Below are 56559 nucleotides of genomic sequence, written 5' to 3' on the forward strand. Positions count from 1 at the left end.
GTCAGCCTTCTTCACCAGCCAGGTCCAGCCGGAGCCGAAGTTGTTGGCGGCCTTGTCGTTGAACTCTTTCTTGAAGTCTTCGAAAGACCCGAAGGCCTTCTCGATGGCGTCCTTGGCTGCGCCAGTCGGCTCACCGCCACCGTTCGGGCTCAGGCAGTGCCAGTAGAAGGTGTGGTTCCACACCTGGGCAGCGTTGTTGAACAGCGGGCCGCTGGAGCTCTTGATGATGTCTTCCAGGGACTTGTTGGCATTGTCAGTGCCTTCAACCAGGCCGTTCAGCTTGGTGACGTAGGTGTTGTGGTGCTTACCGTAATGGTACTCGAGGGTTTCCTGAGAGATGTGCGGTTCCAGTGCGTTTTTTTCGTAAGGCAGTGCGGAAAGTTCAAATGCCATGAGGTCGTTCTCCCTGTCTCTCTGTTTATGTGAGTGTACGTTGCTGCAATATAAGGGCGATTTGAGCTATATCAACCCTTTGGTGTCAAAGAACTTTTAAACTCTGGGCAGCCCGGAAGAAACTGCGCGCAGTTCCGGACTCGCCAGACCAGCTCCTCGTAGCTGTCAGCCAGGATGTTCACGTGACCCAGCTTGCGGCCCGGCCGTTCCCCTTTATTGTAGAGGTGAACGTGCGCGTAGGGCAGTTCCAGAATCCGCTCGATGTCGCCGTGCTCGCCAATGATATTGATCATACAGCTTAGACCACGGGGTGCGACATTTCCCAGCGGGTGGCCGCTGACGGCGCGGATGTGGTTCTCGAACTGGCTGGTCATGGCGCCTTCGATGGTCCAGTGGCCGGAGTTGTGCACCCGGGGCGCCATCTCGTTCGCCACCAGCCCGTCTTCGGTCTCGAACAGCTCAAGAGTCAATACGCCGACGTAGTCCAATTCGTTCAACAGTGCCCTGATGTAGCGCTCGGCATCTTCCTGGACATGCCTCTCCAGGCCGGGTGCCGGGGCGATGGAGTAGCGCAGGATGCCCTCGTGGTGGGTGTTCTCCGCCATCGGGTAGAAGGCCAGATCACCGTCTTCTGCGCGCACCGCGATGATGGAGACTTCGCGCTTGAAGTTGACGAACTTCTCGACGATCAGCCGCTGGTGGCCGATGCTTTCCCAGGCGCCTTCGGCTTCTTCGGGATCTTTCAGCACCGCCTGTCCCTTGCCGTCATAGCCTTCGGTAATGGATTTGGCGACCACGGGGCAGCCGAGTTCTTCGGCGGCGGCTTTCAGGGATTCGGCGCTGTCGGCGATCTTCCACTCGGGGGTGGGGATGCCAAGCTGGCCGAACAGGGTTTTCTCTGCTTCTCGGTTCTGGCACACCTGCAGGGCGCGCGGGCAGGGGTGGACCGGCTTTTCCTTGGCCAGTTTTTCGGCAACCTCGACCGGCAAGTGTTCGAATTCGTAGGTGACGCGGTCAACCCGGGACAGGAAGTCGTCCAGGTATTGGCCTTCCCGGTCGATGATGACTTCGCCAAGTCCGGCGCTGGGGCTGCCGGACATGTCGTAGAATACAAAGGTCTTGGCCAGCGGGTATCCGGCGAGGGCCAGCATGCGCCCGAGTTGGCCGGCGCCTAGTACACCAATTCTCATTTGTGTTCTCCTGCCATGGTTTGGCCGTTTAACGTTCTAATCCTGACTTCTGGACTTCTGGAGTATGAGCGGATTGGGGACCACTTTCCAAAACACGCTCCTTGCGGCACGTCCATGTGACGCTTGAGCTCCGCCATCCATGGCTCCGCACAGTTTTGGAAAGTGGTCCCCAACCCGCTCAGCAGACTACAGAGGAGCCTGAAGATTTTTCTCGATTTAAGGTTGGATAAACGACCAACCTCAATTATTTACTTCCGGACGGCATTCGCCAAAGGTCGGGGAAGCTTGTGAGGCCCTCTGTCCAAAACTGTTGAGGGCCAGGGACGGCCCGAAACAAGCGCACATGGACGTGCTCGTAGCGTGTTTTGGATAGAGGGCCTCACAAGCTTCTTCCCCCAAAACTATGCCTTACTGATCGCTTGGATCCGGATTATCGAGGACCGTTTGGGTCTGGGTCGAACGAAATTCTTCTACGGCCTTTCGGACATTATTATCGAACGTGCCGATGATTTGTGCTGCAAGCAGGCCGGCGTTGGTGGCTCCCGCTTTGCCGATGGCCAGGGTGCCGACGGCAATACCGCCGGGCATCTGGACGATGGAGAGCAGGGAGTCGAGGCCGTTCAGGGCTTTGGACTGGACTGGCACACCAAGCACGGGCAGGGCGGTCTGGGAGGCGACCATGCCCGGGAGGTGCGCGGCTCCGCCGGCGCCTGCGACGATGACTTTCAGGCCGCGGTCGGCGGCGGTTTTGGCGTAGTCAAAGAGAAGGTCCGGGGTGCGGTGGGCGGAGACGACTTTGGTTTCGTAGGGTACGCCGAGTTTTTCGAGCATGTTGGCGGCGTGTTCCATGGTGGGCCAGTCGGATTTGGAGCCCATGATGAGTCCTACAAGCGGCTGCATATGCAACATCCTGAGATAATTGGAAAGCCGGCCATTGTATGTTTTGGTTACTTGGCATGCAACTTGGCTGTTGGGGTGCATGGCACCGGCTGGACATTGAGGAAGGAGCCGGCCTCAGGGGTCTGATGAAAGCCTTCATCTGACCCCATCTTAAGGTCTGTCTCCGTGGTTGCCGCTAAAGAGGGGGTCAGAAGAAGGCTTTCTTCTGACCCCGACGCCATGCCACATTATCGGAGCTTCATTTCACCCTGTTCATAAGTGCATGTATTATCGGTCGTTGACCTGAAAAGCGTCGATAATTCAGACAGAGCGGTCCGGACATGCCTTGTTAACGATCCGGCCAATCGAATAACGAACAACCAGAACTCAGACCCAGGAGCAGTAATGGATTCCATCCGCCCAGATGACGACGAACTCCGAGCAGACGCGCCTATTGGCAGTAGTGACAGGAAAAGGCCTGCTCCGAAAAAGGCCGCTGCTGCGCCGGCTGCTCGTTCCGGTGGTTCGGGTGGGGCCGGGAAGCAGCCGGCTGGAAACGGTAATGGCAACGGAGGCAACGGCAAGGGCGGTCTGGCTGCTGTCTGGTTGCTGTTGATTGCGGTTGCGGTGGCTGCGGTTGCCGGTTGGTATTCCCAGAATCAGCGGATTCAGGCGTTGGAGTCGCAGCTGGAGGAGGCAGACTACTGGGCGCGGCAGAGTAAGTTGGCGTTGGCGCGGTTTGAGGGTGAGTTGTCGGAGACCGGGGAAAATCTGCAGGAGCGGGGGCAGTCGCTGGAGGAGCAGATTGCGGCGAACAAGTCGGGGCTTGAGGAGGCTTCCAGTGAGATCCGTAAGCTGTGGGTTGTGGCCAATGAGCGGAACAAGGCGCGGCTGGATGAGCACGAAGAGCAGTTGGCGACGCTGAAGTCGGCTCTGGAGGAGGAGAAGAAGGCGGTCGCGAGTCTGGAAACGACTCTGGAGGAAGCCCGGGCTTCTCTGTCTTCGGAGATTGCCTCGCTTGAGGAGCAGACGCAGACATCGATTGTTGCGCTGAAGGAAAACACCGCCCAGGCCTCGGAGCAGATTACCAAACTGAGCCAGCAGATGGCGGATGTGGATCAGGTGATCGAGAGCCGAATTCGCCGGTTCGAGCAGGAGCAGAAGTTGGGGATCAGTGGTATGGAGAGCCGGATTTCCGCCCTGGAGAAGAAGACCGATGGCGTAGCGGGCAGTTCCGAGGTGCGGTCACTACGTAACCAGTTGGCCTCGCTCAAGCAGACCGTGGATTCCATCGATTCGTCCCGGGCGCAGCTGACTTCTCGGCTGGTTCGGTTGTCGGATGAGGTCGACCGGCTGGAGGCCAGGATGTCCGGTCAGTGATTGGCCTTTTGAGCTTCCTTTAAATAGGGTGTTCGGCGCTTTGTAACAGTTTGTATTCATCCCTTGCGGTAGCTCTCATTTCTGGCGGGAGCCAGTTGTTATGATCAGGCAACTCGCAAAGGGATGAAGAGCAAGAACAATGAGCAAACGAACCCTCCTGGTGCTGTCGCTGCTGGTCTTTGGTTCCGGTTGTACGGTGTACCAGTCGATCGGCAAGAGCGTCGGGTCTTTCCTGCACCCGGTGTCCGGCCCCGATTTCGTCCACATCCCGGACGACCAGTGGGATCGGGATAACGCCCTTCTTTATTTCTACCGCACCCATTCCCAATGGGCGGCGGATGAGATCGAGGCGCCCAGCGTCTATATAGACGACCATCACTACTTCAACATCCGCAACGACAGCTACACCTGGCTCGAGGTGAGTCCCGGGGAGCGCCACATCGCCATGCGCCGGCCGCTGCTCGGGCTGGAGGGGCTGAATTCGTTCAGTCTCAGTCTGATTGCCGATGCCACGCTCCGTGTTAAGCCGGGGCAGATTTACTATCTGCGTTACAACGAGCTTTCGGAGCCTGAGCAGATCCATCCGGACCTGGATCCCGAGCATCCCCTGGCTGAGGGGGATCTTCAGCTGGTGACCCGCAGCTATGCCATGCAGGCCGGGGAGATCGTATCGACGCAGTTCCTGAACAGCGACTTGCTGGCGCCCAATCATGCCGCTACTTCGATCGTGGAGGTGAACGAGGATATCGACTATGAGCGCTCGCTGGCCGCGCTGGAGGAGGAGCGGGAGCGGGAGGTTGAGCGCCTCAAGGAGACGGGAAAATACGAATCCGCCCCCTGGTATTGGCCGTTCGGCGGCGGCCCGACCGTCCCTGTGGAGGCGGACCACAAGATTCGGAAGCTGGAACGGGATTATGCGGCGCTGGAGGAAGAACGGGAGCGTCGCGAAGCGGCGGAATCCGGAGGCTGGTGGTTTTTCTGAACATTGGCTGAATCGACAGGGCGCGGGAGCAGTTTCACAATTGTGAATGTCGGCACTGGTTACTACACTGCATTCAGCGAAATGAATCAGGAAGTCAGGAAGATGTCTTTGAAGGATCGATGGCAGGGCCGGCTGGAGAAGCTGGCCGATGAAGTGGTGCCCCGGGCCATGCAGGGGCTTGAGGATGTGCGCAGGCGGCTTGATGAGCTGAATTGCTCGCTGGCGAGCCGGTCCATCCCTGATGAGCGGCGCTCGCGGGTGAGCGAGCTGTCCCTGCGCCAGAAGGCCGAACAGGCGGGCCAGCGGCTGGTGGAAAAGAGGCCGAAAAACGGCTCCGGTAAATGACCGGTTTCTGATCAGGTTTTGGTTAAAAACCGCCCGATTTTGAATGGCTTGCAGATTTTTTCAGAAAATTTCCGGAAAAGGTTTGACACCGTCAGCGAAATGCTTAAAATGCGCGTCTCACTTGCTTGAGACAGCAAGGACTTGAAAGCCTCTCGAGGTTGGAAGTGGGTGGTTAGCTCAGCTGGGAGAGCATCGCCCTTACAAGGCGAGGGTCGCAGGTTCGATCCCTGCACCACCCACCACTTTCAGAGTCTTTCAAAGGCATCACCGGATCACCCCATCCGGTTTCAGGTTCAAGCCCACGGGCTGAATTGATGCGGAGCGGTAGTTCAGTTGGTTAGAATACCGGCCTGTCACGCCGGGGGTCGCGGGTTCGAGTCCCGTCCGCTCCGCCATTTTTTCCCGGGTGGTTAGCTCAGCTGGGAGAGCATCGCCCTTACAAGGCGAGGGTCGCAGGTTCGATCCCTGCACCACCCACCAGAATTCCGAAAAAGAGCCAGTCCGAAAGGATTGGCTCTTTTTTTTGTTCCAGGGGTCTGATGTTACTCAGGGGTCTGAAGAAAACCTTCTTCTGACCCCGACTTAGCGGCAGGTGGGGAGTCAGACGTCCCCTCAGGGGTCTGATGAACGCTTTCATCTGACCCCAAGTTAGCGTCAAACTCCGAGGTTGATCTGAAAATGGGGTCAGATGGAAAGCCGGAGGCTTTTCATCAGACCCCTGGGGCACATCGGACCTCTTGGGCAAAAAAGGGGTCAGAAGAAGGCGTTCTTCAGACCCCGTCCGCCATCTCACTTCCCAATCAACGACTGCCCGCAAACCCGCACAACATTCCCGTTCACGCCATTGGAGGCGGGGCTGCAATACCACGCGATCGCTTCAGCCACATCCACCGGCAACCCGCCCTGGGACAGGCTGTTCATGCGCCGGCCTGCCTCGCGGATGGTGATGGGCATCGCGGCGGTCATCTGGGTCTCGATGAAGCCGGGGGCGATGGCGTTGATGGTGATGCCGTTCTTCAGCTGTTTCGCCATGGCTTCTACATAGCCGATGACGCCGGACTTGGCGGTGGAGTAGTTGGTCTGGCCAAAGTTGCCGGCGATGCCACTGATGGAGGAGATGCACACGATTCGGCCGTTCTCCCGCAGCAGTTCCCGTTTCATCAGTTCCTCATCGATATGCTCTTCGGCGGAGAGGTTCACGGCGATAGTCATGTCCCAGAAGTGCTCGGGCATGTTACCCAGGGTCTTGTCCCGGGTGATGCCGGCGTTGTGGATCACCAGGTCGAGGCCGCCGAAATGCTCTTCGGCAAAGTCGGCAATCAGTTTCGGGGCATCCTTGTCGGTGATGTCACAGGCGAGGGCCTTGCCCTTGATGGCATGGGTTACCTTCTGCAGGTCTTCCATGGCGGGCGGGATGTCGAGGCCGATCACGGTGGCGCCGTCCCGGGCCAGGGTGCGGGCAATCGCTTCGCCGATGCCGCGGGAGGCGCCGGTCACCAGGGCGACTTTGCCCGTCAGTGGCGCCACCGGGTTGGTGGCTGGCGCTTCGGTGCTTTTGCCAATGTGCACCACCTGGCCATCCACATAGGCGGAGCGGGCGGAGAGGAAGAAGCGGACGCTGGAATCCAGTTGCTTTTCAGCGCCTGGAACCATCCGGATCAGGTTGGCCGTGGCCCCTTTCTTGCCGATTTCCTTGCCCACGGCACGGACAAAACCTTCCAAAGCCTGTTGGGCGGCGGCCTGGGGTGCCTTGCGGCAGCTGGCGGGGTTCATGCCGATCACCAGTACCCGACCGTTGCCGGCGAGCTTTTTGATGGTCGGGTGGAAGAAGTCGTAGACCGCACGCAGTTCTTCGGGGGTTTTGATGCCGGTGCCGTCGAATACAAGGGCGGAGAATTTCTGGTCGATGTCGCCGCCAATTGCCAGGGGCTTGGCCTTATTGCCGGCCTTGGCGGAATCGGTAAGTGTGTCGGGGCCGGAGGCATGGCGCAGGGTGGCGGCGCTTGTTGCGAGAATGCTGCCTACAGTGGCGATGGTCCGGGCACCGGACGCCGCGCCGATAAGTACGTCGCCTTCGATGAAGGGCTGGTCGGTACGCTTAAGGCGCTTCAAGGGCACGGGTGAGGGCAGGCCCAGGGTTTGGGCGGCGGATTTGCCGACAGGGGTGTTTACTATTCTGAGATAGAGGTCAGACATGGAGGCTTCCTTGTGGTTGCAATCAGTTTTCCGGATGCGAATCGTCCCATAGGGTAAAGAATCGGACAGTTTTTGGATTGACTCAATGCCTGTAAGGTGTTGTCAGGGGTGTCAATAAGGCATTTTGTTCTGCTGATGTGCTAGCTGCCCGGTTGCTGATTTCTGGTTCAGATGCAGGGGGCACAAGCGCTTGAGGACATTCTGAATGTCTATGGCAACCGATGTGAAAACCCTCGGAGCTGAAGGTCGGTATCTGGAGGGCAATACCGTGCCACATTGCTCCGAACGATGCGGTCGTACCGGCCAAGGTCGAAAACATTCGGGGGAGCCGGACTAGCTGGCTCCCCGAATGGTTTGGTCGCGCGATCAGGTGCAATGCTGGAGGAGTTCTAGCGCTGGAGCTCCTGGTACTGCCACATGTGTTGCATCATCCGCTGCATCACCTGCTGATTCTGTTCCATATGACGGACGCGGTTGTCTTCCTCGCCCTCAGCCGTAGACGAGGCCTGGTTCATCAGCTGCACGCTTTCCCGGATCTGGTCCCGATACTGAACCATCAGTTCCTGACGGCCCTCCTCATCCTGGGATTGTTGGATCCGGTCATGCAGTTGGTCCATGGTCTGGAGATGAATCCGCAACTGATCCTGAAGTTGGTCCTGATCCATGGTGCGATCCTGGTCCATCGTGCGATCACGGTCAGCCGTCCGGTCTCCGTCGCCGGACTGGCCACCCTGACCACTATCAGATCGGGCCAGCTGAACAGAATTTGCGGACTGCTCCTCTGCGGTAGCAGCCAGCGGTACCGACAGGCCGGTCAGTATGATCGCGGTGGCCAGAGCGCCACCCAATTGTTTGTGCAGGGCTTTTATTTTCATGGCTCTTTCCTTTTTCGAAGGGCAAAACATAGTTGTCTTTCCATTTGCCGGCTGGGCAGGCCGATACAGCGTGATCAGCCCTTCCCATCCCGGGAAAGCCAGGTTTTCGATGCTTATCTATGCGTACTGGTCTTTCTTGTGTATGCACATAACACCGTACTGCAGGGAAAGCTGCTGCATATACTGCGCCATGCGAAAAAGAAGGGTTTGATTACAAGAGTGACCGGCAGAATAGCAATGGTAGTCGCTGGTGGATTCCGGGCATTTGAGGTCGGGACAGACCAACAGTGTTAAATTTATCGACACAAGATCTGGTCAGCACGCTTCCACTTTCGCTTGTCCGTTCATGAGGAGTGGCCTGCGGGGCCACCAGTTAGGTCCTACAATGAGTAGTCAGCAGCGTCTGGGTTGACTCAATGCTTTTGGTTGGTTGTCAGGGGTGCCAATGAGCGGGCTGGCTGTGGCGTTAGACTGAGTTCCATTGATTCGGGCCTTGGGGGAGGGTGATTGGGGAGGCCTTTCCAAAACACGCTCCTGGCGGCACGTCCCTGTGACGCTTGGGCTCCGCCATCCATGGCTCCGCACAGTTTTGGAAAGGCCTCCCCAATCACCCCATACTGGGCTCATTCATTCGCTCGTCCTCATTTAACTCAGGTAACAAGACTATGGCACAGGCTCCGAAGCGTACACAGAGAAAGTCATCTGCTAAGAAGACCGATAACGGAATCCGCCGCGTTGCGGTGATCGGCGGCAACCGCATTCCCTTCGCGAAATCCAACACCGCCTACAGCAAGATCAGTAACCAGGAACTGCTGACCTCCGCACTCCGTGGACTGGTGGATCGTTTTGATCTTCAGGGCAAGCGCATGGGGGAGGTAGTCGCTGGTGCGGTAATCAAGCATTCGCGGGATTTCAATCTGACCCGGGAGTCGGTGCTCAGTTGTGGGCTGGCGCCGGAGACGTCGGCTTATGATATCCAGCAGGCTTGCGGTACCGGTCTGGAGGCGGCAATTCTGGTAGCCAATAAGATTGCACTGGGCCAGATCGAGTGCGGGATTGCCGGTGGTACCGATACCACCTCCGATGCGCCGATTGGTGTCGGTGAGGGGCTGCGGGAGATTTTGCTGGATCTCAATCGGGCGAAGACCGCCAAGGAGCGGCTGAAGATTCTGGCTCGGTTCCGGCCGGGGCATCTGGTGCCGGAGATTCCGGAGAATGGCGAGCCGCGAACCGGGATGTCCATGGGTGAGCATGCTCAGGTGACGGCGAAGGAGTGGGATATTGCCCGGGAAGATCAGGATCAGCTGGCCTGGGAGAGTCATCAGAAGCTTGCCAAGGCCTATGAGGAAGGCTTTTTCAGTGATCTGATCACACCACTGGCGGGGCTGGAGAAGGACAATATCCTGCGCCCGGATACCACCCTGGAGAAGCTGGCGACTCTGAAACCGGTATTTGACCGCGAGAATGGCACCATGACGGCTGCCAACAGCACGGCGCTCACGGATGGCGCCTCCTGTGTGCTGCTGGCCAGTGAAGAGTGGGCGAAGGAGAACAACCTGGAGGTGAAGGCCTGGTTGACGTTCTCGGAAGTGGCTGCGGTGGACTTCGTCGACAAGAAGGAAGGGCTGCTGATGGCGCCGGCCTATGCGGTGCCCCGGATGCTGGAGAAAGCGGGCCTGACGTTGCAGGATTTCGATTTCTACGAGATCCACGAGGCGTTTGCCGCGCAGGTGCTGTCCACCCTCAAGGCATGGGAAGATCCCGCTTTCTGCAAGGAGCGTTTGGGTCTGGACAAGCCGCTGGGCAGTATCGACCGGGATAAACTCAACGTGAAGGGCAGCAGCCTGGCCACCGGCCATCCGTTCGCTGCCACCGGCGGTCGGATCGTGGCCATGCTGGCCAAACTGCTGGAGCAAAAAGGCAGCGGCCGTGGCCTGATTTCGATCTGCGCCGCTGGCGGGCAAGGGGTTACGGCGATCCTGGAACGATAATTACGGGATAGTCGTAATATCCTTTGACAGGACCCAATCCAGACCGTATCATGCGCGCCACGTTGATCGGGGTTACCCCGAAAGACAACCAGTTTTGATGCGGGGTGGAGCAGTCTGGTAGCTCGTCGGGCTCCCAATCCCGCAAGAGCCGAAGGGAGTCTCGACCTTCGGCTTATGAGCCCGACCCATCGGCGGACTCAGTAGTTAAACCGAGATAAAAAGTTTGATGCGGGGTGGAGCAGTCTGGTAGCTCGTCGGGCTCATAACCCGAAGGTCGTTGGTTCGAATCCAGCCCCCGCTACCACTTAAGAAAAAGGCGGATCAGTCATGCTGATCCGCCTTTTTTGTGTTTGGGCAGCAGAAAGTTCCTGTCAAGTAATTATCCCGTGGCGGGTAACGACTTGTTTGGTGCCCGGGGGCAAAACGATCGCAAGTCGCTTTGCCCCCACAGCCGGCGGCCTTTGAATCTGGGCCAAACCGGCCCAAGTGTATACCATCAAAGGTCTGTTTTCGCTGCGTAAGACATCACCGGGAACCGCGGCGCATGGCCCCGTCGAAGAACGTGGCAAGCTCATCCGTGTCATTGAATGAGAGCACCTGCGAAACATAATGGTCCGGTCGCACTACGACAACGGCCCCGTTTCTGTCGATACCGCGTGTTTCGAAGATGTCGACCTCCGGGTCGATGGCGTAGACTTTTTCATAGTCGGTCACCTGGAATGGGCCCACTTTCGGCGTGAAAATGGCCGGGATTTTTGGGCCGAATTCGACCTCGCCGTGGGGCTGCTGGTAGATCACCTTGACGTCGAAGATGCTATCCAGGTCCGAGCCCTCAGGGGTGTACTTCACAACCGGCGACTCGGGTGAGCTGAACAGCCACTCCGCCCAGGCAGCCAAACGGGAATCCTCACCGGGGCGGGCCTTGTCGGCGAAGGCGTAGATCCGCCAACGGCCGTCGGCAGTGGCATGGTGACCCAGATGGGCATCATTGCCATCGCAAACCCGCATTACCCGCTCCGATTTGAACCGCTTGCCGACAGGGAAACCGGTGGCCAGGTCCTGGTGCTCTGTGGTACCCGTGATCATCGATGTCTCGTACTCGGTCATGAAACCAGCCGGAAATTCCGCGGTTTTGACATAGAAATCCGCCAGTTCTTTCGGATCCTCGAACTCCTCGGCGGGCTTGGCCATCAGGCTCGACCATTCCCGATCGAAGTCAATCAGGTTCTGCGCAACAACCTGGCGTTCGCTCGAATAGGTACTGAGCAGGGATTCGGGCGCGATGCCGGAGAGCACATGGGCCAGTTTCCAGGCGATGTTCCAGCCGTCCTGCATGGACACATTCATGCCCTGGCCGGCTTTGGCGCTGTGAGCGTGGCAGGCATCGCCGGTGATAAAGACCCGCGGAGTCCGGAAGTCTTCTTCACCGGGTGGGACGTCGTCGAACTTGTCGGTTACTCGGTGGCCAACCTCGTAGACGGTGTACCAGGCACAGTGCTTCACCTCCAGGGTATAGGGGTGCAGGATCTGGTTGGCCTTCTTGATGGTGGTCTCCAGGGTGGTCTGACGTATCTGGTGGTTGTCATCCTCGGGAACCTCCCCAAGGTCGACGTACATCCGGAACAGGTGACCGCCTTCGCGGGGAATGAGCAAAATACTGCCACCGGTTGATGACTGAATGGCACACTTGGTGCGGATATCCGGGAAGTCGGTGGTGGCCAGCACATCCATCACACCCCAGGCGTGATTCGACACCGCGCCGATATGCTTGCGGCCAATCGATTCACGAACGCGACTGTGCGCGCCATCGCAACCGATGACGTACTTGGCTTTCACTGTGCATTCCTGGCCTTCTTTATCGCCCTCGGTATGACGCAGTGTTACTTCGACGGGATATGTCTCGCCGTCGTGAACCGTCAGCCCCACGAATTCAAGGCCGTAGTCGGGGGTCAGACGGGCGGGGGCGTTTTTTGCGAACTCGGCGAAGTAATCGAGGACCCTGGCCTGGTTGACGATCAGATGGGGAAACTCGCTAATTTTACCGCCGGGGTCATCCAACGCCACCGAGGAGCGGGCGATGTGCTCAGGGTTATCGGCATCGGGAGCCCAAAAGGCCATTTCGGTAATACGGTAGGCCTCCTCGGTGATTCTTCCGGCAAAACCGAAGGCCTGGAATGTCTCGACACTGCGCGCCTGGATGCCGTCAGCCTGGCCGATTTCCAGGCGTCCGGCTCGTCGTTCAACAATACGGGTCGTGATGTTCGGGAATTTCGCCAGTTGAGCTGCGGCGATCATGCCGGCAGGCCCGCTGCCGACGATTAACACATCTACAGCATCCGGCAGCGTCTCGGGGCGATCAATGCCCGTGCCTGATGCTTCCTCGACTCTCGGGTCGGTGGATACGTATCCGTGATGGTGAAACTGCATTGTGACTTCTCCTTTTTGTTTTCTGGGGCCGGTTTTCGTCTTTATGTGATCATCTGCCGTGTTAGTCTCCAGTGCTCATCCTCAGATGCGACTTGACCCTGGAGCAAAGGATTCGGTGACTGAGGCTTGTGGCGCAGGAACCTTGTCGCCGCTGACCTGGGATACCGGAAATACGGCATTAATCTGGCCAGTCCCCGAGCTGCCGAAGTAGGGTGTCAGTATTTCCGCCTTTTGATCGTACTCGGACCAGCCCAGTGCACCGAGCAACATGGCGGTGTCGTGCATAAAGCCTTCACCGTGGCCTTTCACAGCGTATTCAGGAAGCATTTCGCAGAAGTCGTCCCACTCTGCGTTTTCCCACATCCGGACCACCTCATGATCCAGGCGTTCCAGGAACGGAGACCAGGTCTTGGTAGCAAACTTCGGTGCCTGACCGTTCTGGGCAAAGCGATGAGACAGCGAGCCACTGGCAAAAATTGCCACGGTGCCATCGTAGTGCTCTTCGATGGCCTTGCGCATTGCCCAGCCCAGACGGGCACTGTCGTTCAGGTAGTGCGCGGTACACATTGCGGAGACCGAAATTACCTTGAAGTGACGGTCTTCGTTCATGTAGCGCATCGGTACCAGAGTGCCGTACTCAGGATCGAGGGAGGTTTTGTCATGCGCCAGGGTCTCCACGCCCTGGGCATTGCATTCGGCGGCCAGCAGTTTGCCCAGTTCAGGATTCCCGTCGTACTCAAATTCCATATTGGAGATGAAGTGAGGTAGTTCACCGCTGGTGTAATTGCCTTTGAAGTGGGCGCCGCAGTTGATGTGGTAGCTGGCGTTCACGAGCCAATGGGTATCGAATACGACAATGGTATCCACGCCCAGCTCACGGCAGCGCCGGCCGATCTCGATATGACCGTCGATGGCCGGTTGGCGAAAGCCCTTCTGCGGACCGTCCAGCTCGGACAGGTACATGGATGGTACATGCGTGATCTTGGCGGCAAGCGCGAGTTTTCCCATGACAGTTTCCTTTTGTTGTTCAGATTTGCAGGTACATTGGGTGACAAGGTGCCTTATTTTTTGACTTTGATTGGCAGCGCCTGGTTCCAGTTTCTATAACTCAATTATTCCCGGCTCCTCTTTGACAGGAAATGCAGTATTCACGTTAAAAATTGCACTTTTCGGTTATCTTGCAATGGCACCATGATGTCTCCTCAGGCTTCTGCTTGCTGGCACCGCTGGCGACTTACCGCGTAAAAGTGAGCGGCGAGGGCGGCTACGGGTGCCAGACAGATACAGGCCGCGATCGGGAGCACGCCTTGACCGAGCAGCAACGGCATTAGCTGGGCAATCACTGCACCCGTCAACAGTTGGATGAACCCCATCAGCCCGGAGGCGGTAGCCGCCGATGTCGGCGAGCAACTGATCGCAGCCGACTGGGCATTGGGCTGACTGAGCCCCCGACCGAAGGTGACCAACGCCATCGGCAGGAACAGGGTGGCATAGGTCAGTACGCTAACGAGCGCGAAAGCGAGGAGCGTCAGTGCGCCAGCCAGCGAGAGAATATTGCCAAACAACACTGCCTGATCGGAACTCGCGCGTCTGGCCAACCGCGTCGACACGAAACTGCCAGACATGAATGCAAGTGAAACCGCCAGGAACCAGGTGCCGAACAAGGCAGAGTTACCACCCAGGCGGTCGACGATGTAGGGAGCGGTGCCAACGAATATGTAGAATGCAGCGGCGATGAAGGTGGTGGAAAGTGTGTAGCCAATATACCCCCCCGAGCTGAAAACACCTGCGTAACGCTGAATGACAAGCCTCAGTCGCAGGCTGTCAGTTTTATCGCGGCAGGTTTCCGGCAGCTGCAGTGCGGCCACCAATAGCGCGACAGCGCCCATGCCCAGGGACACATAGAAAATGGAATGCCACCCCGCCCAGAGGTTCAGGTAGCCGCCGAGGGTCGGAGCGATTGTCTGGGCGATAGCGATCGCCATGACAACATAGCCCATGCGGCTGGCGGCCCCCTCGCGACCATAAATGTCGATGATGATCGTGCGCGCCAGTACCATCGCAGCACTACCACCGAGCGCTTGTAGCACACGGCCGGCGATCAATAGCGTGACATCGGGTGCAAGGGCTGCCAGCAGGCTCCCCAGGGTGTGCAGGACCAGTCCTCCGAGCAGGATTGGACGGCGGCCGAAGTGGTCGGCCAGCGGACCGGAGAGTAATTGGCCGAACGCCAGTGTAAACAGGTAAGCCGTAAAACTCAGCTGGATCACCCCGACCTCGGTCCTGAGGTCTCGCACAGCATCCGGCATCGCCGGCACGAACAGATTGAGCGCCAACGGACTTGCCATGGCGATCATTGTCATCAGGACGACGGAGGGTGTGCGTACCGGGGTGTCGGCTGTCATTTTCGATGCTGTCCAAGTATGGATCGCGGACGGCCCGTAGAGAGGGCTTGTCATTGCCTATTTGTTAACATATTAACTAATAATTTAGTTAATATGTTATCTAATGTCAACGTGTCCAGGTCCGGGAGAACAGCGCTCCATGAGAGCTTTTCAGGGCTTCACATTGCAGAGCTTATTCAGCAACTCTTCCAGTGTTTTCATGTCTTCGTGGGAGAAACGGTCGGTCATCTCCTGATAGCGAGCCTCAAGTCGGGGGCTCATTTGGGCGAACATGGTCTTGGCCTTGTCCGTCAGGCTGATCAGGATTCGGCGCTGATCTTCTGGGGATTTCCGACGTTTGATGTAACCCTGTTGTTCCAGACGATTGATGATTCCCGTGAGACTCGGGCTGAGTATGCAGCACAGTTCGGCCAGTTGTTTTGATTCCAGTTCCTCGAATTCATTGAGCGCCCGAATAACACGCCATTGCTGTTCGGTAAGGGGGATTTCCTGAAGGAGGGGGCGGAAAAAGGCCATGGCAGCCTCCCGGGCCTTGAGCAGCCGGAGGGGGAGCGAGTCATTAAACTTGCGCATGAATTGGATTACCTTGGTCGTCCGGTCTCTGAGAATTCGCTTGATAGTTGCGAAAAGGCGAAGTGAGTCATTTTATTAATGTATTAACGAATGTCTACCGTGTTCCGCGAACCGCTGTGCGCTTACGGAATTGCTGGGTGGTCATCCCGGTATGTTTTTTGAAGAAGCGCGAGAAGTAGGCGGGATCTGAAAAGCCAAGTTGGTAGCAAATCTCGTTGCTTGAAAGGTTGCTGAATATAAGCAGGCGCTTGCTTTCCTGAATCATCCGGTCGTGAATCAGCTTTTTTGGGGATCTGTTGGCAATGCGCTGACAGGTCTGGTTCAACCGACTTTCCGATATGGCCATTTCCGTGCTGTACCGAGGCAGATGCCACTGCTCCCGGAAGTGTTTCTCGATCATATCGGTAAAACAACGGAATAGCCTCAAGTCCTCGCTGTTGACAGTTCTGCTGGCGGACCGTTTGAAAGAGAGCCTGGTCAGGCGGATCAGTAACAGCCGGACGAGGCTCTTGAGTGCCAGCTCCTTTCCCATCTGATTGGTGGACCATTCCAGATGAATATCCTCAAGGATGCCAGCGAGTAGTGTCCACTGGGTTTTTTGTGCTCTGGATAGCCGGTCCCGCTCCAGGCAGATACCTTCAATAAGGCTGGTATCAATGTCGGTCCCGACATTGTCCTGCATCAGTTGCCACACAAGGGACTGGTGAATCGTCAGTACGTGTCCCCGGGCGTTGGGGTCCGTGCGGAAGGAATGGGGAACGGACGCCGGCGTAAAAAAACAGCAGGGCCCCTGTACATGGTAGACCTTATCATCGATGTGGAAATCGATGGTGCCCCGATCGATATAGTGGATCTGGACATACTGGGCATGCCGGTGCACCGGCATTTCGCGACCATAGAAATCAGCCAGGTTTTCCAGAACATCATAATGTATGGGCGCATCGAGATAGCGTCGGTCGTAATCCTGCCCAATGATGATGTTGGGAATCCATTCGGTGTGATTGGCTTCGCTCATAGCGCGAATATATCAAAAGTTGGAAAGGGCAGGACCCCGTGCAGCGACACGGGGTCCCGTTGCTTTGGCCTTTGACGTGTAATCAGCCCTTGCCAAGCTGAGGTACCCGGTGGGTGCCGTGCGCAATACAGACGTTCTTGGTTTCCATGTAGAAGTCGAAGCTCCAGTCGCCGCCGTCGCGACCGATACCGGACATCTTGATGCCCCCGAACGGAGACGGCAGGTTACGGTTGTTTTCGGAATTCACCCACAACATGCCGGCTTCGACGTGCTTTGCCATGCGCATTGCGCGGCCGGTGTTCTCTGTCCAGATATAGCCGGAGAGGCCGTATTCGGTATCGTTGGCGATCGCGATGGCTTCCTCTTCGGTATCGAAGGTGATGGCGGTTAGTACCGGGCCAAAGATCTCTTCCTGTGCGATGCGCATCCTGCTGTTAGCTTTGGTGAACAGGGTCGGCTCCAGGTAGTTTCCGGCCGGGTCCAGATCGCCGCGCGCGTCGGTGATGCGCTTGCCGCCGACGGCGATGTTGGCGCCGTCTTCTCGGGCAATGTCGAAGTAGCTCAAAACCTTGTCATAGTGTTCTGTGTGCACTAGCGGGCCGACTTCGGTATTCGGATCCAGCGGGTGACCGACTTTCAGGTTGCGGACCCGCTGTTCGAGTGCAGCCATGAACTTTTCACGAATGCCACTCTGGATCAGTAGACGGCTGGAGGAGGTGCAGCGCTGACCGTTGAGGCTGTAGATCATGAAGACGACCGCATCCAGTGCCCGTTCGAAATCGGCGTCGTCGAACACGATGACCGGGTTCTTGCCGCCCAGCTCGAAGTGCATGCGTTTGAGGGTATCGGCACCCTGACGCATTACGTGGGAGCCAGTGGCAGATTCTCCCACCAGAGCCACGGCCTTGATGGCAGGGTGTTCGGTCATTCGCTTGCCAACGCTCTCGCCGAAGCCGTTGACCATATTCCAGACTCCCTTGGGCAGAACTTCATCGGCGATCTCTGCCAGGATATAGGCACTCAGGGGCGTCAACTCGGCCGGCTTGTGGACAACAGTGCAGCCCGCCGCCAGGGCCGGAGCGATCTTCCAGGTAGACAGCATGAACGGTGTGTTCCAGGGCGTGATGATGCCCACCGGACCAATCGCCTTACGTACGGTAAAGTTAGTGTGCTCGTCCTGCTGAAGGGCGAGGCCGTCCTGGGCTTCCGGCGCCTTGTCAGCGAAGAAGCGGAAGTTGGCGGCGCCTCGCTCGGCCGCCTTTTTCATGAAACGGATAGCCTGACCACAGTCCATGGACTCGACCAGGGCGATCTCGTCAGCACGCTCGACCAGTCGGTCGGCGAATTTGTTCAGCAGCCGTTTGCGTTCGGCGCCCGGTGTGGCGGCCCAGGCCTCAAAGGCATCCTCGGCAGCCTTGCAGGCGGCATCCATGTCGTCGGTTGAGCCGGCCATGATCTTGCCGATGGGGCTGTTGTCGGTCGGCGTGATGTTATCGTACTCGTTGCCGCCATTACCCAGGGTGAACTCGCCATTGATGTAGTGGCCGGTGGTGGTGTTCCTGAAGCGCTCCAGGTAGCGCTGGGCACGTTCCAGGTTGGTCGCTAGTGTATCGCTCATGATGGTTCTCCTGAAGGCTCAGTATTTGTCGCCGTAGTACTCTTTCTCGGAGACGATGCGTGTCTCGAGCGAGCAAATGTTTTCGATGGTGCAGACCACAGTGTCGCCGGGCTGCATGTCGACCACACCGTGCGGGGTGCCGGTGGCGATCATGTCCCCCGGGTTCAGGGTCATGATCTTGCTCAGGTATTCCACCAGGAAGGGGATGTCGAAGATCATATCCTTCGTTGAGCCGTCCTGAGTGATCTTGCCGTTGACCTCGGTAGTCAGGCGCAGTTTGTTGACGTCCGCTACGTCCTCGCGATCAACAATCCACGGTCCCATCGGCAAAAGGGAATCCCGGCTTTTTACCCGAAGGTTCGGGCGATAGTAGTTCTCGAGATAGTCGCGGATTGCGAAGTCGTTGCAGACGGTATAGCCAGCTACATAGTCCATCGCATCTTCACGCCTGATGTTCTTACCCGCTTTGCCGATCACCGCCACCAGCTCGCACTCGTAATGTTGGAACTCGATGTTGTCGGGGCGGTAGCTGACCTGCTTGTGTCCGGTCAGGGTGTTGGCGTGCTTGATGAATACCAGCGGTTCCTTGGGCGGCTCGAATGCCAGTTCGGTGGCGTGATCGGCGTAGTTTAGCCCCAGTGCGAAGATGGTGCCCGGCTCCTTTACCGGCGGCAGCCAGGTGATGTCGTCAGAATCCAGAGCCACATTCAGCTCCTCGCCGGCTGTGGTAGTGATGCGATCGTTGGCGTCAATGTCGATATCGAGCTCGCGGCCCTCAAAAATGATGCGTGCATGCCTCATGGCTCAGGCACCTCCCAGTGTGTTGGTCAGGGTGCCGACACCCTCGATGGTTGCTTCTACCCTGTCTCCCCGGGCGACCGGAACACGGTCACCGGCAAAGCCGACGGCGATGACCTCTCCCGGTTGCAGAGTCATAATCCAGGAAATCTTGCTGATCAGCTCGGCAACGCTGCGTTGCATGTTCGTCAACGGGAATACGCTTTTCTGCTCGCCGTTGACGGAAACGGTGACTGTGAGCGCATCCGGATTGTCGATGGTGTCGGACGGGACGATCTCGGGGCCGACCGGCGCGGAAGTGTCCAGGCATTTGCCTTTGATGTCGGGGCGGAAGTAGCTTTCCTCCGGCAGGGAAAAATCGCAGACGATGGTGTAGCCACGGATATAATCGAGCGCTTCGGCCTGGCTGACGCGGCAGGTTTCCCGTCCAATGACCACGCCCAGGCTGGCGCCCACGGCCATGGCTGGCACGTCGTTGCCGTCGAAATCCTTTGCCCATTCCACCTCGGCGCCATCAACATTCCAGGTATTGCGCGGCTTGTAATACAGCACTGGCTGGGTAGGCGGTTTCTTGTAGGGATCTTGGTTGAACGTGCTCTCCAGAGCCGCCAGCTGCGACTTGTCATTCAGTGCGACGCAGACCAGCTTGCTGTTGACCAGGGTGTTTGCTGTCATGAGTAACCTTTTCCTGTTTCGGCCGTCTTTGATTAATAGCCGGCCTGCGGTTTGTCGTCTTTAACTGGCGCGCCCTGTTTGAAACGTTGCGCCAGCTTGCGGGTTTCGGTAGCCAGAATCATGGTGTCGACGCCGACGCCGACGAAATTGGCGCCTTGCTGGATGTAGTTCTCTGCAAGGGATGGGTCGAGACAGAGCAGGCCAGCGTATTTCCCGGCGGAGCGTATCTTGCTGAGTCCCTTGTTAATGGTGTTGACGACTGTCGGGTTGCCCGCATCGCCGACATAGCCCATGGATGCGGAAAGATCGGACGGGCCGATGAAAACCCCGTCTACCCCCTCGACCGACAGGATGTCATCGAGGTTGTCCATGGCGCTGGCGGTTTCCACCTGGACAATCAGGCAGATCTCGTCATTGGCCTTCTTCACGTAGCCCGGTACCTGATTCCAGCGGGCCGCCCGAGCAAGCGATGTGCCGAGACCGCGAATGCCGTCCGGTGGATAGCGAACGGCCCGGACCAGCTGTTTCGCCTGTTCTGCGTCTTCGACCATCGGTACCAGCAGAGTCTGCGCACCGATATCCAGCAACTGTTTGATGAGTGCGGGATCGCCTTCGACACAGCGCACGATCGGGGCAACATCATAAGGCGCCATTGCCTGCAGGTGAGACATGATCGTGCGTAGATCGAACGGAGCATGCTCTCCGTCGATGAGTAGCCAATCAAAGCCGGCTAGGGCGGCAATTTCGGCTGCGCTGTTATCCGGCAGTCCCAGCCAGAGCCCATATTGGGTTTCACCTGTGGCCAACCCCTGCTTGAAACGGTTCTTGGGCAGTTCCATGCTCGTGTCCTCGGTGCGAACTGTTTATTCGAAGTTCAGGGCGACGCCACCCAGAGAGCCGAAATCGGCATGTACGGTATCACCAGCTTTGACCGCAACCGGCCGGGTGAAGGAGCCGGAAAGAATGACCTGACCCGGTTCCAGGCCAACGCCGTGCGGCGCAAATCGTCTGCAAACCCACGTGATTCCCTTGAGTGGGTTGCCCAGAACGCCGCCAGCGAGCCCGGTTTCTTCAATCTGGCCGTTCAGGTACAGCATGCAGCCGGCCCAACGCAGGTCGATGTCCATTGGCTTGATGGGGCGTCCTCCCATGACAATTCCCGCGTTGGCGGCATTGTCGGAAATGGTGTCGTAGACTTTGCGTGTGTAGCCGGTTTCAGGATCGGTACGCAGACAGCGGGCTGCGATCAGTTCGAGCGACGGGATGATGTAGTCGGTTGCGTTGATAACATCGAAAATGGTGACATTGTCGCCGAACAGCGGCTTTTTCAGCACAAAAGCCAGCTCGACCTCTATGCGGGGATCGAGGAAGTCCGATGCCCTGATGGTGGCGCCATCATCCAGCAACATGTCATCAAGCAGTACGCCATAGTCCGGTTCATCGATATTCGATGACATCTGCATGGCACGGGAGGTCAGGCCAATCTTGTAGCCGATCACCTTACGGCCTTCCGCCACCTTGCGATCCACCCAGGCCTTCTGGATGGCATAGGCCTCCTCCATTGTCATATCCGGATACTCGAGTGTCAGGGCCGGGATCTGTTTGCGGCTGGTCTCGGCCTGGTATAGGCGGTCGGCAGCGGATTCGATCTGATCTTTCGTCAACATGCGTGCAATACACCTTTCTTGTTGTTGGGTGGATGACCGATGGTCGTCTGTGGCGGGCTGCAGTGGCCCAAGTCCGAGACCGGAGCGAGCCCTAAGCTCTGTCGATCCTTTCGGTATTTTAGTTAACATATTAACTAAGTCAAGCCTCCGATTTCGGACAACTGAAGACTCATTCCCCGGAGGGATTTCATTTCCAGGACCGAGTTGACAAAACTTAATATGTTAATTAGATTCTGAGTTGTTCCCGCGTCGAAACTGTAGCCGCGGACATCCAATAACAACGATGAACCTAATATCCGGGACTCATCCTATGCCTCATTTCATCGTCGAGTATTCAGGTAACCTCCACGACCGCCTGGAATTCCAGTCACTGTTCTCACGTTTGCACGAGTATGTTGTCTCTACCGGGGCTTTCCCCATTGGTGGTGTTCGTAGTCGGGCTATTCGTTGTGACGATTTCCGGGTCGCGGATGGCAGGGAAGACTTTTCATTCCTCAACCTGACTCTCAAGATCGGCCATGGTCGGGATATGGCGCTGAAAAAGGAGGTCGCCAAGCGGGTTTTCGACATCCTCTGCGACTGGATGAAGCCGGTTACTGATACCAGCTATTGCCAGATTTCATTCGAGATGACCGAGCTGGATCCGGTTCTGAAATTCAACAAGAACAACATTCATCCTCTGTTCTCGAAAAACTGACGGGAGCTTGAAACGGGTGGGCGCTGCAGGATTCTGTAGCGTCAGGAAGGTTCGCTGGCTTTCCCGGGCCGCAACAAAGCAAGTGATAACTACAAAACAATCAGGAGACAGGCCGTTATGACAAAAACAAAACTCCTCAGCAAAGCCGCCATCCTTTCATTGGGGCTGGCGATGTCCGGTAGCGCTTTCTCTGCCACGACATTGCATGTTGGGACCTGGCTGCCGCCGACCAATCCACAGAACGCCGAGGTCTGGCCGACGTGGGCCAAATGGGTCGAGGAAGCAACAGAAGGGCGAGTCAAGGTTGAAATAGAGAACGATCTGGGGCATCCGAAAACCATGTTCCAGCTGGTGGAAGACGGTGTTGTTGACGCCGGCTTCAGCTACCACGGCTATGTTCCTGGTCGCTTCCAGTTGCCCCAGATTGTGGAACAGCCGGGTCTGGGTGTGGGAGCCGAGGCGGCTTCTGTGGCACTCTGGCGAGTCTATAACAAGTACTTCATGGACTCCGGCGAGTTTGAAGGCCTGACCCCCATTGGCATGTTTACCCATGGTCCGGGCTATATCCATTCCATTGAGCCAATCACCTCCTTCGATCAGATTAAGGGCAAAAAGATTCGTATCGGTGGTGGCGTCCAGTCCGAGCTTGGCGACCGCATGGACGTGACTCCGGTTTCAGCGCCAGCCCCGAAAGTCTATGAAATGATGCAGCAGGGTGTGATTGATGGTGCCTTCCTGCCCATGGGTGAGCAGAAAACCTTGCGCCTCAACGAAGTGGCTCCCAACGTCACCATGCTTCCCGGTGGTATGTACCTCGGCAGTTTCTCCATGTTCATCAGCCCTTATTTCCTGGATCAACTCGAACCCAGGGATCGCGAGGCCATCATGAGCGTATCGGGTGAAAAACTCTCCGCCCTGGCCGGACGTGCCTGGGATGCCATTGACGATGAGGGCCTGAAGGCTGCGGAGGAAGCCGGCGTCAACATAATCCGCGTTGAGGAAGAAGACCAGATGGCGCAGGACTTCCAGAGACTGATTCAGGGCATGGACGAAAAATGGATCGAGAACGTGTCTGATCGTGCCCCGAATGCCCGACAGGCGCTGGAAGAGCTGCGGACCATAGCCCGAGAGTATGAGCGAGAGCATCAGGAGTAAGCGCATGTCTCTCGCTACATGGGTTAACAGGCATTATAGCGAGAAGGGGCCAGCCAAGTGGCTGGCCTTCCTTCTGGAGCTTATAGCAGGGTTGGTCCTCTTCCTGCTTATGCTGACTACCTGTCTGGACGTGGCGGGTCGCTATCTCTTCAACAATCCCGTTCCCGGGGCTACTGAACTTACCCGACTTGGTCTTGCCCTGATGGTATTCGCGGCGATGCCGGTTATCACTTATCGGGGTGGCCACATCGTGGTGGACCTGCTGGACCATCTTTTGGGGCAGAAGTTGTTGAAGGCTCTCGGACTGGTTTCGGCTCTGATAGTGTCCTCTTCGATGTACTTCCTTGCGGTACGGATCTTTGAGCTCGGCGAGAGGTCGATCCGGCGTGGTGTCGAGACGGAATTTCTCGGCCTGCCCAGTGGCTATATCGTCGAGTACATAGCAATCATGAGTTGGCTGACCGCCGCCGGCATGATAACGCTCGGCGTTTATCGCATCCTCTCTTCTCCTACCAAATAAACGAATCAGTTACGGAAAATTCTATGACCGTCGTGCTGACCGGCTTTGCCGTTCTCCTTTTCATAATCTTGGTTCTGAGGGTGCCAATTGCCTTTGCTATGGGGCTGGTCGGTTTCTTTGGTTTCGCCTTTCTGATGGGGCTGGATCTGACTAACTTCATGGATTTCCGCTGGCGGGGCGCACTTTCGATGGCGTCGAACCGGGTGATCGATACGGTCCAGAATTATAGCCTGTCGGTGATTCCACTGTTCGTGCTGATGGGTAATCTCGTGACCCGTTCGGGCCTGGCCCAGGAGCTGTACCACGTTTCCAATGCATTTCTCGGCCATCGCAAGGGCGGCTTGTCAATGGCAACGGTAGTGGCTTGCGGAGGTTTCTCGGCGATCTGTGGGTCCAGTTTGGCGACTTCCGCGACGATGGCCAAGGTGGCCATGCCACCTATGCGCAGTTATGGCTATTCAGACGCTTTGGCAACGGCTTCCATTGCTGCTGGCGGTACCCTGGGCATTCTGATTCCGCCAAGCGTTATCCTGGTGATCTATGGCTTGTTGACTGAATCGAGTATCCGCGAGCTGTTTGCTGCCGGTTTTATCCCTGGTCTGCTGGGTGTCCTGCTGTATCTGGCGGCCGTCTGGTATGTCGTCAAGCGGAATCCTGACGCGGGGCCTGCCGGAGAGAAGGCGCCCTGGCCGGAACGCCTTAAGGCCCTCAGGAATGTATGGGGCGTGCTTGCTCTTTTTACTGTAGTGATGGGAGGTATCTACCTGGGGGTTTTCACACCGACCGAAGCAGCGGGTATTGGGGCTGGCGGAGCATTTGTCATTGCCTTGGCCCGTCGCCGGCTCACTCTCTCGACACTCTTCGAAACACTGGCGGATACAGCTCGTACTTCTGCGATGCTGTTTGCGGTGGTGATTGGGGCGCTGATTTTCTCGGACTTTATTAACCGGGCCGGGCTGCCGGACATGCTCCTGAGCTTCATTACCTCACTGGATGTGTCGCCCATCATGGTGATATTGGCCATCCTTGGCATTTATATCTTGCTTGGCATGGTGTTCGAGAGCCTTTCCATGATGCTGTTGACGGTTCCCGTGTTCTATCCGTTGGTGGAAAGCCTCGGCTTCGATCTTGTTTGGTTTGGTATTGTCGTCGTAGTGGTCACCGAAATAAGTCTGATCACACCACCGGTGGGTATGAACGTCTTTGTGCTCAGCGCAGTATTAAGAGATGTCAAAACAGGCACTATCTTCAAGGGTGTTACCCCGTTCTGGTGTGCAGATATTGTACGTTTGGCACTGATTGTCTTCGTTGCTCAGATTTCACTGTTTTTGCCGGACCTGTTGTACCACTAAGTGATGCCGACTTCCCGGTTCCGGGAATAGAGGAGAAGAATGATGTTTTATGATATCAAGAAGATTTTATATGTCTCCGATCTTGAGCAGGGTTCCCGGCCGGCATTCCGTGCTGCGATCAGCTTATGTGGCCACTACTCTGAGGCCCAGATAACTTATCTGCACGTGATTGAGTCCTTGTCAGGTACCACTCGCAGTGTCTTGAGTAACATGATGGAGAAAGAAGAACTCGACAACCTGCTGCAAAAAGGTGTTGAGGCACTAAGCGTGAAGATTCGCGAGCGGATAGAGCGCTTCTGCGAGCAAGAGCTGGAAGAGCACGAAGTATTAAGCCTGAAGAACATTGAGGCGCGCATCGAGGAAGGTACACCGTGGCGTAGAATCCTTGAAGTCGGCGATGAAATTAATGCTGATGTGATCGTTATGGGAACCCGCAAACACAACGCGTTAGGACAGGCATTGATGGGCTCTACAGCGACCAAGGCGCTGACGCACTCCAAGCGCCCGGTGCTAGTCGTGCCACTGGGCGTTGCCTGACCTGGCCGTGTTATCGCCAAGCAGCTGATATCCCATTCTCTTGCCGTTGTGCTTGTTGGTGCCTGGGCCCTGGCTCTGCTCCGGGATTTCAGCGCAACGAGGGCGGCTGAAACCCCGCCAGCCCACTCTCCTCCAGCAACGCCCCGAACCGGATCGTCGTCAGATCCATCCCGGGCGCGCCAATCACCTGCACGTTATAGGGCAGGCCTTCTTTCGTGCGTCCGACCGGTACCGAGGTAGCGGGTAATCCCAGCAAGGTCGCCAGGGCAATCCAGCAAAACTGGTCCATATAGGCCCTGGGTTTGCCGGCCACGGTGATGCGTCGCTTGAACACCGGCTGGCTATGGTCGTGGCGGATGGCCGCTGTGGGGGTGATGGGCGTGAGCAGCACGTCGAAGTCCCTGAACAGGCTTTCGATTTCCGCCCGCATCTTTTCCCGGACTTCGCTCCACTGCATCCACTCGTAGATCTTCTGGTTCACGCCGCGCGCGTATTCGCCGATATAGGGTGTCACGGGACCGAGCAGGTGTAGCCAGCGCTCCAGCAGTGCGATCCATTTCATCTGCCGGCGCTGGGCCGGTTTCAGGGAAATGCCGATGAGGCTGCCCAAAAGATTGAAATAGACGGGCAGGATGTGCTCCAGACCGAGCAGGGGATGGTTGGCCTCGGCCACCAGGGCGCCACGGTCTTCCAGGTTTCTGGCCAGTGACCGATAACCTTCGACCAGCTCGTCCTCAACCGGGCACAGGGGATCTTCGAGCCAGAGTCCGACCCGGGCCTGACCCAGACTCTCAAGCCGTGCCGGGTCGAGGGCCAGAGCCCAGCTGCGGCTTTCCACCGGGCGCGGGCCGGCGATGACTTTCAGGAGCAGTTCCAGATCCTTCGCATTCCTGGCCATGGGGCCGCCTTCGGCCAGGTCCGGTTGCGATTCGGTACCGGGTGGCCCGGGTATGTGGCCCCGGAACGACACCAGTGACCGGCTGGGTTTGTGGCCGAATACGCCGCAGAAATGGGCGGGTATGCGGATGGACCCTGCCAGGTCACTGCCTACTTCCAGAGGTGTGAATCCCGCTGCTAGGGCGGCCGCCGCGCCACCGGATGAACCCCCGGGGGTGCGTGTCGGGTCATAGGGGTTGTTGGTGACGCCGAACAGCTTGTTGTAGCTCTGCAGATCCGTGGCGTAGAGCGGAATGTTGGTTTTGCCGAGGATGATGGCACCGGCCTCTTCCAGGCGCCGGACCACATCCGCATGGCGTTCCGGCCGGTGGTTCTTCAGGGCAGGGGCGCCTGCGGTGCAGGTCATGCCGGCGACTTCCCAGGTGTCCTTCAGGGTGAGCGGCAAGCCATGCAGGGGACCCAGGTCCTGGTTGTTCGCACGCTGCCGGTCCGCCTCCCGGGCCTGCTCCAGTACACGATTTTCATCCAGCGTGACCACCGCATTGACGGCGGGGTTCTGTTCCCGGATGCGAACCAGCAGGGCCTGGGCGAGCTGTTCGCTGGTCAGTGTTCCGTTCTCAAGCTGGCGCAGGAGTTCGTGGGCCGGTTGGTAATGCAGAGCGTCCATGGGCAATCTCTTGTTGTTTTGGGCGTCTTTCTTATACGTTACGGCAGCTGGGCACGCCAGTGCTTGACCTTAACCTGGCCTTTTATGGCATCCAGGATCTCGATGATCAGGTCGATCAGCGCCTGGTTCTGGGTTTCATCGGCGGCGACCTGGTCCGGGCTGGGAAGGAAGACGTTCACGATGTCTTCGATGAACGCGTGGTTGGAGCTGGAGGCCAGGTCTTCCAGGATCTGGTGAATCACGTTGGCAACGATGTCACCGACAGCGTCCTCGAGGGTTTCCTGGATGGTGGGGCCCACCACTGGCAGGTATTTGAGACGAGACAGCTCCAGGTTCTGCTTCAGGGCGTTGTCCACCCGTCCCTCGAGGTAATTGCGTAGCGCCCCCCGGTTGGGCACATAGCCTTCCTGTGCCGCCTCGGCAACGCGCTGGGAGATCCAGTCCGAGAGCATGTCACGGCGCGGATACAGGATGTCTTTCTGGATCCGGTCGAATAGCGGCGAACCGCGACGGACCTCGTCCTGGACGCCGCTGAGCACCTTGAGCACGATCCGGTCCGACAACTCTTCCATGAACGCTTCATAATAGAAGTTCACGAACCGGTAGATCTTGGTGCTGGTGACGTCGATGATCCGGTACTGATGCAACCGGTAGATGATGGAGATCACCCGCAGGATCCGGAGGAAACGCAAGCTGCCCACGGGAATGCAGCCCACCAGGTCGTACCAGTGAATGAACGGGTAGAAATACCACCGGTCATAGACACTGGCCTTGATGGCATAGCCCCAGCGCACGAAAAACTCAGTGAGGAAGATCGATACGAAGATCATGTCGTAGAAAATGAAGCGCTCGTGAATGGGGTGGTAAGCCGTTTGCAGCGCCGGGGTATGTTCTTTCAGCAGGTTCTGGATGGCGACAAAACTGTAGATGGAGTCCCAGATGATGAACGCCAGATTCAGGATGAGCAGGCCGAGCATCAGGAAATCGACGATAAACCAGACAAGCTGGTGGCTGGACTTCAGGTTTTCCCGGTTTATATGCAACATGCGGTGGCCATTGATCCGATCTGGAGGCTGTGTAAGTCCCTGACAGGTTAGCGTATTTGTATCCCAAGCACGACAGGCTCCTCAACTTGACCGCCTGACGTTAAACTTCCAATCTTCAATGAAGCGTATACACCCCTACGGAAAGAACATCAGAAGCCGGAGTCTGTCTATTAACCCGATCCCGAGAATGTACCCCTTTTACCTGCTGTTGCTGCTGGTGTTGTTGTGGCCGGCTGTGGGTTTTGCCCGGCAGGTCGAGGTTCGGGTCAATGGCGACTATCCGGAACTGGAAGCCAACGCGGAGGCCTTTATCGGGGAGGTGGAAGGCCGCAGCGAGGCCAATCTGCGCCGATATGCACGGACGGCTGTTCGCCAGGCGGGTGAGGCGTTACGGGCCCTGGGCTATTACAACCCGCGAATCGACTGGCGTGTGGAAGCGGGCGACGATGAAGAGCTGGCCCGGCTGATCCTGGATATTGAACCGGGCGAGCCGGTGAAAGTCACCTCGCGGGAAGTGGATATCCGGGGCCCCGCAGGGGAGGATGCGGAGTTCATGAGCGGGCTGCCGGAAACACCGGCGGAGGGGGATGTCCTGAATCACGGTGAGTATTCCGGGCTGCGGAGTGCCATCCAGACCCGCGCCCGCCAACGGGGCTATTTCGCCGGCCAGTTTGTGACCCGAACCCTGCGCGTCAATCCGGAGGAGAACACTGCCGAGATTGTTCTGGTCTTCGAGTCCGGAGAGCGGTACCGCCTCGGTGAGGTCACGTTCGAGGAGGGGCACTGGTTTGAAACCTCCCTGCTGGAGGATTTTGTCACCTTCGAGCCGGGCACTCCTTACCACACGGACCTCATCGCGCAGCTGAACCGGGATCTCTCCAGCAGTGGTTATTTTTCCGGTGTTGATGTGGATGCCGTTCCGGGCAACGCGGTTGACGGGGTTATCCCGGTAAGCATCGCCGTCACTCGCCGTGATCGCCGTTCAGTGGCCGCGGGTGTCGGCTTTTCCACAGACGTTGGTCCCCGCGTGCGGGGTACCTGGCGCGAGCACTGGATTAACCCGATGGGACACAAGCGCGGTGCCGACACTGAAATCTCCCAGCCCCGGCAGAATCTCAGTACCTGGTACGAGCTGCCCCTGGACCCGCCGATGACGGACCTGATCCGCCTGACCGCCGGTTATCAGCGGGAGGATATCGAGAACGTGGAATCCGAACTGCTGACCTTGGGGCAGCAATGGCAGCACCAACTGGATAACGGCTGGTTGCAGGTGTTGTCCATCCGCTGGGAGGGCGAGCGCTTCAATATCGGCGATGATGAGAAGGGCACCAGTAGCTTGTTACTTCCCGGCATCGGCTATTCCAGGCTGCGGCAGGACTCTCCCCTGGATCCTTCACGGGGCTATCGGTTGCAGCTGGACGTGACCGGTTCACATCGGGCGGTGCTGTCCAAGGTGGATATCCTCCATGTTTACGCCCAGGCCAAGGGGCTCTATACCCTGTTTGATAACCACCGGTTCCTGGGCCGGTTCCAGATCGGGGCGGTGGGTACCAACCGCTTTGAGGACGTGCCGCCCTCGCTGCGTTTCTTCGCCGGTGGTGACCAGAGTGTCCGGGGCTACGGCTATGAAACCCTGTCGCCGGAAAACGATAATGGCGTGCCGGTGGGCGGTCGGTACCTGATGGCGGGCAGTGCCGAGTACCAGTACGAGTTTGCCGAGCGCTGGCGGGCGGCGGTGTTTGTGGATCATGGCAACGCCGTCAATGACCTGTTTGATCCCCTGGCCACCGGTGCCGGTATCGGCCTGCGCTGGGTCAGCCCGGTGGGACCGCTGCGCCTGGATATTGCCAAGGGCCTGGATCCGGAATTCGGCGGGGACTGGCGAATTCACTTTTCGATGGGACCGGAACTGTGACCGACGAGAAGCAGGCAACAGATGCGGCCAGCGAAAAGCGCCGCCGCAAGTGGCATCCGTTGCGCTGGCTGGCGGTGGTCGTGGCGATCATTGTTCTGGTGCCGGTGCTGCTGATCGGTGCAGCGCTGCTGGTGGTTCGTTCGGAAACCGGGACGGCCTGGCTTATCGAGCAGGTACCGGGCCTGACGGTGGAGGAAGGGCAGGGCAGCCTGCTGGGGCGTTGGCAGGCGGCGCGGCTGCAATGGCAGGGCTATGGCATCAACCTGGATTTGCAGCAGCCACTGCTGGACTGGTCGCCATCCTGCCTGTTCCAGAAGCGTTTGTGCGTCGACACGTTACACGCACAGGCCATGGACCTGGAAACGGCACCCTCGTCCGACGGCACGGAACCCGCTTCGGGCTTTACCTTGCCGGTGGTCAACATCCCGTTGTCCCTGGAGATATCGGACGTTCGTATCGGGCCATTCACGGTCAACGGATCCTCTGTCTGGGACCGGTTTGAGCTGGATGCCGGCGGGTCAGGTGCCAGCTGGCAGCTGGAACGGGTTCACTACCAATTGGCGGATTATGCCGTCACTGCCCGGGGGCGGGTGGAAACCCGGGGAGACTGGCCGGTCGACCTGGACGTCATCGCCATACTGCCGCCACCCCGGGGGGATCAGTGGGAGATTGAAGTGAACCTGGCCGGCAGCGTCACTGATCTGCGCCTGGATGGCACCAGCCGTGGCTACCTGGATGCCCGACTGTCAGGTCGGGTGGCGCCTCTGAGCCCGTCGCTTCCCGCACAACTGCGGGTTGTTTCCGAGCAGTTCACGGCGCTGGATGCCCTGCCTGAAACACTCACCTTCCAGAATCTTGTCGTGGAGGCAGACGGATCGCTGGAGCAGGGCTTCCGCGCCAATGGTAAAGCCACGCTGCCGGGTACCGTCGGACCGGTAGCATTAAGATTGTCTGGCCTGGTCACCACCGCCGGGGCTGACAACCTTGAGCTGGTCCTGGCTAGGGAAGGGGAACCGCCTGGCGATGCCAGTGTCCGGGGTAACCTGAGCTGGGCCGACGGCTTTTCCGCCAATGCCGACCTGGCGCTGGATCGATTCCCCTGGTATTCGCTGGTACCGGACCTGTCCGAGCCGCCGGTGGAGCTTAACACCCTGACCGGCAACTTCCGCTGGGCGGATAATCAATATCAGGGTTCCCTCAGGGCGGAGACACGAGGCCCGATGGGGGAGGCCACCATCACGGCTTCGCTGGATGGCGATCTAAAGGAGGTCAACCTCTCGGAGCTTGCCCTGGAAACCGGCGCCGGATCGGCCACCGGCAGTGGCCGGGTCGGCTTTGACGGACCGGTGACCTGGCAGGCTGCCCTTGAACTCAGTGATTTCAATCCGGGATTCTGGGTGCCCGCGCTGGAAGCGTCGCTCAATGGCGAGGTCAAAAGCGAGGGCTCACTGGAGGAAGTTCCGGTGCCGCGTATGACCGCGAGCTGGGATCTCATGGGGAGCTGGCGCTCCCACGAAACCCAGGCCACCGGTGCCCTCGATACCGCAACCGGCAGCTGGGTGGTCTCCGGTCTGGAGCTGGTGGTGGGGGGCAACCGGGCTTCCGGCGAGGGTACCTGGGGGCCTGAGCTGTCCGCGGATCTGACCCTGTCCCTGCCCGAGCCGGATCAACTGCTTGCCGGTCTGGGTGGCGAGCTCGAGGCGACGCTGAATCTTTCCGGCAGCCCGGAGGACCCGGTTGCCGAACTTGCAGCCAGTGGCCAGGCCCTGGCCTGGCAGGACCAGCTGACCATCGGGAATGTCACGGTGGCGGCCACTTTGTCGGAAGACCAGAGACTCGAGGCCAGTGTCGATGCCCAGGCCATTGAGGCGGCCGGACAGGCATTGGAGTCGCTTGAGTTGAAAGCCGCCGGCAGCCAGCAGGATCACACGCTTACAGTTGACGCCCGGCACTCGGAGGCACAGGTCTCACTGGCTTTTGCCGGCGGTTTTGGCGAGGGGTGGCAAAGCTGGCTGGGACGCCTTGCCGGGGGTGACATCGCGATTCCGGAACAGGATCAACGATGGCGGCTACAGGCGCCGGCGGAACTGGCCTGGGAGCCGGATGGCCGGGTAAGGTTCGGCGCCCACTGCTGGGCCTGGCAGCAGAGCTCGGTGTGCGCCGAGGACCAGCTGCTGTATCCACGCCCCGAGCTTGCCTACCGCATCAGCCGCTTCCCCACCGAGGCCCTGGCGCCACTGTTGCCGGAAACGCTCCGGTGGCAGTCGGAGCTGAACGCCGAGGTGTCTTTCAGCCAGACCGATGCGGGCCCCACCGGCCGGGTGTTTGTTGATGCGGGCGGTGGCGAATTCGATGTTCTGGTCGATGGCGAATGGGAGGCGTTGGGTTACTCATCCCTGACCGCGGAACTGGCCCTACAGCCCGAGGTGGCAAATGTCGATATCCGGTTGGATGGCGATTCGCTCGGCAGTTTCCGTCTGGATCTGGCCGTCGATCCCGACAGCCCTGACCGCAGGGTTGAAGGGGGCTTCAGTCTGCAGGGTCTGGATCTGGCCCTGGCCGGGGTCTTTACCGGACTGGAGGAAGTGGCCGGTGAAATCAGTGGTCAGGGGCGGTTGTCCGGCCCATTGATGAAACCTGAGATAAGGGGCGAGCTGGCGCTGGTGGATGGGCGGATCATGGATCCGACGTTGCCTGTGCCTCTTGAGGATATCCTGCTGCAGGTCGATCTGAACGGGTACTCCGCCGACCTGAGCGGGCGGATTCGCAGTAACGAACGCAGTGAGACCAAACTGGATGGCAGCGTCGACTGGTCCGGAGCGCCCCGCGGCAGCCTGGCGATTGTCGGCAGCCGGATTCCGCTCAATATCGAGCCCTATGCCCGGCTCGAAATTGCCCCGGATCTGGAGGTGACCTTCAGTGAGGGCGATCTGGCGGTGACCGGAGAGGTGGCCGTGCCCCGGGGCAGTATCGAAATCAAGTCCCTGCCGGCCCAGGCGGTTCAGGTGTCCGAGGATGAGGTCATCGTGGGTGTGGAACAGGAGGAGCCCGCCATCCGTTCGATGAATATGGATGTCACCGTCCGGGTCGGGGAGGACGAAGTCACCTTCGCTGCCTTTGGGGTCACTGGTAATCTCGAGGGCACCCTGCGCATCGGCAACGACATGGATACCCGGGGCACGCTGCAGCTGGTGGAAGGCAGTTACGAAGCCTATGGCCAGGAGCTGGAACTGCGCACCGCCCGGTTGTTGTTCGTGGGCAATATTACCGAGCCTTACCTGGAGATCGAGGCGATACGTGAGGTGGATACGGTGGTGGCCGGGCTGCGGCTCAGTGGGCCGGTCCAGTCGCCATCGACCGAGGTCTTCTCGAACCCGGACATGCCGCAATCCGATGCGTTGTCTTACCTCATCCTTGGCCGGGCGCCGCAGAGCCAGGGCGACGAGGGTCAGATGAGCCGGGCTGCCCTGTCACTGGGCCTGACCCAGGCCAGCAAGGTCACCGGGGAAATCGGGGAGGAGCTGGGCATCCGGCAGCTGACTCTGGAGGCCGAAGGGGCGGGCGAGCAGACTTCAGTGGTAGCCAGCGGTTACCTGACGGACGACCTCAGCGTGCGTTACGGGGTAGGAATTTTCGAACCCATCAGCACGGTGGCATTACGGTACGACCTCGGTAAATACTTCTACCTGGAGGCGGCCAGCGGGCTGGCGGCCTCCCTGGACATCTTCTACACCCGCAATTTCTGAGTCCGGATCATTCGAGGGTGAAAGTGGCGGAAACCGAAGCGGTAATCTCGCGGATGCCGACGCTGGTCACCACATCCTTGGCGGCCCTGGACTCGGCCATCATCATCGGCACCGGCCGGTAACCGCTGTTGATGTTCATGGTGACCACCTCTCCACAGGACTGTTGCAGTTCGGCGGCAACAAACTCGCACCGCGAGCGGGCATCGGCGATGGCGAAGGCCAGGGCTTCCCGCTCCAGTTGCTGCTCACCGGAGTGGTAAAACTGCTGCGGCCCGAGGTTGTACTCCATGCCCAGGGCCTGGGCCTGCTCAAGCAGTGGGTTGAGCAGCGTCAGGTCGCTGATGCTGAAGCTCACGGTCTGTGAGGCCACCGCCTGCTGGGTCGCCTGGCCACCCCGCTCTGCCGGCGGGATTGTCCGGGTATAGAGATTGAGGCGTGCATCGCTGTAGTCAGCGAGCTGATCCCGCCAGGTCTCAATGCCTTCCCGCCATTTCTCCATCTGTTGCCGGACCTGTTCGCTGGCCTTGTTGGCGAGGGGGTCCTCGGCGCTGGCGGTGAATTGCAGGCGGGCGCTGTCCGGTTCATAGCGAACCGAACCCTCGCCGGTGAGGGTAAGCTCTCCGGCCAGTGCCAGGGTAGGCACCATGGCCAGGGGGATGAGAGGGAGCAGTAAGCGGTTCCGTCCGTTCATGATGGTGGTACTCCTTCAGGGTGTGGTTTCAGGATCGGCCGGCCCGGCTTCAGGTTCCAGCCGGGCCAGTTTGAAGTTGCGGGCAGCCTCGACAAATTGGCCGAAAATGCGCCGATGCCCGCTATGATACAGCAGGTATTCCGGGTGCCATTGCACACCCATCAGCCACTGGCCCCGGGTGTTTTCGATGGCCTGGACAAACAGATCATTATCCACCGCGACCACCCTCAGATTCTTGCCCAGCCGCTTGATGGCCTGGCTATGGATGCGGTTGGTGCCGATCACCGGCCCGTGCATCAAGTGCCCCAGTCGGCTGTCAGTGACCAGCCGGACGGTTTGCAGAGGCAGCAGCAGGGGGCGGTGCCGGGTATGGACTCGCAGGGGCGTGACGTTCTGGCACAGGGAGCCACCGTGGAACACATTGATGAACTGCGCGCCACGACAGATTCCCAGTACCGGAATGCCGATCGCTTCCGCCTCTTTCAACAGTCGCTGGTCGGTGGCATCCCGCCGGCGGTCGTAGCGGGCGGTTACCTGTGGCTGCTGGCCGAAGTTTTCCGGATGTACGTGGGTGCCGCCGGAGAGCACCAGGCCGTCCAGCAGTGAGACATCCACCCGGGAACCGGGGCGAATATAATGGGTGCGGGCACCATGCATCCGTAGCCCCAGGCTGATCAGTCGATGGGCGAGACTGCGTCGGGCCGGGCCGCTGATACCGATGGTGACTCCGGGAATGTCCGGGGCTTCGCGGAATTCTTCAGACATAACCCTTGGTACGCAGCCATTGGTCTGTGGTTTCGGGCCAGCTGTGGGTGAGGTTGTGGAAACTGAATTTCCGGCTGTCCCGGAACAGCTCCCTCAGTTCGGCCAGATCATCCGCCCGGTTGGCAATCTGCTCCAGAACGACCCAGTCGTTCCACACGCTGGAGAAATGCCACTCCGGGTTGTCGATGTCACAGTCCGGCAGGCGGTAATGCAAGGTGGGGCGGCTCTTGATGCGAGGATCCTGAACGTACTGGCCAAGCAGATCGGCATCCAGATGCGCGAACAGCGGGAGCAGGTCCAGTGCCCGGTTTCGGGTCGGATTGAACTCCAGGTAATCACGCATCATCTGCGCTTGGTCGGGAGCGTAGTTGTCCGCCATCAGCAGGTCGGTATAGCGGGTGACCCAGGGTTCAATGTAGGTGGTAAACTTCCGGCTGATGTCCAGCTGGTGCCTGGCCTTGAGCCAGTCATACAGGGCCGCGAAGGTCTGCAGGTAACGCACGATGGTTGCCGGTTCGAGATCCGGCAGTTCCGGGTTGAGCTGAAGGCCGAATGCGAAGTAGATGGCCTCCCGGCTGCCCAGGGCCCCGAGCAGGCGAAGTTCATCCACCAGGGTCTCCACATCCTGCAAGCGGGACAGGGGAATCGGTGGCGTTACGATTTCCAGCGGCACGATACGCTCGGCCGCCGCATCAATGACGTCCATGGCCTGGCCGCCCAGTTCGCGGATGGAGCGGGGCAGACGCTGGTCCGCCAGGTCCAGATCCTTGATAGGATCCGAATCCAGCTCGATGGTAAAGGGGCCCAGACCGTTTTCAATCCTCGTGACATAGCGCGAAACCGCCTCCGCCGGTGCGTCGAGAAGGCGTGCGGCATGATCCACGAGTACTTCATAGCCCAGGCCGGACAGCTCCACCTCAACGCCAACACGGCGCTCTTCTCCATCGCTATTGAGCCGCACGTCCGGTAACGCGCAGGTGCTGGTCTGTGACATCGGTTTCCCTGACTCTGCATGCATGGTCTTTGCACCATAACACATCCCCTTGTTGCCAACGGGTTACGCAGGCGACAGAAAATTGGTGGGTGGACTTTACACTGGATAAAACACTGTATATAGTCAATCCACTGTATAAAAAAACAGGCCTGTCCATCTCTCCAGGAGTGGCAGGTCTGTCACCTGGACTGACCGGAGTAACGGAATGAAGCTGACTGCCAGGCAACAACAGGTACTGGATATTATTCGTCGTTATGTTGACGAGACCGGCTACCCGCCCACCCGGGCGGAAATTGCAGCGGAGCTGGGTTTCCGCTCTGCCAACGCGGCGGAAGAGCATTTGAGGGCGCTGGCCCGCAAGGGCGCCATCGAAATGGTGCCCGGCGCCAGCCGAGGCATCCGCTTGCCGGAAGCCGAGGAGGATCTGGGCCTGCCGGTGATCGGTCAGGTGGCCGCAGGTAGTCCTATCCTGGCCCAGGAGCATATCGAGGATCACTGTACCCTGCAGCCAGACTTCTTCTCGCCGGCCGCCGACTATCTGCTGCGGGTGCGGGGGATGAGCATGAAGGACATCGGCATCCTCGATGGCGATCTGCTGGCGGTTCACCGCACCCAGGACGTGCACAACGGCCAGGTGGTGGTAGCCCGGGTCGGGGAAGAGGTGACCGTGAAACGATTCCGCAAGGATGGGAACAAGGTGTACCTGATTGCCGAGAACGACGAATTCGAGCCCATCGAGGTGGATCTGACCGAGCAGGAACTGTTTATCGAAGGCCTGGGTGTGGGTGTCATACGCCGCTCCGACCTCCACTGAACCTTGCCAGCCACAGATAATCGATAGAAGAACAAGCGGGTGACTTATGGAACAACTGAGCTTCAACCAGAATCTGGCCTATCAGCAAGGCATCCTGTCCCATTCCGAGCCGGCGCCGGGTGTTTCCGGGCGACGGGCCGTCATCCGTACCCGCCGTAACCCCGAGCCTCGCCCGGCAGAAGTCATCGGTAATGTGACCGAGATTATCCTGCCCCAGGGCCAGGTGGAGAACTTTCAGTTGCTGTTGCCGATGCTGACCCAGCTTAACCAGGAAAAGCGCTGGCTCGCCTGGATCGACCCGCCCCAGGAGCTGGTCAGCAAGTGGCAGAAGATGCATGGCATTGTCACGGGGGAGTTGCTGGTATTGCGCTCGACCCCTGAGCTGCCAGCCCAGCAGTTGGCTGAGCGCGCACTCCGGGCCGGTACTTGTCACGCGGTGGTGATGTGGACCCGCAAACTCGGCCGCTCTGCACTGGAGTCACTCCAGCAGGCGTCGGCCGAGGGTAACAGTCACGGGGTGGTGCTTCGCCAGCGTTGAAGGTCGGGGGCAGGCCAGGGAGCCTGCCACACTGTCAGTGCAGGGTGTAGGAAGGCTGTGGGTCGATTGCGTCGACGTCGTCTTCTTCCCAGTCAATATCATGAGTGATGTCGCCCACGGCTTCGATGCCGGCAGCGATCATGGCCTTGGCGACGTTCATGTCGCGATCTTCCATCATCTCCCGAGCTTCCTGGGAGAACGAGATTCTTACCAGTGGCGCGCTGTCGTCGTCGATCCGGCGCAGCGCGTAGTCGCCGTTACTCAGTTGTACAATTTCAAAAAACGATGGTGACATTCGGTAAACCTGTCTGTTGTTGAGATCCGGAAGCCTGCGCCTGGTGATGATTCACCATTCGCTGTGCTGTTCTTCCAGATCGTCGGCAAAATGTTTGAGTGCGCCCAGGGACTTGAGCAATCCGGCCGCAGACCTGTCCGGCCCGGTTTCCGCTGAAACCGCGATGATATTGTCATCCGTTACGGTCTTTCGGGTGGCCGGTGGACGACTCTGGCTCTGTTCCAGTTGATCCAGGTGATTCCACCAGCTGCCAGACTCCGATGCGAGGTTTCGCAAACGGTACACTTCATTGGCATCCGCGCCGATTAGTGCCGCCAGTTCCTCCAGGGTCTCCGGCTCGGCATTCCGTTCCTGGTAGAGCCGGGCGATCATCACCAGCAGCAATCTCCGGCTACGGAGTACCAGCTCTATGGCCCCCTGGGTCGCCGCTTCCCGTCGGAGCGCTTGTTCCGCTTCCGGTGCGGGCTGCCCGTTGGCTGCCAATGCCGGCAGATCAAGCTGTCCCAACAGCGTCTTGGCCAGGAACAGTTTTTGTGAGACCAGCGAATGCCATTGCGAGGCCATGGAGTACCTGCGATTTCGGATAAGGAAGATCTGGCAGATTATTAAAACGAGGATTGTACCATTTCTGTGCAACGATTTCTGCACCTGTCTCATGATTCTCTGCGCCGTCACAAGAAGATACAAACATTCACTTGAAACGAGTGTTTGAATTTGGCAAAAAGCAGCCCGTCTTATGGAACTGCTGGAGATGTCAGGTATGCGAAGCCACATTGTCGCGGGTGCAGCGGCGGTACTGTTCGGGTTGTCCGGGCAGGCACTGGCCAAGGTGAGTCCGGCGGAAGCCGAAAGGCTTGGAAACGAGCTGACTCCGGTGGGTGCTGAACGCGGCGCCAATGCGTCAGGCACCATTCCCGGGTGGACCGGGGGGCTGAGCACGCCACCGGCAGGCTGGCGCGAAGGGGAGATCGAAACCAATCCGTTCCCCGACGACAAGCCCTTGTTTGTCATAACCCGGGACAACGTGGATCTGTACCGGGACAAGTTGTCCGACGGCCATATCCGGATGATCGAGCAATACGGCCCGAATTTCTTCATGCCGGTCTATCAAAGCCGTCGTACCGCAGCCTTTCCGGAGCATGTCTACGACAAGTCCATCGAGAACGCCACCAGCGCTGAGTTGCTGGATAATGGCAACGGGGTGCGGGATGCCATCATGACCAGCCCGTTCCCGATCCCCCATAACGGGCTGGAGGTGATCTGGAACCATATCCTTCGGTACCGGGGCACGGAGATCTCCTTCCGCAGTGCTTCGGCAACGCCCCAGACCGACGGTTCCTACAATCCGGTGGTCAATGATTACGACTATTTCTTCGCCTACAGCCGCAAAGGGGCGGAGCTGGAGGAAATCGACAACAAGATTTTCTATCTGAAAACCAACACCACTGCCCCGTCTTCCCTTGCCGGCACGATTACCCTGGTGCACGAAACCCTGGACCAGATTCGTTCCCCGCGCCTCGCCTGGCGCTACGATTCCGGCTCCCGCCGGCTGCGCCGCTCTCCCAACCTGGCCTATGAAACCGATCTTCCGAACTCCTCCTCGCTGCGCTCGGTAGACCAGAAGGACATGTATAACGGCGCGCCCAACCAGTACGACTGGACCCTCAAAGGCAAGCGCGAGATGTACGTCCCCTACAATGCCTACAAGCTCCATGGCGATTCCGTCGAGGCTGACGACGTCATTCGCCCGAAGCACATCAACCAGAAACTGACCCGGTATGAACTACATCGGGTGTGGGTGGTCGAGGCTGAGCTGCGCACCGGCATCAGTCACATCTACGCCCGCCGGGTGTTCTATGTGGATGAGGACAGCTGGCAGATCCTGGCGTCCGAGGAATATGATGAGGAAGGTAACCTGTGGCGGGTGTCTGAGGCCCATAACATCAGCTACTACAGCGAGCCGGTGTTTTGGACCACCATGGAAATGACCTATGACCTCAAGGCCGGTCGTTACTACATTGATGGCCTGGATGACGGGTTCAAGGCCTATGATTTCGAGCCCGGCTTCCGCGGTAACGAGTTCACTGCCTCTGCTGCCCGCCGGGCTGCGCGGCGGTGAATGAAGACGGGGTCAGATGAAAACGTTCATCTGACCCCAACTTGGGCCGTCACTCCTCATCCTCCTTCACCCCGTCATAAAATTGACTCTTCCCCCCAAGCCGTCTTAAATACCAGTGTAGTCTCCAACGGAAGGGAAAAATGTCTAAAAATAACAAGGTGCTGGTGCTCAGTGAGGACGAACTGAGGCGGCACGATATCGTCACGATCCTCGAATTTGTCGGCGAAGGCCAGGTGTTGGCCGGCGACGAAGCTTTGGCGCTGCTGGCCGATTCGGATGACCATCAGCGGGAGGAAATCGGGGTTGCCCTGGTGAGCGGTGACGGTAGCCGCGTGGGCGAAACCCTCGCCAGGGTGTGTGAATCGCTGCCGGGGGTACCGATACTGCTGGTGGACGGTACCGAGCCCTCCGGGCTGTCCGACCAATGCGCCAGCCACATCATTGCCCGCCTTGAATGGCCCCTGAATTACGCGAAGTTTGTCGATTCCCTGTACCGGGCCCAGATCTACCGAGACCAGTCTGACCGCAGCCTGCAGGAGCGGGGCCATTTGCGGGGATTGCAGCTGTTCCGAAGCCTGGTTGGCACCAGTCGCAAGATCCAGCATGTGCACCAGCTGATGGAGCAGGTGGCGGATATGGATGTGACGGTGCTGATCACCGGAGAATCCGGCACTGGCAAGGAAGTGGTCGCCCGCAACCTGCACTACCACTCCGCCCGACGGGATCATCCCTTTGTTCCATTGAGCTGCGGCGCGATCCCGGCGGAGTTGCTGGAAAGCGAGCTGTTCGGCCATGAGAAGGGGGCGTTTCCGGGGGCTATTTCTGCCCGGGCGGGACGGCTGGAACTGGCCGATGGCGGCACCCTGTACCTGGATGAAGTTGAGGCGCTGCCACTGCCGCTGCAGGTCAAACTGCTCCGGGTGCTGCAGGACCGTACTTTCGAGCGAATGGGGAGCCATCGTAGCGAGAGCGTCGATATCCGGATCATTGCCGCCACAGATCGGAATCTGGAGGAGATGATTGAGGCGGGTGAATTCCGGGAGGACCTTTATTACAGCCTGAATGTCTTCCCCATCGAGATGCCCGCCCTCCGGGAACGGGTGGAGGACATCCCGCTTCTCATCAACGAGCTGATTTCCCGCCTGGAGAAGGAAAAGCGGGGCTCGTTACGCCTGAACTCGGCGGCGATCATGAGCCTGTGCCGTCACGACTGGCCCGGGAATATCCGCGAGCTGGCGAACCTGATTGAGCGGCTCGCCATCATGCATCCGTACGGTGTAATCGGGGTGCAGGAATTGCCGAAGAAATTCCGCTATGTCGACGATTACGACGAGAACCGGCCCGTGGAGGACTCCGGTATGCCATCGGGGGTGCCCGGCCTGGTGGGGCTGGATGCCCCGGCGTTGTTGCCAGTGAATGGTATCGATCTCAAGGAGTACCTTTCCAACCTCGAGAAACAGCTGATTCAACAGGCCCTGGATGAAGCCGGGGGTGTGGTGGCCCGGGCAGCGGAAAAGCTCCGCATCCGCCGGACGACGCTGGTGGAGAAGGTGCGCAAATACGGCTTACGGGAAGAATCGGCAGAATCGTAAATGCCCGTACCGGCGACAAAGGCTCGGTTGTCAGCTATCCTGAAGTTCTGAAGAGCGAGGTCGGTTCCGGTTCTGCCGGGCTGGTCGCAGTCGTTACATGGATTGCTTCTGGAGGTTTTGTGAATGCCGATACAGACGAGCCTCGCCGAGGACGGCAAAACGCTGGTTATCCGGATTGAAGGCCGATTCGACTTCAGCACCCATCAGTCGTTCCGGGATTCCTACGAGCATGCCGGTCCCAAGGTGACCAACTACATTGTCGACCTGTCGGACACCACCTACCTGGACAGTTCCGCCCTGGGCATGCTGCTTCTGCTGCGGGACCACGCCGGTGGCGACAGCGCCCGGATTTCCATCGAGAACTGCAACAGTGATGTCCGCCGGATTCTCTCCATCTCCAATTTCGAGCAGCTTTTTGCCATCAAGTGACCCAGCATAGCCTGCGAATTCTGATTGCAGATGACAGTGACACGGACCGTCTGATCCTCCAGGCCCTCATCAAACGCCAGGGCCATGAGGTGATCGAGGCAACGGATGGCCTCGAAGCGGTGCGGAAATTCCGTGAGCGCAGTCCGGACATTGTCCTGCTGGACGCCCTGATGCCCAGGATGGATGGCATGGAGGCCGCCCGGCACATCAAGGCGCTGGCCGGTGATCGCCTGGTGCCGGTAATCTTCCTGACTTCCCTGTCTGATGCCGAAGACCTGGCGCGGTGCCTGGAGGCCGGGGGAGACGATTTTCTGACCAAGCCCTACAGCCGGGTGATTATCGAGGCCAAGATCAAGGCCTTTGACCGCATGCGGCGGATGCACGACACCCTGTCCAGCCAGCACGAGGAAATCATCGAGCGCAACCGGCAACTGTTGGAAGAACAGACCATCGCCAGGCGGGTGTTTGACAACGTGGCGCACACCGGTTGCCTGGATTCGCCGAACATCCGTTACCACGCCTCGCCGCTGTCGGTGTTCAACGGCGATGTCGTGTTTGCTTCACCGCGGCCAGCCGGCGGCATGCTGATATTTCTGGGTGATTTCACCGGCCACGGTCTGCCGGCCGCCATTGGCGCCATGCCGGTTGCCGAGATTTTCTACGGAATGGCGCGCAAGGGATTCAGTGGCGCGGATGTGCTCAGGGAAATCAACCAGAAGCTCAAGCTCATCCTTCCCACCGGCATGTTCTGTTGCGGTGCCATGGTGGAGGCGGATTTCAAGCTGGGCCAGCTCAGGGTCTGGAATGGCGGGCTGCCGGAGGCGTGGCTGTTTCGAGTGGATGGCGAGCCGTTGCTGTTGCCATCCCGGCACCTGCCCCTGGGTATTCTGCCCCCGGAACAGTTCGATAGCCTGATGGAATCGGTGCAGGTCCGACCCGGTGACCGGTTGCTGGTGATGACCGATGGCGTGCTGGAGGCAGCAAATGACCGGGGGGAGCTGTTCGGGCTGGATGGAATCCGTCAGTGCCTCGGGCAATCGAATTCATCCCGGCATCCGTTTGAGGCGGTCCTGGAGGGCGTACGGGCGTTCAGTGGCAAGGCTGCCGAGTCCGATGACCTCACTTTAGTTGCTCTTGATATCACGGATCAGCCAACGATGCCGGCCGTGCCGGAGCCGGCATCGCCCTCGGCACTGGCTGGTCCCACTGAGTGGCGGTGCGAGTATGAAATCCGGGAGCGCACCCTGGGGGATTTCAGCCCGTTGCCGCTGTTGCTGCATATCTGCCTGGAAGTTCCGGGATTACGGACACGGGGTGGCGAGATCTATACCCTGTTGTCCGAGCTCTACAACAATGCCCTGGAGCACGGCGTCCTGCAGTTGCCGTCCGAGTGGAAGCGCAGTGCCGAGGGATTCGGCCGCTATTACTCCGAGCGGCAGGCCAGGCTGGCCCGGGTGGATGGCCACTACATACGTTTCAGTCTGCACCACACCCGGAAACCCGGTGGTGGCCGCCTGCGTGTTGTCTGTGAGGACAGTGGTGCCGGTTTCGATTTCCGGAATCATCCACTGGTTTCCGGTGAAACCGGCGAGGGCGGCAGCGCCCGGTATGCGGGTCGTGGTTTGTTGCTCTTGAAACGGCTGAGCAAAAGCATCACATTCTGGGGCAAGGGTAACCACGTCGAAATCGTTTATGATTGGTATTTCTCAGCGCACCAGGGGGATGGTGATGACAGATAGACAACACCTTGATGAAGAGGCTCTGGCGGAACTTCAGGATGTCATGGAGGATGAATTCGATGTTCTGATCCAGACCTACATCGTGGACTCCCGGGATCGCATAGCCAGCCTGAAAACCGCATTGGCGGCATCCGATGCCGATGCTTTCGCCAAGACCGCCCACAGCCTGAAGGGCAGTTGTATCAATATTGGCGCACCCCGGCTAGGGGAGCTGTGTCTGGAAGCGGAAGAAGCGGGCAAGGCCCAGGATCTCGGGGAGGCATCCCGACTGGTCGGGGCAATCGAGGAAGAGTTTGCGGCCGTGACCAGTCTGTTGGATCGTCTGCTGGTGCGCTGATCTGTTTCCGGATACCGGCACCCGAGGGCGCCGGTATCCGGACGGAAGGCCTCAGTCGGCCTTCTGCTCATAGATGGCCTTGCCCCAGGCCTCTCTGCTACCCGGAAGGACCAGGTTGAGGGCAACCGCCACCACCGCGCACAGGGCGATACCTTCCAGTTGGCCGAGCGCCATGTTGCCGATGCCGAACACCAGGGTTACGCCGACGATCACCAGGTTGCGGGATTCGGACAGGTCCACCTGGTGGCGGATCAGGGTGTTCAGTCCCACCACCGCAATGGAACCGAACAGCAGGCACAGGATGCCTCCCATCACCGGTACCGGGATGGTCTGCAGGGCCGCGCCGAACTTGCCAACAAACGCCAGCACAATGGCCACGACCGCTGCCCACCACATCACCTTGGGGTTGAAGTTCCGGGTCAGCATGACCGCGCCGGTCACTTCCGAGTAGGTGGTGTTGGGTGGTCCGCCCAGCATGGAGGCTGTGCTGGTGGCCAGGCCGTCTCCCAGCAGGGTGCGATGCAGGCCCGGCTTTTCCAGGTAGTTCTTGCGGGTCACGTTGCCGATGGCCAGGACATCACCGATGTGTTCGATGGCAGGGGCGATGGCCACCGGAATCATGAACAGGATGGCGCTCCAGCCGAACTCCGGGGCCACGAAGTCGGGTACCGCAAACCAGGGCGCTTCCCGCACCGGGGTCAAGTCCACGATGCCGGCGAACAGGGACAGGATATAGCCGACAATAACACCGAACATGATCGGAATCAGGCGGAAGATGCCCTTGGCCCAGAGGGTCATGATGATGGTGACCGCCAGCGAGATCATCGCGATCCAGATGGCGGTGTCGTAGGGCACCAGTTCAGCGGAACCATCCCCGGTCTGTCCCGATGCCATGTTGACCGCAATGGGCGCCAGGCCCAGGCCGATGGTCATGATCACCGGCGCGATCACCACCGGCGGCAGCAACCGGGTGACGAACCCGGTACCTCGCAGCTTTACCGCGGCACTCAGGAGGATATACAGGATACCCGCGGCCATCAGGCCGCCCATGGTCTGCTCCAGCCCGAACTTGCCCTTGGCGGCAATGATCGGGGCGATGAAGGCAAAGGAGGAGGCCAGGAAAATGGGAATCTGCCCGCCAGTAACGACGTGGAAAATCAGCGTGCCGATGCCGGCGGTGAATAGTGCGACGTTGGGGTCCAGGCCCGTGATCAGCGGCATCAGCACCAGGGCGCCGAACGCCACCAGCAGCATCTGCGAGCCGGCGATGGCCTGTTTCCAGACCGGATCGTTGATGTGGTCCTGCATGCTCAGACGTCCTTCTGCTTGGTGCCGAAGATCTTGTCACCGGCATCGCCGAGGCCCGGTAGGATGTAGCCCTTGTCGTTCAGGCGCTCATCCACCGAGGCGGTGTAGATGGAAACGTCCGGGTGTTTCTCCAGGACTTTCTCGATCCCCTCAGGCGCGGCCACCAGCACCAGGGCCCGGATCTCAGTGCTGCCGGCTTTCTTGAGCAGATCGATGGTGGAGATCATGGAGCCCCCGGTGGCGAGCATCGGGTCCACAATCAGGGCCATGCGCTGATCGAGTTCACCCACGAGCTTTTCCAGGTAGGTGCTGGCTTCCAGGGTTTCCTCGTTACGGATCTGGCCGACCACGCTGACCCGGGCCACCGGGATCAGGCTGAGCACGCCGTCCAGCATGCCCAGGCCGGCACGGAGGATGGGGACAATGGTGACCTTCTTGCCGTGGATCTGCTCGACATTCACCGGACCGGCCCAACCCTCGATGGTCTTTTCCTGCAGGTTGAAATCCTTGGTGGCTTCGTAAGTCAGCAGGGCACCGACTTCCTGTGCCAGTTCACGAAAATTCTTGGTGCTGATGTCCGCACGGCGCATCAGGCCGAGCTTGTGGCGGATCAGGGGGTGTCGTACCTCGTGGATTGGCATTGGGTCACCTGTGTGTCTGGGATTATCGGGTCAAGTTTGACGGATTTGCGCGTAAATGGCGCAAGGATACCGTATCTGGAAAGGCACGTCAGGTATCATGAAATCCCCGGGGTGTTGCTATAAGATGGCACTTTCTGCGGGTTGCGCGGCAAGAGACCAGAATCATTATGACAACAGCAAATCCGGTACAGGTCATTGCGGTATCCGGCGGCAAGGGCGGCACGGGTAAAACCAGCATTTCAGTGAATCTCGCCATTGCCCTGGCGGAAAGAGGGCGACGGGTCGTGGTCCTGGACGGGGATCTGGGCCTGGGCAATATCGATGTGTCGCTGGGGCTCACCGCCGGCCACACCCTGCAGGACGTTCTGGAAGGGGAATGCGAGCTCAGGGATGTCCTGGTGGAAGGTCCCGGTGGCATCCGTATTGTGCCGGCGCCCTCCGGCAGTCTGCGCATGACCCGGCTCAGTGCCGCGGAGTACGCCGGCCTGATCAATGCCTTCAGCGAATTGGGGGAGGAGATCGATGTGCTGATCATTGATACCGCCTCCGGCATTTCCGAAGCAGTGGTCAGTTTCCTGCGGGCGGCCCAGGAGCTGTTGCTGGTGGTCTGTGACGAACCCACATCCATTACCGATACCTACGCCCTGGTCAAGCTGATGAACCGTGACTACGGGATCAACCGGTTCCGGGTGCTTGCCAATCAGGTCCGAAATGAGCAGGAAGGCCGGCAGCTTTATGGAAAACTGATCCGGGTCACCGAGCGTTTTCTGGATGTGGCGTTAGAGTACGTGGGCATGGTGCCCCATGATGAGGCGTTCAGAAAGGCGGTACAGCGCCAGCGTGCCGTGGTGGAAGCGTATCCCCGGGCCCGGGCCTCTCTGGCCATCAAGGCCCTGGCGGAGAAAGTGGACAGTTGGCCTCTGCCGTCGTCTCCCCGTGGCCATGTGGAATTTTTTGTGGAGCGGCTCGTCTGAGCCCGAACGAGATCTGTTCTTGATGGATACTGTTAATGAATAAACTGTACCCGAGGGCCAGTGGGGCCCTGCTTGCCGTTTCCCGCCACGAGTTTGTTGCATGCTCGGATCTTGCCCCCTCCATCACCGGGCACTCCATTCCCAGGGAGGCAACCGTCCGGCATCTCCTGTCCCTGATACCGGAAGTCGAACCGGACCAGACCGTAATGCACGTTGGCGGAGGCTCCGGATACCTGACCGCTGTACTGTCTGAACTGGCGCATCGGGTCATCTATGTGGAGCGCAACCCGGTGGTGGCCGAGTCTGCCCGGGAGCGGTTCTTCCGACTCGGCCACCACAACGTGGATGTGGTGGTAGCCGATATCGAGAGTGCGCCCGAGCTGGACGTGCTTTGCGATCTGGTGCTTTCCACCACCTTCCTGCCCCGGCGAGATGTGGTGCTGCCATTCCTCCGAAATCAGGGGCGGCTGATCTGCCTGGAGGGCAGGGCAGGGCCGGTGCCCAGCCTGGCGATGTTTGAAAAGGAGGGGTTCGGTCTGGTCCGGATTCGCACCCTCGGCTGGGTGGATTTCAATCGCAACGCCGAGCAGATCCTGATCGACCTCGGCGTAATCGACGAAAAAGTCCTGGCTGACGCCAAGGTTGAGGCGGCCAAGACAAATTCGCGGGTCCTTGACCTGGTGCGGCGCAAGGTGAACCTGGAAGAGATCGACCTCTACAGGACCCTGGCCCAGCAGCGGGGCATGGTATTCAAGGAGGCCGACGAGCTGTTGCCGGATCTGCAGCCGGCCCTGTTCCGCCGCTTCTCCCGGACCTTCCTGGATCTGTCACGACTGCTTCCGGTGGCCGAGGCCGACGGCAAGATAACCGTTATCACCGATGATCCCGATGCCCGCACCGATCAGTTGGAGCGCCTGACCCAGAAATCCGTGATTGAATGTCTGCTGGTCACACCGACGGATTTCCGCAGGGTATGGTCCTCCCTCGACCTGACTGCCCAGGGCAAACAGTTCGTGGCTGATCATGGCGCCGGCAGCGATGACCGGCATGAGCCTCGGGCCGAGTCCAACGGTACCCTTGGCGAACATGGTGGTAACAAGCAGGTGAGCCCCTATCTGGTCTCGGTGTATGAGGCGATTCTGCTGGATGCGGTTAGCGAGAAGGCCAGTGACATTCATATCGAGCAATATGGCGACCGGGTCCGGATCCGCCTGAGGGTGGATGGCGAACTGCACGATCTGCCACAGTACCAGCTCAGTCCCCGGGAATTACGGGGCGTAATCAACGTCATCAAACTGCGGGCCGAGCTCAACATTGCCGAGCATCGCCTGCCCCAGGGTGGCCGCTCCCAGCTGAAGCTGGGGGAAGCTTCCTATGACCTCCGGATCCAGACCCAGCCGTCGCTGCATGGCGAGCACGCGGTTATCCGGTTGCTGCCCCAGACCGGGCGCGCCATGACCATCGCCGAACTGGGGATGTCCAGGGCCATCGGCGCCCGCTATCAGCGCCTGCTGGATAACCCTGCGGGTCTTGTGCTGGTGGTTGGCCCCACGGGTTCCGGCAAGTCCACCACCCTGTATGCGGGCCTGCAGACCCTGGCGGATAATGGCCGACGTAAGGTAATCACCGTCGAGGATCCGATTGAATATTCCATCGACAACATCCAGCAGACCCGGGTTCGCTCCGAAATTGGTTTCGGCTTTGCCGATGCCATGCGGGCCTTTGTCCGGGAAGATCCGGATGTCATTCTGGTGGGGGAAATCCGGGACCAGGAAACCGCCCTGGAGGCCATCCGCGCGTCTCAGACCGGTCACGTGGTGTTGTCCACGTTGCACTGTAACGATGCGGTAGATTCCCTTCAGCGCCTCTATGACCTGGGTGTTCACCCCAACTCCATTGCCGGGGAGTTGCTGGCGGTAATTGCTCAGCGGCTGGCCAAGCGCATATGCCGCCATTGCTGTCAGCCGGCGGAACCCGATCCTACGATCCTGGCAGAGCTTTTCCCCGAGGGGGCTCCGACGGATTTCCGCTGCTTCGAGGGTGAGGGCTGTGACAAGTGCAACGGTCGGGGAACCCATGGGCGGGTGGCGATTGTTGAATACATGGAGGTGGATTCGGATATCCGCAACGCCATTTCCAGCCAGCCGCCCATCGGCGAGCTGCGCTGGCGGGCCCTGGATGCCGGCCTGGTCACCATGCGTGACAGTGCCCTGGATCATGTGATTGAGGGGGTGATTCCCCTGTCTGAATTGCCGCGTATCCTGCCGAGGGAGCGCATGGCACCGGAAGTTCGTGGCGGCCGCAGGAGTGCCCGATGACAGCCAGTAAAGCTACACACCAGAACAAGGCCGCCCAGCGGGAACCGGCCGAAGTCACCTACGCCGCGGAACTGGAGAAACTCGCGGCCCTCGACGAGGGGCCGGTGCCGCCGGGTTGGCGCATGTCCCCCAGGGCGGTGGAGAAGTTTGTCATGGGTGACGATGAGCTCGGCATCGAACGCAAATTCGTGGCGGACCGGGCCATGGTGGTCCGCATCATCATTTCCCTGTGTACCAGCCGGGGCTGCCTGCTCGTGGGTGAGCCGGGCACCGCCAAGTCCTGGTTGTCCGAGTTGCTGGCGGCGGCGATCTCGGGTGGCTCCACCCTGACCCTGCAGGGCGGGGCGGTCAGTCAGGTCAGCCAGCTGCTGTACAGCTGGAACGAGGCGATCCTCAAGAATGAGGGGCCTTGCCTCAAGGCCCTGGTGCCCAGCCCGCTGCTGCGGGGCATGATGGAAGGGCGCCTGGTGCGGTTCGAGGAGATTGCCCGCTGTCCCCAGGCACTGCAGGATGCCCTGCTGTCGGTGCTCTCGGACCGGGTCGTGGTCATCCCGGAGCTGGCCGGAGACGAGGGCGTCATCCTGGCGCGGGAAGGTTTCAATGTGGTTGCCACCTCCAACAGCATCGACGAAGGTGTGCACGCCATGAGCGCGGCGCTCAAGCGCCGGATGGATTTCGAGGAAATCCGGCCGATCCGCAATCTGGCCGATGAACTGGACGTGGTGGTCAGGGAGGTGCGCAAGGCCAATGTCGCCGCCGGCGTGTCCGTGGAGCCGGATCCGGAGGTGCTCGAGGTACTGGTGACCATGTTTCATGAGTTGCGCAATGGCCAGACCCTGGATGGCCGCAGTACCGACCGTCTGGCGGGGGCGGCGCTGTCGACGGCCGAGGCGGTAGCGGTTGCCCACGCGGCCAGCCTGAACGCCTGGTATTACGGCGGCGACGCGATGACAGTGGAGCAGCTGATACACCACATCATCGGCTCCGCGCTCAAGGACCAGCCGGAGGACCGCCGGCGCCTGCGGCATTACTTCGACACCGCCGTGGCCACCCGGGACGGGGACAACTGGAAACAGGCCTGGGCCCTGCGCTCGCTGATCCAGTAGTCAGCCTGTGCCGACCATCTGAGGCAAATTGATACGGGGCAAGAGTAATCCGGAAAACCTTTGGTTATAATACGCGCCGCCGGCAATCCCTGCCGCCTACGATGTCTGCACCCGCCGTGTCAGTCATGAATACACCCGGTGCCGCATAACGCGCATCGCCTGGATTCGGGGCCCTGATGTCTGAGCCGTTACTACAGGCTGTCAATCTCCAGTGTGAACGGGATGAGCGGATACTGTTCCGTGACCTTTCCTTTGCTGTATTGCCGGGTACCGTTACCCGCGTTGAAGGCCCGAATGGCTCGGGGAAAACGACCCTTTTGCGCATTCTTGCCGGCCTGAATGATGCCTGGTCCGGCGATCTTTACTGGTGTGGCCAGCCCCGCGCCGGCCAGCGCGAGAGTTTCCTGCGCAACATGCTTTACCTCGGCCATCGGCCGGGTATCAAACCGCTGCTTACTCCCATGGAAAACCTCCGGGCCCTGATGGCGGGCCGGCGCCCGGTGTCCGATGAGGTACTGTCCCGGTCGCTCGAAGGAACCGGGCTGGCCGGATACCAGAACGTGCCCTGTCGCAATCTGTCCGCCGGTCAGCAACGGCGGGTGGCGCTTGCACGGTTGCTGATCGCCGATGAGCCCCTGTGGCTGCTGGATGAAGTTTTCACCGCTATTGATGCGGATGGTGTCCAGGCGATCGAGGCTCTTCTGCAACAGCGTGCGGAGGAAGGTGGCGCGGTTGTGGTCACCACCCACCATGATCTGAAACTGCCCGGGATGCAGCGGATTGTGCTCGGGGGAGGGCAGTCGGATGAGCAGTAATCCGGTACGTGTGCACGCGGTGGCGGAGGGCGTTGGTGTTGCCGGCGCCATGAAAGCGGTGTTCATGCGCGATATGAAAGTGGCTTTCCGTCAGCGCCAGGATCTCCTCAACCCGCTGCTGTTCTTCGTGATGGTGGTAACCCTGTTCCCACTCGGGGTTAGCCCGGAAGTGTCATTCCTGCGAGAGGCCGGAGCGGGTATCCTGTGGGTGGCGGCCCTGTTGTCGGTGTTATTGTCCCTGGATCACCTGTTCCGACACGATTTTGATGATGGAACCCTGGAACAGCTGGTGCTGCAGCCGCAGCCCCTGTTCCTGCTGGTGCTGGCCAAGACGCTGGCGCACTGGATGCTGACCGGGCTGCCGCTGGTGATCCTGACGCCGGTACTGGGCATTATGGTGCACCTGCCGGGGAACTCTATCGGCATTCTGTGTCTAACGCTGCTGATCGGTACGCCGGTGCTGAGCCTGATTGGCGCCATCGGTGCGGCGTTGACCCTGGGATTGCGATCGGCAGGTGTGCTCTTGTCCCTGTTGATCATTCCGCTGTACATTCCCGTGCTGATTTTCGGGACCGGGACAGTGGCGGCCGCGTCCGAGGGAGCTCCGGTCGGGGCCTACCTGGCATTGATGGGGGCTTTTCTGGTTCTGGCCCTGACGCTGGCTCCGTTTGCTTCGGCATCAGCACTGAAAATCAGCATTTCCAATAGCTAACAGGTAACGGGTTAACGGGTACCAATCAATGTGGCAAATATTTCATAAGCTGGGCTCGCCCAAATGGTTCTACGGGATAGCGACCCGTCTGATGCCCTGGCTGCTGGTCTGCGGTGCGCTGCTTTTGTTGGCAGGTGTTGTCTGGGGGCTGGCGTTTGCTCCGAAGGATTATCTGCAGGGTAACAGCTACCGGATCATCTTCATTCATGTACCGACCGCGTTCCTGGCCCAATCGGTCTATATCATGATGGCGGTGGCGGCTGTGGTGACCCTGGTGTGGCGCATGAAACTGGCCGATGTGTTCGTCAAGGCCGTGGCTCCGGTGGGTCTGGTTCTGACCTTCCTCGCCCTGTTTACCGGCGCGGTCTGGGGCAAGCCCACCTGGGGTACCTGGTGGATCTGGGATGCCCGGCTGACGTCCATGCTGATCCTGCTGTTCCTGTATGGTGGGGTAATAGCGCTCGACCGGGCCATCAATGACGAGAAGTCCGCCGCCCGGGCTGTGGCTGTGCTGGTGCTGGTGGGTGTGGTGAACATTCCGATTATCAAATACTCGGTGGAATGGTGGAACACGCTGCATCAGCCCGCCACCTTCAAGCTGACGGAGAAGCCCTCCATGCCCGCGGAAATGTGGGTGCCGCTGCTGCTATCGATACTGGGGCTGTACCTGATTTTCGGTTGGCTGGCCTGCCTCCGGATGCAGACGGAGATCATCGCCCGTGAACAGCGGACCCGGTGGGTAAAAGATCTGGTAATGGCGGGGAGGCACTGATCCATGGCGTTTGATTCACTCTCCGCGTTTATTGCAATGGAAGGCCACGGCCCCTACGTGTGGACCTGCTACGGTGTGTTTCTCGTATTGATGGTCGGACTGATGGTCTGGTCGCGGCACCGGCGCAGCGTAATGATGGAAGCCTGCCGCAGGAATTATGAGCGCCAGGACCAGGGCCGGCAGCGGGCAGCGCGACCCGCCGCCACGTTCACCCGAGTTGAAGTTTCCCAGGACTGACAAGCAGGTTAAGCATGCACCCGATCCGTAAAAAACGGCTGACCATTGTTCTCTTTCTCCTCGCTGGTATCGGCGTTGCCGTGGCACTGACCACCTACGCCCTCCGGCAGAATATCAATCTGTTCTACGATCCGTCGCAGATTGCCGCCGGTGAGGCGCCACAGGATGTCCGCATCCGGGCCGGCGGTATGGTTGAGGAGGGCTCGGTGATCCGTGACCCGGATAGCCTGAAGGTGGAATTCCGGGTAACCGATTTCAATTCCTCGGTGCCGGTGGAATACAACGGCATCCTCCCGGATCTGTTCGCCGAAGGCCAGGGTGTGGTCGCTATGGGCAAACTTGATGGGCAGGGCAGGTTCGTTGCGGACCAGGTGCTGGCCAAGCATGATGAGAATTACATGCCGCCGGAAGTGGCCGACGCCCTGGAAAAAGCTTCCAAGGTTCAGAACAAGGCGGGCGAAACTGCCCAGTCGCAGTCGTATTGATCCAAACCTCCCAGCCTGAATAGGGGATACTGATGTTTCCGGAACTCGGACAGTTTGCACTGATTCTCGCGCTGTTGCTGGCAGTGCTCCTCTCCGTTGTGCCCCTGGTCGGTTCGGTGACCGGCCGGGACAACCTCCAGGCATTTGCCCGACCATTGTCGTCGGGCATGTTTGTGTTTATTGCCATGGCATTCGGCCTGCTGACCCACGCCTTCCTGACCGACGATTTCTCGGTCGCGTACGTGGCCAACAACAGCAACAGTATGCTGCCCTGGTTCTACAAGTTCAGTGCCGTGTGGGGTGGCCACGAAGGCTCGCTGCTGCTGTGGATCCTGATGCTGTCAGGCTGGACCATGGCGGTGGCGATATTCAGCCGCCGACTGCCAACGGTGATGATTTCCCAGGTGCTGTCGGTGCTGGGCATGGTTGCTGTCGGCTTCCTGTTGTTTATCATCGTCACCTCCAACCCCTTCGACCGGCTGTTGCCCAACGTGCCGGCTGATGGCGCGGATCTCAACCCCTTGCTGCAGGACATCGGCCTGATCATGCACCCGCCGATGCTGTATATGGGCTATGTGGGTTTCTCTGTAGCGTTTGCCTTTGCCATCGCTGCACTGATCAATGGCCGCCTCGATGCCGCCTGGGCACGTTGGTCCCGGCCCTGGACCACCGTGGCCTGGGCATTCCTGTCCATCGGCATCGCGCTCGGCAGCTGGTGGGCCTACTACGAACTCGGCTGGGGCGGCTGGTGGTTCTGGGATCCGGTGGAAAATGCTTCACTGCTGCCCTGGCTGTCCGGCACGGCCCTGATGCACTCGCTGGCAGTGACCGAGAAACGGGGCGTGTTCAAGAGCTGGACCGTGCTGCTGGCTATTGTCACCTTTGCGTTGAGCCTGTTGGGCACATTCCTGGTGCGTTCCGGCGTGCTGACCTCGGTTCATGCCTTTGCTTCCGATCCGGAGCGGGGCAAGTTCCTGCTCATGTTGCTGGCGGTAACCATGATCGCCAGTCTGGCGCTGTATGCTTTCCGGGCCCCCGTGGTACACGTGCGCGCCCGGTATGGTTCGCTGTCCCGGGAAATCTTCCTCCTGCTGAATAATGTGTTGCTGGTGTCAGCGACCTTGCTGGTGGCGATCGGGACCCTGTATCCGCTGGTTCTGGATTATCTGGAATTGGGCAAGCTGTCCATCGGTGAGCCGTTCTTCAATCTCACCTTCAGCCCGCTGGCGGTGGCGGCCGGCCTGCTTCTGGGTGCCGGTATCTTTTCCCGCTGGAAGAAAACCGACGGCGGCTGGCTTGGCCGTAAGCTGCTCTGGCCTCTTGCAATCAGTATCGTGGCCAGCACAGCGGTGATTATCGGTTATGGCGGATTCAAGCCATGGGCATTTGCCGGCATCTTTACTGCCATGTGGGTCACTGTAGCCACCTTCTGGGACCTTTGGGACAAGTCATCTTCCCGCAAGGGCCGACTCCACGGCCTGAAGCGTCAATCCCGGAGTTACTGGGGGATGGTGCTGGGGCACCTTGGGCTTGCCATGGTGATGGCCGGTGCCACGGTGGTTTCAAACTACGGCATCGAACGGGATGTCCGGATGACTCCGGGCGACATCGCCACCGTGGGCGACTACCAGTTCGTATTCACTGACATCGGTGAGCGTCGTGGGCAGAACTTCACCGCCCAGTATGGCGGCTTTGATGTGATGCTCGACGGTGAGAAGGTTGCCGAATTGCATCCTGAAAAGCGCCAGTACAGTGTGGGCATGAGCGTCATGACCGAGGCTGATATCGACGCCGGCCTGTTCCGGGATATCTTCGTGGCAATCGGTGAGCGTCTCACCGAGGACGCCTGGGCTATCCGCCTGCAGTACAAGCCCCTGGTCCGCTGGCTCTGGCTCGGCGCCCTAGTGATGGCGATCGGTGGCTTCCTCGCCGTCTCCGACAAGCGCTACCGTATCCGGGATCGCGCCGAAGAGCGGGTTCCGCAGAGTGCCCGGCCTGCTGGTGGGGTTAAAGGTGAAGCGGAGGCCTTGTCATGAAGCGCTTCCTGTTATTCCTGCCATTGCTGGTGGCCCTGATACTGGGTGTGGTTCTGTTTGCCGGCATCGGCAAGGACCCGACCAAACTCGAGTCCGCCCTGATTGGCAAGCCGGTGCCCGAGTTTTCCCTGGCGGATCTCCAGAACCCGGAGGCGAGGCTGGACCGTAGCCTGTTCCGTGGCGAGGTTTCCCTGCTCAATGTCTGGGGGACCTGGTGTCCATCCTGTCGCGATGAGCACGATGACCTGATGTGGCTGGCGAACGAGAAGGGTATCAGCATTATCGGCCTGAACTACAAGGACAAGCGCGAGGATGCCCTGGTCTGGCTCGATCGTCTGGGTGATCCCTACCGAACAACCATCTATGACCCCAAGGGTACCCTGGGTTTCGACCTGGGCGTTTACGGGGCTCCGGAGACCTTCGTGATTGATGCCGAAGGCGTGGTCCGATACCGCCATGTCGGTGTGGTCAACCCGAAAGTGTGGGAAGAAACGTTGCTGCCGGTGATCGAAAAAGCACGGGGTAACAGCTGATGATGCGATTCGTACTCGCAACCCTGTTCGTACTGACTGCAGGCTTGGCACAGGCGGAAGTCGCCGCTGTCTATGATTTCGATACCCGCGAACAGGAAGTGCGTTATCAGAACCTGATTGCCGAGCTGCGGTGCCCGAAGTGCCAGAACCAGAATATCGCAGATTCCAACGCACCCATCTCGCAGGATATGCGTAACGAGGTGTACCGGATGATGCAGGCCGGTGCCAGCAATGAGGAGATTGTCGATGCGCTGGTCGCACGGTTTGGCGAATTTGTCCGGTACAAGCCGGAACTGGACAGTCGCACCTTCCTGTTGTGGGCGACGCCGGCCATTGCTGTCTTTGGTGGCCTGCTTGTTGTCGCTGGC

General features: G+C 59.3%; 53 protein-coding genes and 4 tRNA genes (1 of these 57 only partly in view). 33 read left to right on the plus strand and 24 right to left on the minus strand.

What is annotated here, in order from left to right:
* The 3 genes from ACESMW_RS00005 to purE all read right to left on the minus strand — a co-directional run.
* On the minus strand, positions 1-393 hold a 393-nt coding region (locus tag ACESMW_RS00005; protein WP_372985048.1), incomplete at its 3' end, for a Fe-Mn family superoxide dismutase.
* A 71-nt stretch (positions 394-464) separates the two neighbouring features.
* Positions 465-1583 (minus strand): 5-(carboxyamino)imidazole ribonucleotide synthase, encoded by a 1119-nt coding sequence (locus tag ACESMW_RS00010; RefSeq protein ID WP_372985049.1) that lies wholly within the window; start codon positions 1581-1583, stop codon positions 465-467.
* A 408-nt stretch (positions 1584-1991) separates the two neighbouring features.
* Entirely contained in the window at positions 1992-2483 is a 492-nt protein-coding gene (gene purE / locus ACESMW_RS00015; protein ID WP_372985050.1) for a 5-(carboxyamino)imidazole ribonucleotide mutase, read from the minus strand.
* Between the two features lie 384 nt (positions 2484-2867).
* Here purE and ACESMW_RS00020 point away from each other — a divergent pair, with 384 nt between their 5' ends.
* The 6 genes from ACESMW_RS00020 to ACESMW_RS00045 all read left to right on the plus strand — a co-directional run bounded on the left by ACESMW_RS00020 (position 2868) and on the right by ACESMW_RS00045 (position 5649).
* Positions 2868-3842 (plus strand): hypothetical protein, encoded by a 975-nt coding sequence (locus tag ACESMW_RS00020; RefSeq protein WP_372985051.1) that lies wholly within the window; start codon positions 2868-2870, stop codon positions 3840-3842.
* Positions 3843-3981: 139 nt separating this feature from the next.
* Positions 3982-4824 carry a DUF2846 domain-containing protein gene (locus ACESMW_RS00025; RefSeq protein ID WP_372985052.1) on the plus strand — a complete coding sequence of 281 codons (843 nt, stop codon included), beginning with the start codon at positions 3982-3984 and terminating at the stop codon, positions 4822-4824.
* A gap of 102 nt (positions 4825-4926) precedes the next feature.
* Entirely contained in the window at positions 4927-5169 is a 243-nt protein-coding gene (locus ACESMW_RS00030; RefSeq protein ID WP_372985053.1) for a hypothetical protein, read from the plus strand.
* Between the two features lie 166 nt (positions 5170-5335).
* Positions 5336-5411: transfer RNA gene (locus ACESMW_RS00035), tRNA-Val, on the plus strand.
* A 76-nt stretch (positions 5412-5487) separates the two neighbouring features.
* Positions 5488-5564, plus strand: a tRNA-Asp gene (locus ACESMW_RS00040).
* A 9-nt stretch (positions 5565-5573) separates the two neighbouring features.
* Positions 5574-5649, plus strand: a tRNA-Val gene (locus ACESMW_RS00045).
* Between the two features lie 309 nt (positions 5650-5958).
* On the opposite strand, the gene ACESMW_RS00050 is transcribed toward ACESMW_RS00045, so the two are convergent.
* Together ACESMW_RS00050 and ACESMW_RS00055 are read right to left on the minus strand one after the other, a co-directional pair.
* On the minus strand, positions 5959-7365 hold the full coding sequence (locus tag ACESMW_RS00050) for a 3-oxoacyl-ACP reductase (RefSeq protein WP_372985054.1): 1407 nt from the start codon (positions 7363-7365) through the stop codon (positions 5959-5961).
* A gap of 389 nt (positions 7366-7754) precedes the next feature.
* Positions 7755-8240, minus strand: coding sequence for a hypothetical protein (locus ACESMW_RS00055; RefSeq protein ID WP_372985055.1), 486 nt, complete (start codon positions 8238-8240; stop codon positions 7755-7757).
* Between the two features lie 665 nt (positions 8241-8905).
* On the opposite strand from ACESMW_RS00055, the gene ACESMW_RS00060 reads away from it, so the two are divergent.
* Together ACESMW_RS00060 and ACESMW_RS00065 are read left to right on the plus strand one after the other, a co-directional pair.
* Positions 8906-10231: an acetyl-CoA C-acetyltransferase gene (locus ACESMW_RS00060; RefSeq protein WP_372985056.1), complete on the plus strand. Its 1326-nt coding sequence runs from the start codon at positions 8906-8908 to the stop codon at positions 10229-10231.
* A gap of 227 nt (positions 10232-10458) precedes the next feature.
* Positions 10459-10535: transfer RNA gene (locus tag ACESMW_RS00065), tRNA-Met, on the plus strand.
* 221 nt (positions 10536-10756) lie between these two features.
* On the opposite strand, the gene ACESMW_RS00070 is transcribed toward ACESMW_RS00065, so the two are convergent.
* The 10 genes from ACESMW_RS00070 to hpaH all read right to left on the minus strand — a co-directional run bounded on the left by ACESMW_RS00070 (position 10757) and on the right by hpaH (position 21409).
* The gene (locus ACESMW_RS00070) at positions 10757-12658 is read right to left on the minus strand and encodes an FAD-binding monooxygenase (protein ID WP_372985057.1); all 1902 of its coding nucleotides are present in this window, start codon (positions 12656-12658) and stop codon (positions 10757-10759) included.
* An 81-nt stretch (positions 12659-12739) separates the two neighbouring features.
* A complete protein-coding gene (gene hpaD, locus ACESMW_RS00075; RefSeq protein WP_092000476.1) occupies positions 12740-13666 on the minus strand; it encodes a 3,4-dihydroxyphenylacetate 2,3-dioxygenase in 927 nt (308 codons plus the stop codon).
* Positions 13667-13860: 194 nt separating this feature from the next.
* Positions 13861-15063, minus strand: a complete 1203-nt coding sequence (locus ACESMW_RS00080; protein ID WP_372985058.1) for a multidrug effflux MFS transporter — start codon at positions 15061-15063, stop codon at positions 13861-13863.
* 150 nt (positions 15064-15213) lie between these two features.
* Positions 15214-15636 (minus strand): homoprotocatechuate degradation operon regulator HpaR, encoded by a 423-nt coding sequence (gene hpaR / locus ACESMW_RS00085; RefSeq protein WP_092000466.1) that lies wholly within the window; start codon positions 15634-15636, stop codon positions 15214-15216.
* 94 nt (positions 15637-15730) lie between these two features.
* Positions 15731-16651 (minus strand): 4-hydroxyphenylacetate catabolism regulatory protein HpaA, encoded by a 921-nt coding sequence (gene hpaA, locus ACESMW_RS00090; protein WP_372985059.1) that lies wholly within the window; start codon positions 16649-16651, stop codon positions 15731-15733.
* Between the two features lie 82 nt (positions 16652-16733).
* Positions 16734-18269 carry a 5-carboxymethyl-2-hydroxymuconate semialdehyde dehydrogenase gene (gene hpaE / locus ACESMW_RS00095; protein ID WP_372985060.1) on the minus strand — a complete coding sequence of 512 codons (1536 nt, stop codon included), beginning with the start codon at positions 18267-18269 and terminating at the stop codon, positions 16734-16736.
* Between the two features lie 18 nt (positions 18270-18287).
* The gene (locus tag ACESMW_RS00100; protein WP_372985061.1) at positions 18288-19070 is read right to left on the minus strand and encodes a fumarylacetoacetate hydrolase family protein; all 783 of its coding nucleotides are present in this window, start codon (positions 19068-19070) and stop codon (positions 18288-18290) included.
* A gap of 3 nt (positions 19071-19073) precedes the next feature.
* Entirely contained in the window at positions 19074-19742 is a 669-nt protein-coding gene (locus ACESMW_RS00105) for a fumarylacetoacetate hydrolase family protein (RefSeq protein ID WP_372985062.1), read from the minus strand.
* 32 nt (positions 19743-19774) lie between these two features.
* Positions 19775-20581, minus strand: a complete 807-nt coding sequence (hpaI, locus tag ACESMW_RS00110; RefSeq protein ID WP_372985063.1) for a 4-hydroxy-2-oxoheptanedioate aldolase — start codon at positions 20579-20581, stop codon at positions 19775-19777.
* Positions 20582-20605: 24 nt separating this feature from the next.
* Positions 20606-21409, minus strand: coding sequence for a 2-oxo-hept-4-ene-1,7-dioate hydratase (hpaH, locus tag ACESMW_RS00115; protein ID WP_372985064.1), 804 nt, complete (start codon positions 21407-21409; stop codon positions 20606-20608).
* Positions 21410-21719: 310 nt separating this feature from the next.
* On the opposite strand from hpaH, the gene ACESMW_RS00120 reads away from it, so the two are divergent.
* The 5 genes from ACESMW_RS00120 to ACESMW_RS00140 all read left to right on the plus strand — a co-directional run bounded on the left by ACESMW_RS00120 (position 21720) and on the right by ACESMW_RS00140 (position 25670).
* Positions 21720-22106: a 5-carboxymethyl-2-hydroxymuconate Delta-isomerase gene (locus tag ACESMW_RS00120; RefSeq protein ID WP_372985065.1), complete on the plus strand. Its 387-nt coding sequence runs from the start codon at positions 21720-21722 to the stop codon at positions 22104-22106.
* A 117-nt stretch (positions 22107-22223) separates the two neighbouring features.
* Positions 22224-23261: a TRAP transporter substrate-binding protein gene (locus ACESMW_RS00125; RefSeq protein ID WP_372985066.1), complete on the plus strand. Its 1038-nt coding sequence runs from the start codon at positions 22224-22226 to the stop codon at positions 23259-23261.
* A 4-nt stretch (positions 23262-23265) separates the two neighbouring features.
* The gene (locus ACESMW_RS00130; RefSeq protein ID WP_372985067.1) at positions 23266-23781 is read left to right on the plus strand and encodes a TRAP transporter small permease; all 516 of its coding nucleotides are present in this window, start codon (positions 23266-23268) and stop codon (positions 23779-23781) included.
* Positions 23782-23804: 23 nt separating this feature from the next.
* Complete coding sequence (locus ACESMW_RS00135) at positions 23805-25133, plus strand: TRAP transporter large permease (protein ID WP_372985068.1); 1329 nt, start codon at positions 23805-23807, stop codon at positions 25131-25133.
* Between the two features lie 39 nt (positions 25134-25172).
* Positions 25173-25670: a universal stress protein gene (locus tag ACESMW_RS00140; RefSeq protein WP_372985069.1), complete on the plus strand. Its 498-nt coding sequence runs from the start codon at positions 25173-25175 to the stop codon at positions 25668-25670.
* 88 nt (positions 25671-25758) lie between these two features.
* On the opposite strand, the gene ACESMW_RS00145 is transcribed toward ACESMW_RS00140, so the two are convergent.
* Both ACESMW_RS00145 and ACESMW_RS00150 read right to left on the minus strand, forming a co-directional pair.
* Positions 25759-27234 carry an amidase gene (locus ACESMW_RS00145; protein ID WP_372985070.1) on the minus strand — a complete coding sequence of 492 codons (1476 nt, stop codon included), beginning with the start codon at positions 27232-27234 and terminating at the stop codon, positions 25759-25761.
* A gap of 38 nt (positions 27235-27272) precedes the next feature.
* Positions 27273-28280: a hypothetical protein gene (locus tag ACESMW_RS00150; RefSeq protein WP_372985071.1), complete on the minus strand. Its 1008-nt coding sequence runs from the start codon at positions 28278-28280 to the stop codon at positions 27273-27275.
* A gap of 187 nt (positions 28281-28467) precedes the next feature.
* Here ACESMW_RS00150 and ACESMW_RS00155 point away from each other — a divergent pair, with 187 nt between their 5' ends.
* Entirely contained in the window at positions 28468-30195 is a 1728-nt protein-coding gene (locus tag ACESMW_RS00155; protein ID WP_372985072.1) for an autotransporter assembly complex protein TamA, read from the plus strand.
* Complete coding sequence (locus ACESMW_RS00160) at positions 30192-33941, plus strand: translocation/assembly module TamB domain-containing protein (RefSeq protein ID WP_372985073.1); 3750 nt, start codon at positions 30192-30194, stop codon at positions 33939-33941. The genes ACESMW_RS00155 and ACESMW_RS00160 overlap by 4 nt, the downstream gene beginning before the upstream one ends.
* A 7-nt stretch (positions 33942-33948) precedes the next feature.
* Here the strand turns inward: ACESMW_RS00160 and ACESMW_RS00165 are convergent, their stop codons facing one another.
* Genes ACESMW_RS00165 through ACESMW_RS00175 form a run of 3 tightly spaced genes read right to left on the minus strand, consistent with a single transcriptional unit; the run spans position 33949 to position 36391 of the window.
* A complete protein-coding gene (locus ACESMW_RS00165; RefSeq protein WP_372985074.1) occupies positions 33949-34632 on the minus strand; it encodes an SIMPL domain-containing protein in 684 nt (227 codons plus the stop codon).
* A 15-nt stretch (positions 34633-34647) separates the two neighbouring features.
* Entirely contained in the window at positions 34648-35397 is a 750-nt protein-coding gene (locus tag ACESMW_RS00170; protein ID WP_372985075.1) for a gamma-glutamyl-gamma-aminobutyrate hydrolase family protein, read from the minus strand.
* Positions 35390-36391, minus strand: a complete 1002-nt coding sequence (locus ACESMW_RS00175; RefSeq protein WP_372985076.1) for an amidoligase family protein — start codon at positions 36389-36391, stop codon at positions 35390-35392. Before ACESMW_RS00175 ends, ACESMW_RS00170 begins: the two co-directional genes overlap by 8 nt.
* 205 nt (positions 36392-36596) lie before the next feature.
* Here ACESMW_RS00175 and lexA point away from each other — a divergent pair, with 205 nt between their 5' ends.
* Positions 36597-37205: a transcriptional repressor LexA gene (lexA, locus tag ACESMW_RS00180; RefSeq protein ID WP_372985077.1), complete on the plus strand. Its 609-nt coding sequence runs from the start codon at positions 36597-36599 to the stop codon at positions 37203-37205.
* A 46-nt stretch (positions 37206-37251) separates the two neighbouring features.
* On the plus strand, positions 37252-37743 hold the full coding sequence (locus ACESMW_RS00185) for a cell division inhibitor SulA (RefSeq protein ID WP_372985078.1): 492 nt from the start codon (positions 37252-37254) through the stop codon (positions 37741-37743).
* Positions 37744-37777: 34 nt separating this feature from the next.
* Here the strand turns inward: ACESMW_RS00185 and ACESMW_RS00190 are convergent, their stop codons facing one another.
* Together ACESMW_RS00190 and ACESMW_RS00195 are read right to left on the minus strand one after the other, a co-directional pair.
* The gene (locus ACESMW_RS00190) at positions 37778-38038 is read right to left on the minus strand and encodes a hypothetical protein (RefSeq protein ID WP_092000402.1); all 261 of its coding nucleotides are present in this window, start codon (positions 38036-38038) and stop codon (positions 37778-37780) included.
* A gap of 51 nt (positions 38039-38089) precedes the next feature.
* On the minus strand, positions 38090-38602 hold the full coding sequence (locus tag ACESMW_RS00195) for a hypothetical protein (protein WP_372985079.1): 513 nt from the start codon (positions 38600-38602) through the stop codon (positions 38090-38092).
* A 196-nt stretch (positions 38603-38798) separates the two neighbouring features.
* On the opposite strand from ACESMW_RS00195, the gene ACESMW_RS00200 reads away from it, so the two are divergent.
* The 5 genes from ACESMW_RS00200 (at position 38799) to ACESMW_RS00220 (ending at position 44254) form a co-directional block, all read left to right on the plus strand.
* Positions 38799-40157, plus strand: a complete 1359-nt coding sequence (locus ACESMW_RS00200; RefSeq protein ID WP_372985080.1) for a DUF1329 domain-containing protein — start codon at positions 38799-38801, stop codon at positions 40155-40157.
* Between the two features lie 140 nt (positions 40158-40297).
* A complete protein-coding gene (locus ACESMW_RS00205) occupies positions 40298-41749 on the plus strand; it encodes a sigma-54 dependent transcriptional regulator (protein ID WP_372985081.1) in 1452 nt (483 codons plus the stop codon).
* Between the two features lie 123 nt (positions 41750-41872).
* Complete coding sequence (locus ACESMW_RS00210) at positions 41873-42178, plus strand: STAS domain-containing protein (protein WP_372985082.1); 306 nt, start codon at positions 41873-41875, stop codon at positions 42176-42178.
* Positions 42175-43917 (plus strand): PP2C family protein-serine/threonine phosphatase, encoded by a 1743-nt coding sequence (locus tag ACESMW_RS00215; protein ID WP_372985083.1) that lies wholly within the window; start codon positions 42175-42177, stop codon positions 43915-43917. The genes ACESMW_RS00210 and ACESMW_RS00215 overlap by 4 nt, the downstream gene beginning before the upstream one ends.
* Positions 43907-44254: an Hpt domain-containing protein gene (locus ACESMW_RS00220; protein WP_372985084.1), complete on the plus strand. Its 348-nt coding sequence runs from the start codon at positions 43907-43909 to the stop codon at positions 44252-44254. Before ACESMW_RS00215 ends, ACESMW_RS00220 begins: the two co-directional genes overlap by 11 nt.
* Before the next feature lie 51 nt (positions 44255-44305).
* Here ACESMW_RS00220 and ACESMW_RS00225 read toward each other — a convergent pair whose 3' ends face one another.
* Both ACESMW_RS00225 and upp read right to left on the minus strand, forming a co-directional pair.
* Positions 44306-45562: a uracil-xanthine permease family protein gene (locus tag ACESMW_RS00225; RefSeq protein WP_372985085.1), complete on the minus strand. Its 1257-nt coding sequence runs from the start codon at positions 45560-45562 to the stop codon at positions 44306-44308.
* A gap of 2 nt (positions 45563-45564) precedes the next feature.
* The gene (gene upp / locus ACESMW_RS00230; protein ID WP_372985086.1) at positions 45565-46203 is read right to left on the minus strand and encodes a uracil phosphoribosyltransferase; all 639 of its coding nucleotides are present in this window, start codon (positions 46201-46203) and stop codon (positions 45565-45567) included.
* A gap of 167 nt (positions 46204-46370) precedes the next feature.
* Between upp and ACESMW_RS00235 the strand changes: the two genes are divergently transcribed.
* From ACESMW_RS00235 to ACESMW_RS00285, 11 genes are all read left to right on the plus strand, one after another.
* Positions 46371-47177: a MinD/ParA family protein gene (locus ACESMW_RS00235; RefSeq protein WP_372985087.1), complete on the plus strand. Its 807-nt coding sequence runs from the start codon at positions 46371-46373 to the stop codon at positions 47175-47177.
* 35 nt (positions 47178-47212) lie between these two features.
* Entirely contained in the window at positions 47213-49495 is a 2283-nt protein-coding gene (locus ACESMW_RS00240) for an ATPase, T2SS/T4P/T4SS family (protein WP_372985088.1), read from the plus strand.
* Entirely contained in the window at positions 49492-50601 is a 1110-nt protein-coding gene (locus ACESMW_RS00245; RefSeq protein WP_372985089.1) for an ATP-binding protein, read from the plus strand. Before ACESMW_RS00240 ends, ACESMW_RS00245 begins: the two co-directional genes overlap by 4 nt.
* 176 nt (positions 50602-50777) lie before the next feature.
* Positions 50778-51416 carry a cytochrome c biogenesis heme-transporting ATPase CcmA gene (gene ccmA, locus ACESMW_RS00250; protein WP_372985090.1) on the plus strand — a complete coding sequence of 213 codons (639 nt, stop codon included), beginning with the start codon at positions 50778-50780 and terminating at the stop codon, positions 51414-51416.
* Positions 51406-52128: a heme exporter protein CcmB gene (gene ccmB, locus ACESMW_RS00255; RefSeq protein ID WP_372985091.1), complete on the plus strand. Its 723-nt coding sequence runs from the start codon at positions 51406-51408 to the stop codon at positions 52126-52128. The genes ccmA and ccmB overlap by 11 nt, the downstream gene beginning before the upstream one ends.
* Positions 52129-52156: 28 nt before the next feature.
* Entirely contained in the window at positions 52157-52900 is a 744-nt protein-coding gene (locus ACESMW_RS00260; RefSeq protein ID WP_372985092.1) for a heme ABC transporter permease, read from the plus strand.
* A 3-nt stretch (positions 52901-52903) separates the two neighbouring features.
* Positions 52904-53137, plus strand: a complete 234-nt coding sequence (gene ccmD / locus ACESMW_RS00265) for a heme exporter protein CcmD (RefSeq protein WP_372985093.1) — start codon at positions 52904-52906, stop codon at positions 53135-53137.
* Between the two features lie 14 nt (positions 53138-53151).
* Entirely contained in the window at positions 53152-53622 is a 471-nt protein-coding gene (gene ccmE, locus ACESMW_RS00270; protein WP_372985094.1) for a cytochrome c maturation protein CcmE, read from the plus strand.
* A 32-nt stretch (positions 53623-53654) separates the two neighbouring features.
* Entirely contained in the window at positions 53655-55658 is a 2004-nt protein-coding gene (locus tag ACESMW_RS00275) for a heme lyase CcmF/NrfE family subunit (protein ID WP_372985095.1), read from the plus strand.
* The gene (locus tag ACESMW_RS00280; RefSeq protein WP_372985096.1) at positions 55655-56191 is read left to right on the plus strand and encodes a DsbE family thiol:disulfide interchange protein; all 537 of its coding nucleotides are present in this window, start codon (positions 55655-55657) and stop codon (positions 56189-56191) included. Before ACESMW_RS00275 ends, ACESMW_RS00280 begins: the two co-directional genes overlap by 4 nt.
* On the plus strand, positions 56191-56559 hold the 5' portion of the coding sequence (locus tag ACESMW_RS00285; RefSeq protein WP_372985097.1) for a cytochrome c-type biogenesis protein. Its footprint extends 111 nt past the window's final position; 369 of the gene's 480 nt are visible here — the first part of the coding sequence; it begins with the start codon at positions 56191-56193; its stop codon lies beyond the right edge, outside the window. Before ACESMW_RS00280 ends, ACESMW_RS00285 begins: the two co-directional genes overlap by 1 nt.

Origin of the sequence: Marinobacter sp. (assembly GCF_041690455.1) — a bacterium.
Lineage (GTDB): Bacteria > Pseudomonadota > Gammaproteobacteria > Pseudomonadales > Oleiphilaceae > Marinobacter.

Excerpts from the sequence above, each read along its gene's own strand:
- ACESMW_RS00010 (WP_372985049.1), bottom strand. The coding sequence starts at position 1,583 with ATGAGAATTGGTGTACTAGGCGCCGGCCAACTCGGGCGCATGCTGGCC.
- purE (WP_372985050.1), bottom strand. The coding sequence starts at position 2,483 with ATGCAGCCGCTTGTAGGACTCATCATGGGCTCCAAATCCGACTGGCCC.
- ACESMW_RS00020 (WP_372985051.1), top strand. The coding sequence starts at position 2,868 with ATGGATTCCATCCGCCCAGATGACGACGAACTCCGAGCAGACGCGCCT.
- ACESMW_RS00025 (WP_372985052.1), top strand. The coding sequence starts at position 3,982 with ATGAGCAAACGAACCCTCCTGGTGCTGTCGCTGCTGGTCTTTGGTTCC.
- ACESMW_RS00030 (WP_372985053.1), top strand. The coding sequence starts at position 4,927 with ATGTCTTTGAAGGATCGATGGCAGGGCCGGCTGGAGAAGCTGGCCGAT.
- ACESMW_RS00050 (WP_372985054.1), bottom strand. The coding sequence starts at position 7,365 with ATGTCTGACCTCTATCTCAGAATAGTAAACACCCCTGTCGGCAAATCC.
- ACESMW_RS00055 (WP_372985055.1), bottom strand. The coding sequence starts at position 8,240 with ATGAAAATAAAAGCCCTGCACAAACAATTGGGTGGCGCTCTGGCCACC.
- ACESMW_RS00060 (WP_372985056.1), top strand. The coding sequence starts at position 8,906 with ATGGCACAGGCTCCGAAGCGTACACAGAGAAAGTCATCTGCTAAGAAG.
- ACESMW_RS00070 (WP_372985057.1), bottom strand. The coding sequence starts at position 12,658 with ATGCAGTTTCACCATCACGGATACGTATCCACCGACCCGAGAGTCGAG.
- hpaD (WP_092000476.1), bottom strand. The coding sequence starts at position 13,666 with ATGGGAAAACTCGCGCTTGCCGCCAAGATCACGCATGTACCATCCATG.
- ACESMW_RS00080 (WP_372985058.1), bottom strand. The coding sequence starts at position 15,063 with ATGACAGCCGACACCCCGGTACGCACACCCTCCGTCGTCCTGATGACA.
- hpaR (WP_092000466.1), bottom strand. The coding sequence starts at position 15,636 with ATGCGCAAGTTTAATGACTCGCTCCCCCTCCGGCTGCTCAAGGCCCGG.
- hpaA (WP_372985059.1), bottom strand. The coding sequence starts at position 16,651 with ATGAGCGAAGCCAATCACACCGAATGGATTCCCAACATCATCATTGGG.
- hpaE (WP_372985060.1), bottom strand. The coding sequence starts at position 18,269 with ATGAGCGATACACTAGCGACCAACCTGGAACGTGCCCAGCGCTACCTG.
- ACESMW_RS00100 (WP_372985061.1), bottom strand. The coding sequence starts at position 19,070 with ATGAGGCATGCACGCATCATTTTTGAGGGCCGCGAGCTCGATATCGAC.
- ACESMW_RS00105 (WP_372985062.1), bottom strand. The coding sequence starts at position 19,742 with ATGACAGCAAACACCCTGGTCAACAGCAAGCTGGTCTGCGTCGCACTG.
- hpaI (WP_372985063.1), bottom strand. The coding sequence starts at position 20,581 with ATGGAACTGCCCAAGAACCGTTTCAAGCAGGGGTTGGCCACAGGTGAA.
- hpaH (WP_372985064.1), bottom strand. The coding sequence starts at position 21,409 with ATGTTGACGAAAGATCAGATCGAATCCGCTGCCGACCGCCTATACCAG.
- ACESMW_RS00120 (WP_372985065.1), top strand. The coding sequence starts at position 21,720 with ATGCCTCATTTCATCGTCGAGTATTCAGGTAACCTCCACGACCGCCTG.
- ACESMW_RS00125 (WP_372985066.1), top strand. The coding sequence starts at position 22,224 with ATGACAAAAACAAAACTCCTCAGCAAAGCCGCCATCCTTTCATTGGGG.
- ACESMW_RS00130 (WP_372985067.1), top strand. The coding sequence starts at position 23,266 with ATGTCTCTCGCTACATGGGTTAACAGGCATTATAGCGAGAAGGGGCCA.
- ACESMW_RS00135 (WP_372985068.1), top strand. The coding sequence starts at position 23,805 with ATGACCGTCGTGCTGACCGGCTTTGCCGTTCTCCTTTTCATAATCTTG.
- ACESMW_RS00140 (WP_372985069.1), top strand. The coding sequence starts at position 25,173 with ATGATGTTTTATGATATCAAGAAGATTTTATATGTCTCCGATCTTGAG.
- ACESMW_RS00145 (WP_372985070.1), bottom strand. The coding sequence starts at position 27,234 with ATGGACGCTCTGCATTACCAACCGGCCCACGAACTCCTGCGCCAGCTT.
- ACESMW_RS00150 (WP_372985071.1), bottom strand. The coding sequence starts at position 28,280 with ATGTTGCATATAAACCGGGAAAACCTGAAGTCCAGCCACCAGCTTGTC.
- ACESMW_RS00155 (WP_372985072.1), top strand. The coding sequence starts at position 28,468 with ATGTACCCCTTTTACCTGCTGTTGCTGCTGGTGTTGTTGTGGCCGGCT.
- ACESMW_RS00165 (WP_372985074.1), bottom strand. The coding sequence starts at position 34,632 with ATGAACGGACGGAACCGCTTACTGCTCCCTCTCATCCCCCTGGCCATG.
- ACESMW_RS00170 (WP_372985075.1), bottom strand. The coding sequence starts at position 35,397 with ATGTCTGAAGAATTCCGCGAAGCCCCGGACATTCCCGGAGTCACCATC.
- ACESMW_RS00175 (WP_372985076.1), bottom strand. The coding sequence starts at position 36,391 with ATGTCACAGACCAGCACCTGCGCGTTACCGGACGTGCGGCTCAATAGC.
- lexA (WP_372985077.1), top strand. The coding sequence starts at position 36,597 with ATGAAGCTGACTGCCAGGCAACAACAGGTACTGGATATTATTCGTCGT.
- ACESMW_RS00185 (WP_372985078.1), top strand. The coding sequence starts at position 37,252 with ATGGAACAACTGAGCTTCAACCAGAATCTGGCCTATCAGCAAGGCATC.
- ACESMW_RS00190 (WP_092000402.1), bottom strand. The coding sequence starts at position 38,038 with ATGTCACCATCGTTTTTTGAAATTGTACAACTGAGTAACGGCGACTAC.
- ACESMW_RS00195 (WP_372985079.1), bottom strand. The coding sequence starts at position 38,602 with ATGGCCTCGCAATGGCATTCGCTGGTCTCACAAAAACTGTTCCTGGCC.
- ACESMW_RS00200 (WP_372985080.1), top strand. The coding sequence starts at position 38,799 with ATGCGAAGCCACATTGTCGCGGGTGCAGCGGCGGTACTGTTCGGGTTG.
- ACESMW_RS00205 (WP_372985081.1), top strand. The coding sequence starts at position 40,298 with ATGTCTAAAAATAACAAGGTGCTGGTGCTCAGTGAGGACGAACTGAGG.
- ACESMW_RS00210 (WP_372985082.1), top strand. The coding sequence starts at position 41,873 with ATGCCGATACAGACGAGCCTCGCCGAGGACGGCAAAACGCTGGTTATC.
- ACESMW_RS00220 (WP_372985084.1), top strand. The coding sequence starts at position 43,907 with ATGACAGATAGACAACACCTTGATGAAGAGGCTCTGGCGGAACTTCAG.
- ACESMW_RS00225 (WP_372985085.1), bottom strand. The coding sequence starts at position 45,562 with ATGCAGGACCACATCAACGATCCGGTCTGGAAACAGGCCATCGCCGGC.
- upp (WP_372985086.1), bottom strand. The coding sequence starts at position 46,203 with ATGCCAATCCACGAGGTACGACACCCCCTGATCCGCCACAAGCTCGGC.
- ACESMW_RS00235 (WP_372985087.1), top strand. The coding sequence starts at position 46,371 with ATGACAACAGCAAATCCGGTACAGGTCATTGCGGTATCCGGCGGCAAG.
- ACESMW_RS00240 (WP_372985088.1), top strand. The coding sequence starts at position 47,213 with ATGAATAAACTGTACCCGAGGGCCAGTGGGGCCCTGCTTGCCGTTTCC.
- ACESMW_RS00245 (WP_372985089.1), top strand. The coding sequence starts at position 49,492 with ATGACAGCCAGTAAAGCTACACACCAGAACAAGGCCGCCCAGCGGGAA.
- ccmA (WP_372985090.1), top strand. The coding sequence starts at position 50,778 with ATGTCTGAGCCGTTACTACAGGCTGTCAATCTCCAGTGTGAACGGGAT.
- ccmB (WP_372985091.1), top strand. The coding sequence starts at position 51,406 with ATGAGCAGTAATCCGGTACGTGTGCACGCGGTGGCGGAGGGCGTTGGT.
- ACESMW_RS00260 (WP_372985092.1), top strand. The coding sequence starts at position 52,157 with ATGTGGCAAATATTTCATAAGCTGGGCTCGCCCAAATGGTTCTACGGG.
- ccmD (WP_372985093.1), top strand. The coding sequence starts at position 52,904 with ATGGCGTTTGATTCACTCTCCGCGTTTATTGCAATGGAAGGCCACGGC.
- ccmE (WP_372985094.1), top strand. The coding sequence starts at position 53,152 with ATGCACCCGATCCGTAAAAAACGGCTGACCATTGTTCTCTTTCTCCTC.
- ACESMW_RS00275 (WP_372985095.1), top strand. The coding sequence starts at position 53,655 with ATGTTTCCGGAACTCGGACAGTTTGCACTGATTCTCGCGCTGTTGCTG.
- ACESMW_RS00280 (WP_372985096.1), top strand. The coding sequence starts at position 55,655 with ATGAAGCGCTTCCTGTTATTCCTGCCATTGCTGGTGGCCCTGATACTG.